The sequence below is a fragment of the Alkalibacterium olivapovliticus genome (genome assembly GCF_003003275.1).
GTDB classification, from domain to species: Bacteria; Bacillota; Bacilli; order Lactobacillales; family Carnobacteriaceae_A; genus Alkalibacterium; species Alkalibacterium olivapovliticum.
On the sequence record NZ_PVTO01000016.1, the window covers coordinates 1 to 57,671 of the forward strand.

Annotated in this window: 51 protein-coding genes and 1 riboswitch (1 of these 52 running past the window's edge); of the genes, 10 read left to right on the forward strand and 41 right to left on the reverse strand. The window is 40.1% G+C overall.

The window, feature by feature from the left end; all coding sequences use genetic code 11:
* Positions 1 to 172: 172 nt before the first annotated feature.
* From CLV38_RS08540 to CLV38_RS08600, 13 genes are all read right to left on the reverse strand, one after another.
* The gene (locus tag CLV38_RS08540; protein WP_106194097.1) at positions 173 to 2,308 is read right to left on the reverse strand and encodes an LTA synthase family protein; all 2,136 of its coding nucleotides are present in this window, start codon (positions 2,306 to 2,308) and stop codon (positions 173 to 175) included.
* 267 nt (positions 2,309 to 2,575) lie between these two features.
* Positions 2,576 to 4,015 carry a sensor histidine kinase gene (locus CLV38_RS08545; protein ID WP_245920573.1) on the reverse strand — a complete coding sequence of 480 codons (1,440 nt, stop codon included), beginning with the start codon at positions 4,013 to 4,015 and terminating at the stop codon, positions 2,576 to 2,578.
* Positions 3,993 to 4,700 carry a response regulator transcription factor gene (locus CLV38_RS08550; RefSeq protein ID WP_106194104.1) on the reverse strand — a complete coding sequence of 236 codons (708 nt, stop codon included), beginning with the start codon at positions 4,698 to 4,700 and terminating at the stop codon, positions 3,993 to 3,995. The genes CLV38_RS08545 and CLV38_RS08550 overlap by 23 nt, the downstream gene beginning before the upstream one ends.
* A 195-nt stretch (positions 4,701 to 4,895) precedes the next feature.
* The gene (locus CLV38_RS08555) at positions 4,896 to 5,246 is read right to left on the reverse strand and encodes a single-stranded DNA-binding protein (protein ID WP_106194107.1); all 351 of its coding nucleotides are present in this window, start codon (positions 5,244 to 5,246) and stop codon (positions 4,896 to 4,898) included.
* Positions 5,247 to 5,370: 124 nt separating this feature from the next.
* Entirely contained in the window at positions 5,371 to 5,559 is a 189-nt protein-coding gene (locus CLV38_RS08560) for a DNA-directed RNA polymerase subunit beta (RefSeq protein WP_106194111.1), read from the reverse strand.
* 50 nt (positions 5,560 to 5,609) lie between these two features.
* Positions 5,610 to 6,605, reverse strand: a complete 996-nt coding sequence (gene mreB / locus CLV38_RS08565) for a rod shape-determining protein MreB (RefSeq protein ID WP_106194115.1) — start codon at positions 6,603 to 6,605, stop codon at positions 5,610 to 5,612.
* 187 nt (positions 6,606 to 6,792) lie between these two features.
* Complete coding sequence (gene murA, locus CLV38_RS08570; protein ID WP_106194119.1) at positions 6,793 to 8,097, reverse strand: UDP-N-acetylglucosamine 1-carboxyvinyltransferase; 1,305 nt, start codon at positions 8,095 to 8,097, stop codon at positions 6,793 to 6,795.
* A 218-nt stretch (positions 8,098 to 8,315) separates the two neighbouring features.
* Entirely contained in the window at positions 8,316 to 8,546 is a 231-nt protein-coding gene (locus CLV38_RS08575; protein WP_106194122.1) for a DUF1146 family protein, read from the reverse strand.
* A gap of 166 nt (positions 8,547 to 8,712) precedes the next feature.
* Positions 8,713 to 9,342 carry a uracil phosphoribosyltransferase gene (gene upp / locus CLV38_RS08580; protein ID WP_106194125.1) on the reverse strand — a complete coding sequence of 210 codons (630 nt, stop codon included), beginning with the start codon at positions 9,340 to 9,342 and terminating at the stop codon, positions 8,713 to 8,715.
* A gap of 85 nt (positions 9,343 to 9,427) precedes the next feature.
* Complete coding sequence (locus CLV38_RS08585; protein WP_106194129.1) at positions 9,428 to 10,447, reverse strand: L-threonylcarbamoyladenylate synthase; 1,020 nt, start codon at positions 10,445 to 10,447, stop codon at positions 9,428 to 9,430.
* 1 nt (position 10,448) lies between these two features.
* Positions 10,449 to 11,324 carry a peptide chain release factor N(5)-glutamine methyltransferase gene (gene prmC, locus CLV38_RS08590; RefSeq protein WP_106194133.1) on the reverse strand — a complete coding sequence of 292 codons (876 nt, stop codon included), beginning with the start codon at positions 11,322 to 11,324 and terminating at the stop codon, positions 10,449 to 10,451.
* On the reverse strand, positions 11,314 to 12,390 hold the full coding sequence (gene prfA, locus CLV38_RS08595; RefSeq protein WP_106194268.1) for a peptide chain release factor 1: 1,077 nt from the start codon (positions 12,388 to 12,390) through the stop codon (positions 11,314 to 11,316). The genes prmC and prfA overlap by 11 nt, the downstream gene beginning before the upstream one ends.
* A gap of 23 nt (positions 12,391 to 12,413) precedes the next feature.
* Positions 12,414 to 12,992, reverse strand: a complete 579-nt coding sequence (locus CLV38_RS08600) for a thymidine kinase (RefSeq protein ID WP_106194137.1) — start codon at positions 12,990 to 12,992, stop codon at positions 12,414 to 12,416.
* Between the two features lie 191 nt (positions 12,993 to 13,183).
* On the opposite strand from CLV38_RS08600, the gene manA reads away from it, so the two are divergent.
* Positions 13,184 to 14,152 carry a mannose-6-phosphate isomerase, class I gene (gene manA, locus CLV38_RS08605; protein WP_106194140.1) on the forward strand — a complete coding sequence of 323 codons (969 nt, stop codon included), beginning with the start codon at positions 13,184 to 13,186 and terminating at the stop codon, positions 14,150 to 14,152.
* Positions 14,153 to 14,251: 99 nt separating this feature from the next.
* Here manA and CLV38_RS08610 read toward each other — a convergent pair whose 3' ends face one another.
* The 5 genes from CLV38_RS08610 to CLV38_RS08630 all read right to left on the reverse strand — a co-directional run bounded on the left by CLV38_RS08610 (position 14,252) and on the right by CLV38_RS08630 (position 21,358).
* Complete coding sequence (locus CLV38_RS08610) at positions 14,252 to 15,508, reverse strand: ammonium transporter (RefSeq protein WP_245920574.1); 1,257 nt, start codon at positions 15,506 to 15,508, stop codon at positions 14,252 to 14,254.
* A gap of 277 nt (positions 15,509 to 15,785) precedes the next feature.
* Positions 15,786 to 17,660 (reverse strand): ABC transporter ATP-binding protein, encoded by a 1,875-nt coding sequence (locus CLV38_RS08615; protein WP_106194144.1) that lies wholly within the window; start codon positions 17,658 to 17,660, stop codon positions 15,786 to 15,788.
* Complete coding sequence (locus CLV38_RS08620) at positions 17,660 to 19,381, reverse strand: ABC transporter ATP-binding protein (protein ID WP_106194148.1); 1,722 nt, start codon at positions 19,379 to 19,381, stop codon at positions 17,660 to 17,662. Before CLV38_RS08620 ends, CLV38_RS08615 begins: the two co-directional genes overlap by 1 nt.
* Positions 19,378 to 20,019 (reverse strand): TetR/AcrR family transcriptional regulator, encoded by a 642-nt coding sequence (locus CLV38_RS08625; protein ID WP_106194151.1) that lies wholly within the window; start codon positions 20,017 to 20,019, stop codon positions 19,378 to 19,380. The genes CLV38_RS08620 and CLV38_RS08625 overlap by 4 nt, the downstream gene beginning before the upstream one ends.
* 133 nt (positions 20,020 to 20,152) lie before the next feature.
* Positions 20,153 to 21,358: an AI-2E family transporter gene (locus CLV38_RS08630; RefSeq protein WP_170068853.1), complete on the reverse strand. Its 1,206-nt coding sequence runs from the start codon at positions 21,356 to 21,358 to the stop codon at positions 20,153 to 20,155.
* Between the two features lie 158 nt (positions 21,359 to 21,516).
* Here CLV38_RS08630 and CLV38_RS08635 point away from each other — a divergent pair, with 158 nt between their 5' ends.
* The gene (locus CLV38_RS08635) at positions 21,517 to 22,557 is read left to right on the forward strand and encodes a lactonase family protein (RefSeq protein ID WP_106194160.1); all 1,041 of its coding nucleotides are present in this window, start codon (positions 21,517 to 21,519) and stop codon (positions 22,555 to 22,557) included.
* 134 nt (positions 22,558 to 22,691) lie between these two features.
* Entirely contained in the window at positions 22,692 to 23,315 is a 624-nt protein-coding gene (locus CLV38_RS08640) for a flavin reductase family protein (protein ID WP_106194164.1), read from the forward strand.
* Between the two features lie 62 nt (positions 23,316 to 23,377).
* Here CLV38_RS08640 and CLV38_RS08645 read toward each other — a convergent pair whose 3' ends face one another.
* Positions 23,378 to 23,884 (reverse strand): PTS sugar transporter subunit IIA, encoded by a 507-nt coding sequence (locus CLV38_RS08645; RefSeq protein ID WP_106194167.1) that lies wholly within the window; start codon positions 23,882 to 23,884, stop codon positions 23,378 to 23,380.
* Positions 23,885 to 24,084: 200 nt separating this feature from the next.
* Here CLV38_RS08645 and CLV38_RS08650 point away from each other — a divergent pair, with 200 nt between their 5' ends.
* Together CLV38_RS08650 and tenA are read left to right on the forward strand one after the other, a co-directional pair.
* Complete coding sequence (locus tag CLV38_RS08650; RefSeq protein ID WP_106194171.1) at positions 24,085 to 24,906, forward strand: undecaprenyl-diphosphate phosphatase; 822 nt, start codon at positions 24,085 to 24,087, stop codon at positions 24,904 to 24,906.
* Positions 24,907 to 24,975: 69 nt separating this feature from the next.
* Positions 24,976 to 25,077: riboswitch (TPP riboswitch) on the forward strand.
* Positions 25,078 to 25,378: 301 nt separating this feature from the next.
* Complete coding sequence (tenA, locus tag CLV38_RS08655) at positions 25,379 to 26,047, forward strand: thiaminase II (protein ID WP_106194174.1); 669 nt, start codon at positions 25,379 to 25,381, stop codon at positions 26,045 to 26,047.
* A 150-nt stretch (positions 26,048 to 26,197) separates the two neighbouring features.
* On the opposite strand, the gene CLV38_RS08660 is transcribed toward tenA, so the two are convergent.
* The 5 genes from CLV38_RS08660 to glgB form a co-directional block, all read right to left on the reverse strand.
* Positions 26,198 to 28,636, reverse strand: a complete 2,439-nt coding sequence (locus CLV38_RS08660; RefSeq protein WP_106194178.1) for a glycogen/starch/alpha-glucan phosphorylase — start codon at positions 28,634 to 28,636, stop codon at positions 26,198 to 26,200.
* Positions 28,637 to 28,860: 224 nt separating this feature from the next.
* Positions 28,861 to 30,300, reverse strand: a complete 1,440-nt coding sequence (gene glgA, locus CLV38_RS08665; protein WP_106194275.1) for a glycogen synthase GlgA — start codon at positions 30,298 to 30,300, stop codon at positions 28,861 to 28,863.
* 8 nt (positions 30,301 to 30,308) lie between these two features.
* The gene (gene glgD / locus CLV38_RS08670) at positions 30,309 to 31,481 is read right to left on the reverse strand and encodes a glucose-1-phosphate adenylyltransferase subunit GlgD (RefSeq protein ID WP_106194182.1); all 1,173 of its coding nucleotides are present in this window, start codon (positions 31,479 to 31,481) and stop codon (positions 30,309 to 30,311) included.
* Positions 31,471 to 32,616: a glucose-1-phosphate adenylyltransferase gene (locus tag CLV38_RS08675; RefSeq protein ID WP_106194186.1), complete on the reverse strand. Its 1,146-nt coding sequence runs from the start codon at positions 32,614 to 32,616 to the stop codon at positions 31,471 to 31,473. The genes glgD and CLV38_RS08675 overlap by 11 nt, the downstream gene beginning before the upstream one ends.
* A gap of 83 nt (positions 32,617 to 32,699) precedes the next feature.
* Positions 32,700 to 34,613 (reverse strand): 1,4-alpha-glucan branching protein GlgB, encoded by a 1,914-nt coding sequence (gene glgB / locus CLV38_RS08680; RefSeq protein WP_106194189.1) that lies wholly within the window; start codon positions 34,611 to 34,613, stop codon positions 32,700 to 32,702.
* A gap of 253 nt (positions 34,614 to 34,866) precedes the next feature.
* On the opposite strand from glgB, the gene CLV38_RS08685 reads away from it, so the two are divergent.
* From CLV38_RS08685 to CLV38_RS08695, 3 genes are read left to right on the forward strand one after another with little or no spacing between them, the layout of a single operon-like run.
* Complete coding sequence (locus CLV38_RS08685) at positions 34,867 to 35,478, forward strand: NfeD family protein (RefSeq protein WP_106194193.1); 612 nt, start codon at positions 34,867 to 34,869, stop codon at positions 35,476 to 35,478.
* Positions 35,479 to 35,489: 11 nt separating this feature from the next.
* A complete protein-coding gene (gene floA, locus CLV38_RS08690; RefSeq protein ID WP_170068854.1) occupies positions 35,490 to 36,479 on the forward strand; it encodes a flotillin-like protein FloA in 990 nt (329 codons plus the stop codon).
* Positions 36,480 to 36,484: 5 nt separating this feature from the next.
* Positions 36,485 to 36,883, forward strand: coding sequence for a hypothetical protein (locus tag CLV38_RS08695; protein WP_106194201.1), 399 nt, complete (start codon positions 36,485 to 36,487; stop codon positions 36,881 to 36,883).
* 45 nt (positions 36,884 to 36,928) lie between these two features.
* On the opposite strand, the gene CLV38_RS08700 is transcribed toward CLV38_RS08695, so the two are convergent.
* The 4 genes from CLV38_RS08700 to CLV38_RS08715 all read right to left on the reverse strand — a co-directional run bounded on the left by CLV38_RS08700 (position 36,929) and on the right by CLV38_RS08715 (position 40,923).
* Positions 36,929 to 37,903, reverse strand: coding sequence for an aromatic acid exporter family protein (locus CLV38_RS08700; RefSeq protein ID WP_106194205.1), 975 nt, complete (start codon positions 37,901 to 37,903; stop codon positions 36,929 to 36,931).
* A 49-nt stretch (positions 37,904 to 37,952) separates the two neighbouring features.
* Positions 37,953 to 39,548, reverse strand: coding sequence for an ABC1 kinase family protein (locus CLV38_RS08705; RefSeq protein WP_106194209.1), 1,596 nt, complete (start codon positions 39,546 to 39,548; stop codon positions 37,953 to 37,955).
* Positions 39,549 to 39,610: 62 nt separating this feature from the next.
* Positions 39,611 to 39,913 carry a phasin family protein gene (locus tag CLV38_RS08710; protein ID WP_106194212.1) on the reverse strand — a complete coding sequence of 101 codons (303 nt, stop codon included), beginning with the start codon at positions 39,911 to 39,913 and terminating at the stop codon, positions 39,611 to 39,613.
* 98 nt (positions 39,914 to 40,011) lie between these two features.
* Positions 40,012 to 40,923 (reverse strand): aldo/keto reductase, encoded by a 912-nt coding sequence (locus CLV38_RS08715; RefSeq protein ID WP_106194216.1) that lies wholly within the window; start codon positions 40,921 to 40,923, stop codon positions 40,012 to 40,014.
* Between the two features lie 297 nt (positions 40,924 to 41,220).
* On the opposite strand from CLV38_RS08715, the gene spx reads away from it, so the two are divergent.
* Complete coding sequence (spx, locus tag CLV38_RS08720; RefSeq protein WP_106194220.1) at positions 41,221 to 41,631, forward strand: transcriptional regulator Spx; 411 nt, start codon at positions 41,221 to 41,223, stop codon at positions 41,629 to 41,631.
* Between the two features lie 20 nt (positions 41,632 to 41,651).
* On the opposite strand, the gene CLV38_RS08725 is transcribed toward spx, so the two are convergent.
* From CLV38_RS08725 to gloA2, 10 genes are all read right to left on the reverse strand, one after another.
* Positions 41,652 to 42,125 (reverse strand): YrhK family protein, encoded by a 474-nt coding sequence (locus tag CLV38_RS08725; protein WP_106194224.1) that lies wholly within the window; start codon positions 42,123 to 42,125, stop codon positions 41,652 to 41,654.
* 121 nt (positions 42,126 to 42,246) lie between these two features.
* A complete protein-coding gene (locus tag CLV38_RS08730; protein ID WP_106194227.1) occupies positions 42,247 to 43,095 on the reverse strand; it encodes a carbohydrate ABC transporter permease in 849 nt (282 codons plus the stop codon).
* Positions 43,096 to 43,097: 2 nt separating this feature from the next.
* Positions 43,098 to 44,048 (reverse strand): carbohydrate ABC transporter permease, encoded by a 951-nt coding sequence (locus CLV38_RS08735; protein ID WP_106194231.1) that lies wholly within the window; start codon positions 44,046 to 44,048, stop codon positions 43,098 to 43,100.
* 92 nt (positions 44,049 to 44,140) lie between these two features.
* Positions 44,141 to 45,526, reverse strand: coding sequence for an ABC transporter substrate-binding protein (locus tag CLV38_RS08740; RefSeq protein ID WP_170068855.1), 1,386 nt, complete (start codon positions 45,524 to 45,526; stop codon positions 44,141 to 44,143).
* A gap of 473 nt (positions 45,527 to 45,999) precedes the next feature.
* The gene (locus CLV38_RS08745; protein ID WP_106194237.1) at positions 46,000 to 48,306 is read right to left on the reverse strand and encodes an endo-1,4-beta-xylanase; all 2,307 of its coding nucleotides are present in this window, start codon (positions 48,304 to 48,306) and stop codon (positions 46,000 to 46,002) included.
* 326 nt (positions 48,307 to 48,632) lie between these two features.
* The gene (locus tag CLV38_RS08750) at positions 48,633 to 49,274 is read right to left on the reverse strand and encodes an SGNH/GDSL hydrolase family protein (protein WP_106194240.1); all 642 of its coding nucleotides are present in this window, start codon (positions 49,272 to 49,274) and stop codon (positions 48,633 to 48,635) included.
* Positions 49,275 to 49,300: 26 nt separating this feature from the next.
* Positions 49,301 to 50,179 carry an ROK family protein gene (locus tag CLV38_RS08755; RefSeq protein WP_106194243.1) on the reverse strand — a complete coding sequence of 293 codons (879 nt, stop codon included), beginning with the start codon at positions 50,177 to 50,179 and terminating at the stop codon, positions 49,301 to 49,303.
* A gap of 42 nt (positions 50,180 to 50,221) precedes the next feature.
* Positions 50,222 to 51,838: a gamma-glutamyltransferase gene (gene ggt, locus CLV38_RS08760; RefSeq protein WP_106194246.1), complete on the reverse strand. Its 1,617-nt coding sequence runs from the start codon at positions 51,836 to 51,838 to the stop codon at positions 50,222 to 50,224.
* Between the two features lie 73 nt (positions 51,839 to 51,911).
* Positions 51,912 to 52,298: a lactoylglutathione lyase gene (gene gloA, locus CLV38_RS08765; protein WP_106194249.1), complete on the reverse strand. Its 387-nt coding sequence runs from the start codon at positions 52,296 to 52,298 to the stop codon at positions 51,912 to 51,914.
* A 274-nt stretch (positions 52,299 to 52,572) separates the two neighbouring features.
* Complete coding sequence (gene gloA2 / locus CLV38_RS08770; protein ID WP_170068856.1) at positions 52,573 to 52,956, reverse strand: SMU1112c/YaeR family gloxylase I-like metalloprotein; 384 nt, start codon at positions 52,954 to 52,956, stop codon at positions 52,573 to 52,575.
* Positions 52,957 to 53,090: 134 nt separating this feature from the next.
* Here gloA2 and CLV38_RS08775 point away from each other — a divergent pair, with 134 nt between their 5' ends.
* The gene (locus CLV38_RS08775) at positions 53,091 to 54,008 is read left to right on the forward strand and encodes an AEC family transporter (protein WP_106194256.1); all 918 of its coding nucleotides are present in this window, start codon (positions 53,091 to 53,093) and stop codon (positions 54,006 to 54,008) included.
* Between the two features lie 46 nt (positions 54,009 to 54,054).
* Here the strand turns inward: CLV38_RS08775 and CLV38_RS08780 are convergent, their stop codons facing one another.
* The 3 genes in view from CLV38_RS08780 to CLV38_RS08790 are tightly spaced (at most 26 nt apart) and all read right to left on the reverse strand, a layout consistent with a single transcriptional unit that may run on beyond the window.
* Entirely contained in the window at positions 54,055 to 55,854 is a 1,800-nt protein-coding gene (locus CLV38_RS08780) for an ABC transporter ATP-binding protein (protein WP_425427782.1), read from the reverse strand.
* A complete protein-coding gene (locus tag CLV38_RS08785) occupies positions 55,847 to 57,562 on the reverse strand; it encodes an ABC transporter ATP-binding protein (protein WP_106194262.1) in 1,716 nt (571 codons plus the stop codon). Before CLV38_RS08785 ends, CLV38_RS08780 begins: the two co-directional genes overlap by 8 nt.
* Before the next feature lie 26 nt (positions 57,563 to 57,588).
* Positions 57,589 to 57,671, reverse strand: the end of a protein-coding gene (locus CLV38_RS08790; RefSeq protein WP_106194265.1) for a MarR family winged helix-turn-helix transcriptional regulator. 346 nt of this gene lie beyond the right edge of the window; only the last 83 of its 429 coding nucleotides appear in the window; its start codon lies beyond the right edge, outside the window; it ends in the stop codon at positions 57,589 to 57,591.

Consider the following 57,671-nt stretch of genomic DNA (forward strand, 5'->3'; position numbering starts at 1 on the left):
TCTTCACCCAACGGGTGAAGAAGGAATAGAGTGATAAACCTTATCAAAGCGGGATAAATGCCTGTTCTGACAAGGTACTATGAATTATTCAAGTTCACAGTTTTTTTTACATGACCGTAAAAAAGAAGAATGGGTGACTTAATCACCTCATTCTTCTCATTGTGTAAAACTGTCAGTCAGATAGTTGAGTAGGCTGACTAGTTGAATTGTACAGCGCATTTGGTGCACCCTTCAATTCAGGTGCATCTGTTTCGTAGAGATACAGTGTTGAGACGCCATCATTCTTCTGAAGTAGGCTTGAGTCTTTTGACGGACTGTTTTCAAGAACATCAAGTTGATTAGTGTACAAGTAGTCGTTTTTTTGTATATTTCTAAACGGTTCAGGCGTATAGAAACGGAGAAGGTCCATGGATAGTAAATTATCTGAATGTGTCAGTTCTTCTCTGGCCCTGTTACGAATCTCATACAGTTTACTGCTTTCTTCTTCACTCATGGTTTCAGAAATCAGTTCTCCCGTATCGGTGTCATAAATAGAATCACTGATAAAGGTATAGTCCGGTGTAATCACTCGACCGTTTCTGAGTGGCACTTCATTATTGTGTTCGTTAGATAAAACATCCTGCCCCATAAACAGATAGTCATCTGTTTCCAACCCCAGCAGGTGCATCAAGCTTGGCAGAATATCGACTTGTCCACTATAGGTATCAAAGACTTGACCATTATCGACACCCGGAACATGCATGATTAGAGGAACTCTCTGTATCTGCGCATTTTGGAATTCTCCCCATTCTTCGGCATCCTCCCCTACAAGTGGAGCCAAATGAGGGTTTCTCATATTAGACACGCCGTAATGATCTCCATATAACATGATAATAGAGTTGTCATACAGGCCTGAGTCTTTCAAATAATTGAAAAATTCTTCGATGGCCTGATCGGCATAATTCGCAGTCGCAAAGAAATTGTTGACTGTATTATCATCAGTCTGAGCTAACGGAAATCCGGAATTTTGCTCATCAAGCGGGAACGGAAAGTGATGAGTGACTGTCACAAATTTCGTATAAAACGGTTGCGGCAGCTGTTCTAAATACTCAACTGAATCGTGGAAAAACAATTTATCCTTAAGTCCATATTCAAGGGCACGGTCTTCTGAAAGATCGTAGAATTCAGAATCAAAAAAGTAATCATACCCGAAGGCATTATACGTATCTGTTCTATTCCAGAACGATCCCACATTCCCATGAAACGCAGCAGTTGTATAGCCAGCTGTTTCTTTAAGAATATTAGGTGCGGCGTGGAATGTATTCGTCGATCCAAGAGACTGAAATGCGCTTCCTTGCGGCAATCCATATAATGATGTTTCTCCAAGCACTTCTGCATCAGAAGATTTACCTTGACTGGTCTGATGGAAAAAGTTTTCAAAACTATAGGAAGATTCATTGTTGAAGAGACTATTAACGAATGGCATGACTTCATGCATCTCCCCATTTTCATCTTCCAGTTCGAAATCGATCAGAAACTGCTGAACACTTTCCAGTGAAATGACTATAACGTTTCGATCCTCTGCTACACCAAAATAGTTGGGATTAGGTTCAGCATGATTTTCTCGAGTAAACCTGATCACTTCATTAATATCAGATTCGTCTGCCAGTGCCCTGATTTGTGTGTTTTTCAAAGTCTGTACTACATCATATCCTGTGAAAAAATTGATTCCCAGATATTTGACAATGTAATTACGGTCAAATGTTCTGGTGAGCAACTGCGGACGACTGATTTCTGCCAAAAATAAATTCCCCAGCAGAAAAGCCCCCCCCACTATCAGGACCGGTTTGACACTCCGGATGCTTGTCGAACGCTTGTCAAGTGCATGGGACTCGCTGCTCTTAAACAGAAGATAGGCAAGAACTCCTACGTCCAGCCAGTAAATCACATCCCACGGTCGCATCATGGCTATAGTGGAAGCAATCAGTCCGCCAGACAGATTGTTTGACCCGACTAAAATAGTCGTGGTGAGGAAATCAGAAAACTCTCTGTAATAGAGAATATTAGAATAGAGTAAAAACGTTGCTGTGAGTGACAGTCCAAATAAAATCTTCTGAGATCTTTTGCTGTTTTTACTGAATAAAGAAAGTGAAAAGAGTAAAACTGTCAGTCCAATAGGATTAATAAGCAGTATGAATTGCTGCAGAGCGCCTGTGACTCCCAAATTGAATTCTACCTGATATGAAATGTATGTTTTCAGCCAGAACAGCAGGACGAATACAGTAAAATAATCAGATTGGCGTTTAATCAGTTCTTTTATTTTTAGCATTTTAAAACCTTCTTTTTTAATATTTGAGAAATTGTGTATGTAAAAGTTATAACTTTTCCCCCGATTTTCATCTCTATTCAATCTTATACTATAGCCTTAATCGGAAAGGATGTAAAGGATTAATCCTCAAACAATTTTTCCGCCTGGAAAAAACTAAAAACCTGTAATGACGAACCCGGCGTGTCGACCTCCCAAATTAGAGTAATGAGTTACACTAATGGGGGCGAGACCGGATCACATCGTCAGTACAGATTTTGTCTGGGTAAATCACATCAAATCAGTGTCAGGAAATTCGATAGTAAATGTTGTCCCTTTATCCACTTCACTTTCAACTTCGATGGTTGCTTTATGGAGTTCAACTAACTGCTGAACAATTGCCAGTCCCAATCCAGATTCTCCATATTTCGTATTAACTCTCGAGCTGTCCGCTTTGAAGTAACGTTCCCATATAAATCTAATTTCCTCTTCACTCATGCCGATGCCCGTATCCTTAATACTAATTCGGATTCCATCTGCCGTTTTATTTCCTTTTACGATTATGGTCCCGTGGTGTGTAAACTGCATAGCATTTTTTATTAGATTTACAAGAATTTGCTTAAGCCGATCATAATCTGCATAAATGATCAATTCTTCAAAATCCTGAATAATCAGCTTATTAGTGGAATCTCTCACCATATCTCTCATTTGTTCTTTAATTTCTTCCATCAGCTCTTCAAGTGGAATCGACTGTTTGTTCAACACAATTCGATTTGAGCGAATATTTTCGTAATCCATGTTCTCGTTAACTAAACGAATAAGACGCCTCGTCTCTTTTCGCATCAGATGAATACTTCGCAATTTCTGTTTTTCAGGAATCACATCGTATTCAAGTCCCTCCAGTAATCCATTGATTGTGGTAAGTGGTGTCCTCATTTCATGAGCTGCATCCTGCATAAAGGTCTTTCGTCGCTCTTCCTGACGATTAACCTCTTCCTGAGACTGCTTGAGTGCACTTACCATTCTGTTAAAGTCTCTGGATAGATAATCGATTTCATCTCGTTCTTTATGATCAAGCCTAATACTGTATTCACCTTCAGCTACTTGATGAGCTGCTTTACGTAAGCGGTTGACTCTATTGACTTGATAACGGGCAAAAATAGCACTCATTATTATAGCCAGTATCGCAGACAGTAAAAAGGCATTAAATAAATTTTCTTTCAAATCATCCATCTGGGCATCAATGTGACTGACTGGCGAACTGACTGTAATAAAACCGGCATACTCCCCACTCTGTTCATCAAAATAGGGAGAATAAATCAGAGAGGTTTCTCTGGGGTTGCCAAGCATGTCTTCCTGACTGGTGATCAGTGACAAATTTTCTCCTGTCTGAAGCCTGTCGACATATTCCGGTGCTACTCTTGCTTCAAATTCTGATGAGAGAAAGGGGTAGATCAAAGCACCTTGCTCATCAAAAACAAAAAACGAAACGCCCTGATCATTCAGCAGCTGCTGAATGGTCAGTAAGTCATCATACTTTATATTTTCATCTGTGACTGACTCTGCATATTGAAACAACCGATTTTCAACACTTCTAAGAGCTGATTCTCTTCCAAAGTGGACAAGCGAAATGATTGTTACGGTCATCAGCAGGACAATAACAGCCAGAAAGCCAAGAAACTGCTGATAAAAATAGGGGAGTTTCATCTTAATCGATTGATCCCGTGTCATCAAATTTATACCCAACACCCCAAACTGTTTGAATCACTTGTGGTCCATTTTCAAATAACTTTTGTCTGAGTTTTTTTATGTGTGCATCAACTGTCCGTTCGTCACCAAAATACTCATAATCCCAAACCAGCTGAAGCAGTTGTTCTCTGGAAAACACGCGTCTTGGACTATTAGCTAGTGTATAGAGCAAATCAAATTCCTTTGGTGTTAAATTATCTAATGATTTGTTATATAAAATGACTTCCCTTGTTGTCCTGTCCATTTTCAAATGCTGAGTTTCTATTTCGTATATGATTTCGGATGAATCAGCTTCATTATTTTTTACCCGTCTAAGCAGCGATTTAATTCTGGCCATTAATGTTAGTGGGCTGAATGGTTTAGTCACGTAATCATCTGCTCCAACTTCAAGACCGATCACTTCATCACTCTCTGAATCTTTTGCTGTGAGCATGATGATGGGAGTCGTTGTTGAGCGTTTTCTGATTTCTTTACAGATTGTAATCCCATCCATCTCAGGCAGCATGATATCCAGGACGACTAAATCAAATTTACTTTCATTTTTCTGATAGAGTTCCAATCCTTCTTTTCCATTATGAGCAAATGTTGCTTCCCATTCTTCTTTTAAAAAAAACATTTCAATCATTTCACATACCGATTCATTGTCTTCAATCATTAATATATGCATAGTTACCCTTCTTTCTATAATCCGTGCTGATTTCATTATACATAAGATAGTTGAATTTTTTATGTAAATCAATGCATTTAATAAAGAATTTAAATATGTTTAGCATGCCTTTTCTTTCATTCATAGAATATAATTCCAGATTTACGTCAGTATAACAAAACCGGCAAACCCGATTTATCAGGCTTGCCGGTTTTGTTATACTGTTGTGACTTCCTGGGCAGGTTTGTCTGCAGCTTTTTTTTGAATAAATTCGATATCTTCTACAACCATTTCTACAACATATTTCGTTTCATCAGATTCCGTTTTATAGGATCTTGACTGCATTTTACCGGTCAATGCAATCAGATCTCCCTTGGAACAATACTCTTCAAGTAATTCAGCACGCTTACCCCATGCTACAAAGGGAATAAAATCGGCCTCAGGTACCCCCTCTTTTTTAAATGTTTTCCTGACTGCAAGCGTGTTGTTCGTCACGAAACGGCCTTCACCAACATCTCTTAACTCGATTTCCTTAGTTAATCTTCCTACAAGTGCAATAGTGTTCATCTTAATCCTCTTTTCAAAATATAGTAGAAAGAGACATTCTTTCTCTACTATTATGTATTGATCAAAGAATCAGAAACTCACGAAAAAAAGACGCTCATCCGAAGATAAACGCCCTAAATTGATATTAAAATATAAAATCTAATACATGTTGCCAAAGTTCAGGATTAAAAACGTCCATTGGATCTCCTGCTCCACCAATAACGCTATATCCTAACATTGCTCCTTCAATAAACGCCGCAGCGATTAACAGTAAAACAACTAGAATTTTTAGTATATAAAAAAATACATCTTTTAAAATAACTTTCCACGTCATTAATGAACACCCCAATTATAACATTAAAACCCGATTAATTGACACTATGCTTATGAATAATAGTTCGTTCTTTTCTTTAAGTTTTCCAGCAAAATTCCCGTTCCTAAAGCTACTGAATCAAGAGGATTCTCTGCTTTAAAGACAGGCACTTTTAACTCTTCTGCAAACAGCAGCTCGATACCGTCAAGCATTGCCCCTCCGCCTGTCAAAATAATGCCTCTATCTATGATATCTGCTGATAATTCAGGTGGTGTTTGTTCAAGAACAGCTTTTGCCTGTTCCACAACAACAACCATCGATTCTTTAGTTGCTTCCATAACTTCAAGTGATGTGATGGATACTGTTCTTGGTAAACCCGTTACCATATCACGTCCTCGAACATCCATCTCATCATTTCGACCATGATCAAAAATCACACCGACTTCTTTTTTAACTGTTTCTGCTGTTCGTTCACCGATCAGTAGATTATGCTTCTTCTTAATATATTGAGTTATATCATTATCTAGAGTGTCTCCAGCTATTTTAACTGAACGGCTTGTTACAATACCACCCATTGACAAAACAGCAATGTCACTTGTTCCGCCACCGATATCAATGACCATATTCCCGCTCGGCTGAAAAATATCCATCCCTGCGCCAATTGCCGCCACTTTTGGTTCTTCTTCCAGATAAACGTTCTTTCCGCCGCTCTTTTCAGCAACTTCAATAATAGCTTTCTGTTCAATTGCTGTAATATTTGTCGGACAGCAAATCAGAATATTGGGTTTCGATAAAAAACCTTTAACATTTAATTTGTTTATAAAATAGGTCAGCATTGCTTCAGTAATATCAAAGTCAGCAATAACCCCACCTTGTAATGGTCGAATCGCTTTGATATTTCCAGGTGTCCGTCCCACCATCATATAAGCGTCTTCTCCAACCGCTAGAACTTCATTTGTTTTCGTGTCCAAAGCAACTACAGACGGTTCATTTAATACAATCCCTTTACCTTTAACATGAACAAGTACATTAGCTGTTCCTAAGTCGATGCCGATATCTCTAGCCATCGTTTGTCTCCTCTCAACATTCTGTTGCAATAGTTATAAATACGAGATTCATTTTTCAAAAATTGTTTTCACTCTATCTATGATACTTAAGATATAAAAAAAGAGCAACCATTAATTTAAAATATAGCAGCTTACACACAAAAAGCGAGAGCAGATTTCGGCTCTCGCTTTCTTATCTATACGTCTATTATCTTACAGTCGTTTTTGACGGGTTTTTTACAGTTACTTCATCACTAGAAATTCTTTCCACATCTGCTCCAAGCTTCTGGAGTTTCAAGTGGAAGTTAGAGTATCCCCTGTCCAAGTGACTCAAGTTAGTTACGTATGTGTGTCCCTCTGCTATCAGCCCAGCCAAAACTAATGCTGCTGATGCACGCAAGTCGCTTGATGCTACTTCCGCTCCCTGCAGTTTAGTTCCACCATGAACGATGATGCTCTGGCTGTCTATTTTGAAAGAAGCATTCATTCTTCTCAATTCTTCCATATGCATGTATCTGTTCTCAAATACAGTTTCTCTCATGATACTGGTGCCTTCTGCTGCCAACTGGGCAATCGTCATAGGTGCCTGCAAATCAGTAGGGAATCCTGGGTGAGGCATAGTTTTGACATCGGTTGATTTTAACTTGTCAGGACCAATGACTCTTAAACCTTCAGATGAGTCAATGAAGGTTACCCCCATTTCAGTCAATTTTGAAATCAAAGGTTTGTTGTGCTCTGCAACACATTCTTTAATCAATATATCACCCTGAGTAATAGCAGCAGCCACCATGAATGTGCCACTTTCAATACGATCAGGGAGAACCGAATGTTCGATACCTTTCAAAGCGTCGACGCCTTCGATCCTTAGTGTCTCAGTGCCAGCTCCAACAACTTTAGCACCCATCTTATTAAGGAAGTTGGCCAAGTCAACTATCTCAGGTTCTCTTGCAACGTTTTCGATAGTTGTTGTTCCTTCAGCTAAAGTAGCTGCCATCATAATATTTTGAGTTGCACCCACACTTGGGAAATCCAGATAAATGTGTGCTGCTTTCAGTTTATCTACAGAGGCTTCTATGTGGCCATTGCCAATATGTATCTTGACACCCATGGCTTCGAATCCTTTTAAATGTAAATCAATTGGGCGAGATCCAATGGCGCATCCACCAGGAAGAGCAACTTTAGCGTAACCTGTACGCGCTAATAACGGTCCCATAACTACTATTGATGCACGCATCTTACTCATAAAATCAAAAGGTGTCTCGCTATTCAACTCATCTGTTGCATCTGTTCGGATTTCTTTATTTTTTTCATCAAATTCAACTGTAATATTTAAGTGAGTCAATACTTCTTTCATTGTGTAAATATCTGATAACAACGGAATGTTATTGATTACGTTATTGCCTTCACTAGCAAGGATTGTTGCAGCCAATATAGGTAAAGCAGCATTCTTAGCTCCATCTATATCAACAGACCCTGTCAGTCTTTGGCCTCCGTTTACTAAAATCTTGTCCATTCTATGCCCTCCATTATTCATAACAAGCTTATTTCAAACTTACCAACTGTCTATTCTGAGTGTCAATTAACATTAGATTATCTCGATTATGCATTCAATTGATGAATGACTGATATAGTATAACAGATAAGATTATAAAGAGATACTAATTGAAATCCCTTTATTCATGACATATTTGTGACAATTCTCCCCAATGTGTCTAACTCGTGACTTTTCTTCTATAAAAAGAAAAATAAGTTCTGGATTGATTGAATAAAATCAATAAAAAAATTACTGGCACTGTATCCTAAGGCAATTGCGGTAATTATATATAATGTGCGTGCCTGCGGGATATGGTACTTCTTTATCAATGCATCGGTACGTAAGGCTTGCAAAGACCAGAACGCCACCAGAATAAAAAAGATGTGAGAAATCAAGTTCACAATTGATTGTAAAGCCACTAATGTCATACCCTTCATCCTTTCGAAACTATAATAGCACACCTGTTACTATATTTCATTTATTATGCTTATAACACAATTGTTACAAGACTGACATTTTGTCATAGAAAAAGCTTTGAAGGAGTAGTCCATCCTTCAAAGCTCATTATTGATTATTCAACTATTATACGTTTTTTTATAGTGTGCCGAACAAGCGGTCTCCAGCATCCCCTAATCCAGGTAATATATAGCCTTTTTCGTTTAGTTTTTCATCTAAAGAGGCAGTATAAATATCCACATCGGGATGGGCTTCCTGTAAAACTTTAACGCCTTCTGGTGCTGCAACCAGACAGACAAATTTAATATTTGTTGCTCCACGTTTTTTTAGTGCATCAATAGCCGCAACTGCCGATCCACCTGTCGCAAGCATCGGATCCACAACCAGTAATTCTCTTTCTGGTAAATCTGAAGGCATTTTAATAAAGTACTCAACAGGCTCCATAGTTTCATGGTCACGGTACATGCCCACATGCCCAACTTTTGCTGCTGGGATTAAATCAAGTATGCCGTCAACCATTCCTAATCCGGCTCGTAATATAGGGACGATTACTACTTTTTTGCCGGCTAATCGTTTTTGTGTCGACTTCACTAGAGGTGTTTCAATTTCAACATCTTCCAATGCCATTTCTCTTGACACCTCATAAGCCAGTAAACGGGCTATTTCGTTTACTACTTCTCTAAAGTACTTCGTACCTGTATTCTTATCTCTGATGATAGTCAGTTTATGCTGAATAAGTGGATGATCGATTACTTGAATATTTCCCATGGTTTATCTCCTTTATTCTTTACTTTTTAAATTCTTCTTCTATTGTACAGAAAGCACTGTTGAGATTCCAGACAAATCGGAACTTTTATAAAGACTGCCCCAGCCATTCAGCTGCTTTTTCAAGCCTATTCATATACGCTCTTCCTATACCTGAAGAGTCATAAGGCTCAGCAAGTATGACCGTAACCTCTGATTGATCAAGAACTCTCAACCCATCATACAGCCTGCTGGCAGCTTCGCTCGGTTTGCTCTTATCTCCTAGGGAGAAAACAACTGTATCCTTTGAGCGTAAAAATTTCAGAGACTGATCACTTACTAAGAGCCCAATCTGATGCCCTTCATTTTTCAGGCCCTCTATAATAGCTGCGGCCTGCTCACCGTTTACCGGTAAGATGTATACTGGTTTATCAGGAGAGTAGTGTCGGTATTTCATGCCAGGGGATTTCGGTGCCTGAGTCGCATCTTCTAAATGCCCATCGATATAAACTCTTCCTAATACTTCTGTCAACTCTTCGTAAGACACACCGCCAGGTCTAAGGATAGTTGGTCTTTTAGGATCAGTCAGATCTAGGACTGTTGATTCCAGACCGACTCCAGTTGGACCACCATCGATAACCCCGCTGATTTTTCCGTTAAGATCATTGATGACGTGCTGGGCAGTTGTCGGACTGGGCTTTCCAGATGAATTAGCGCTTGGAGCAGCTAAAGGGACACCGGCTTTTTCAATCAGTGACAGCGCAACGGGGTGGTCGGGCATTCGGATCCCTACTGTATCCAGCCCATTAGTCACTGATTGAGCTAAAGGTCCTTTCTTCTTCAACACGATTGTGCATGGCCCTGGCCAGAAGTGTGACATAACAAGTTCTGCTTTTTCTGGAATCTCAGTGACAAACTCTTTCATTTGCGAAAGACTGGATATATGAATGATCAGAGGATTGTCTCTTGGTCTTCCTTTTGCTGCATATATTTTCTGAACGGCAGACTCGTTTGTCGCATCAGCACCTAAACCATACACTGTTTCTGTTGGAAAAGCGACGACTTCCCCTTTTTTCAGCCAATCTGCTGCTTCATCTATCTCACTGGGCTGCCACTTAATAGTTCTCATCTCATCTACCGCCTTTACTTGAGTGTAGTTGGACGACTATTGCCCGGTTGTTTCCGGACATATCTTTCCAGATCGTCACGTCAGCCTCAGGAAAAGCCGACTGAAATAATGCTCTTACTTGTTGACCTTGTCTGTAACCATATTCCATCACAATGACCCCTTCAGGACTAATGATTCCAGGTAACTGTTCTGCGAGCTTTTTGTAAAAGTACAGTCCGTCATCTTCTGCAAAAAGAGCTAGGTGCGGTTCATGAAGAATAACAGAATCATCCATTACATTTTTTTCCTGTTTACTAATATAAGGAGGATTTGAAATAATCAGGTCCATTCTCTGATTAATTTCCTGAGTCAGATCACTGACTAGAAAAGTAACGTCGGCATTGTGTCTTTTTGCATTTTCCTCAGCAACTGTTATAGCTTCCGGGCTGATATCAACTGCTGTTACACGATCTTGTGGCCTCTCCAGTTTATGACTGATTGCTAATACACCAGTTCCGGTTCCAATGTCCAGCACACTGAGCGGATGTTCTGGAAGCGTTCTTATATACCGGTCAAACCATTCTTCTGTTTCAGGTCTTGGGATAAGGGTATCTGAGGTGACTTTAAATTTTCGGTCATAGAACCATTCATGACCCACAACATGCTGAGGAGGAATACCAGTAGCGCACTTATTAACGGCCGAAAGATAGTTGATTTTTTGGCTATCTGATATAGGTTGAAACCTCTTTGTGATGAGTTGTGTCGTATTCCAATTGAACAACTCTTTCATCAGCCATTCAGCTATATGAGTATCCTTATCTCTTTGTTTTAAAAAAGAAGAAGCCCGATTGAGGACTTCTCCATATGTTTTGTCTTGATCACTGTGGTTAATACTCATTTTTAAGCTGCTCCATTTTCTGAGACTGCTCCCACATTAACAAAGCATCAATGATTTCGCCTAACTTTCCTGACAAAATCTGATCCAGTTTTTGAATAGTCAGATTTATACGGTGATCAGTCACTCTGCTTTGAGGGTAGTTGTACGTACGGATTCGTTCAGAACGGTCACCCGTACCGATGGCAGACTTTCTTTCTGCATCTACTTCAGCCTGAGCCTCAGTGGTTATTTTGTCATAAATACGAGAACGCAAAACTTTCATGGCTTTTTCCCTATTTTTGAGTTGTGACCGTTCATCCTGCATTGCTACAACGATACCAGTCGGCTCGTGCGTCAAACGGACAGCAGAAGCAGTTTTATTGACATGTTGTCCACCTGCTCCACTTGCCAGATAAATATCGACACGAATATCATTTTCGTCAATATCCACTTCTACTTCTTCTGCTTCCGGCATGACCACTACGGTAGCTGTAGATGTGTGTATCCGTCCCTGAGATTCTGTTTGTGGAACACGTTGAACACGGTGTGCCCCATTCTCATACTTCAGTTTAGAGTAAACGTTGTTCCCAGTTATCATTAACGTTATCTCTTTATAGCCACCGATTCCGTTGGAAGTTGCATCCAAAATTTCTGTTTTCCATCCTTCATTAACAGCATATTTCTGATACATTTCCAGCAGATCACTTGCGAAAAGCTGAGCTTCGTCTCCCCCAGCTGCTCCTCGGATCTCCATAATGACATTTCGTGAATCATTCTCATCTTTAGGAAGGAGCATCACTTTCAATTCGTCTTCCAGCTTTTCTTTTTCTTCAATCAGAGACTTGCGTTCCTCTTTAGCCATCTCTTCCATATCTTTATCCAAAGATTCTTTAAGCATTTCTTCTGTATCTTCAAGCTCTGACAAAATAGCCTGGTATTTCCTGAATGAAGAGACCGTTTCTCTCAGATTCGATTCTTCTTTACTCAATTTCATCAACCGATCCGTATCCTTAATAACCTCCGGATCACTTAATAATTCATTTAATTCATCGTAGCGTATAGCTACTTCATGTAAGCGGTCAAACATACTCATAAACAATCACTCCCTTTTTATACACTCTCGACAGGAGGATCGTGGTAGTGTTTACGACAGACAGGATAATATGATTCATTCCCGCCGATCACTATCTGTTCTCCTGTATATACTGGTTTTCCGTTATGCATGCGCATATTCATAATGGCTTTTTTATGACAGAACCAGCAAATTGTCTTCATTTCTTCAATCTTGTCGGCTAGTATCAGCAATCTTTCAGATCCTTCAAACAGCTGATTCATAAAATCGTTTTTTAATCCAAATGCCATGACCGGAATTGACAGCTGATCCACAATTTCTGCAAGCTGATCGACATGTTCTTTTTTCAGAAACTGGGCTTCATCGATCAATACACACGCTATGGGCTTATCCATTTTTTTGACTTCTTCAAAAATATCAGTGTCTTCATTAACAGGTATCGCCTTGCGTTTTATTCCAATCCGGCTGGAGATAACGCCTACTTCTTCTCTGTTATCAAGACCGCTCGTAAACAAAACGACTGATTTGTCCTGTTCTTCGTAATTATGAGCGACTTTTAGAATTTCAATTGATTTCCCACTATTCATTGCGCCATAACGAAAAAATAGTTGTGCCATGAAAAAACCTACTCTCTTTATTATACTGTTATTTCAAATGATTACTAGAATAAACGAACCCAATCCTTATAAATTATAAGTGAAGATGACAAAAAGTACAAGCTTAGTCTTAATTATTGATACTTAATCAAACTAGCCCAAAGTATCTGGAAATATGATAAACTGGATAAAACAAATAAAGGGGCTAAAACATGATTGAACCACTATTTTTAGACGGAGTGCTTCAGGAAAAAATCTGGGGTGGAAATAAGTTAAAGAAAGAATTCGGATACAACTCACCTAGCGATAGAACCGGTGAATTGTGGGCAATCAGTGCACATAAAAATGGTCCTGCTACCGTGTCTACAGGACCATACGCCCAAAAGACTTTAACTGAGCTTTGGGATGATCACAGAGAGTTGTTCGGACATCAGGAAGGGGATGTCTTCCCTCTTTTAACTAAAATCATTGACGCGACAGATGATTTGTCCGTTCAAGTTCACCCGGATGACACCTATGGTCTTGAACATGAAGGCGAACTGGGTAAAACTGAATGCTGGTATATTATTGATGCTGAAAAAGATGCTGAAATTATTTTCGGGCACCATGCTCAAACAAAAGATGACTTTGTTAGTATGATCGAAAACGGACAGTGGGATAAACTGTTGAGATATGTAAAGGTCAAACCGGGTGATTTCTTCTATGTGCCAAGCGGAACCATTCATGCTATCGGGAGCGGGATCATGATTCTCGAAACCCAGCAGTCAAGCGATACCACTTACCGTGTTTATGATTATGACCGTAAAGACAACAACGGAAACACACGCCCGCTGCATATCCAGCAGTCAATCGATGTAACGACGATTCCACACAGTGATCCTGAACCATCTAAAGTCACTACTGAAATAGAAAAATCCACAATCACCACCCTAGTCAGTAATGACTTCTTCACCGTACAGGAATGGTCTATAAGCGGACAAACACCATTCATGGCAGAAGGAGTCTATACTTTAGTCAGTGTATTGGATGGAAACGGCAAACTCGACATTAAAGGCTCTTCATACAGTTTAACCAAGGGTATGCATTTCATTCTCCCTTCAGGAATCACGAGCTGGACTATTGATGGCGAGTTGCATATCATAGCTTCTGTTCCGGGTGTAAAATCAGACACGACCAGCTGATCAGATTGACGATGCCTGTATATCTTTATAACAGGACATAAAAACAAACCGACAGTATTACGGGAAAAAGCCCCGTAATACTGTCGGTTTTACCTATGTTCAAACTTCCGGCATTTCCTGTGCCGGTACAATTGCTGGAAGAGCAAAATCAGGATAACTGCTGCTCAATCCATGTTCGCTGACGTCCATGCCTGCTTCTTCTTCTTCAGGAGTCACACGTAAGCCAATTGTTGCATCAATCAGTTTAAAAACAAGTGTCATTGTGACAACGACCCACAGAGCGACAGCTGCAACACCTATAAACTGGACACCCAGCATGGCTAATCCTCCGCCATATAAAAGCCCGCCATCAACTGCAAATACGCCAACCAGTAATGTTCCCAGTCCACCAGCTACTCCATGAACACCGAATGCCCCAACTGGGTCATCTATCTTAGCTTTTTGTTCAATAAACTCGATAGCATAAACCATAGCTACAGATGACAGGAGGCCAATCGCTACTGCACCAAACGGACTGACGACTGCACACCCTGCTGTAATACCGACTAATCCGGCTAAAGCCCCATTCATTGTTAACCCCAGATCTGGTTTACCTAAGCGAACCCAGGATAAAACCATGGCGATTAATGTTCCGGAAGCGGCGGCCAGATTGGTGTTGAGCAAAATAGTCCCAATCAGGCTAAGAGAGCCTGCATCTGATGCCTCAAGTGTCGAAGCCCCATTAAAGCCAAACCAGGCAAACCATAGGATAAACACTCCCAGAGCAGCTAAAACTAAATTGTGCCCCGGTATCGTATTGGCTTTGCCGTTTTTATCATATTTTCCTGCTCTGGGTCCAACTGCTTTGGCACCAACCAGAGCCGTTACTCCTCCTACCATGTGTACGGCTACTGAACCAGCAAAATCCTCGAATCCGAGTGAAGCAAGCCAGCCGCCACCCCAAATCCAGTGTCCTGAGATCGGATAAATCAATCCAGAAATAATAACAGTATATAAAAGATATGAACTGAATTTAGTTCGTTCTGCCATGGCACCAGACACGATAGTCGCTGCTGTTGCACAAAATACCGTCTGGAACATAAGGAAAGCATATCCTGGTATATTTGAGTCATAATTCTGTGTAACGAAAAAATCGGGTGATCCTATAAAGCCGTATAACGAAGGACCAAACATGATTCCAAATCCTACGAACCAATAGAGCAAAGAGCCTGTAACAAAATCCATCAGATTTTTCATAATAATGTTACCGGAATTCTTTGCCCTTGTCAGACCGGCTTCTAAAATCGCAAAACCCGCCTGCATGAAAAAGACTAAAATTGTTCCTAATAATACCCAAAGTGTATCTGTTGCCGACATGATGTAACCCTCCTCTTCTATGATGTTTTTCATTCTAGACTTGCTTTTAACATTAAGCAACAGAGTTAATTAGATTAGAAAAGGATTAAAGTGTCAGGATTTTAAACGAATGAAAACAAAAAATGTAACCGCTATTTGATTAGATTCTTTTGTCGGTTTTATCAGCTGATTTTTCATTTACACTATTCAGCAAAAAAAACCATAGAAGTTGAGAAGGAGATGACTACACCTCAACTCAACCTCTATGGTCGGCTTCATTTCGCTGCTTGTTTCTTTTTTAAACAGCTTTTAACTGTTCTTCAGGTGTCTGGAACTGAGAGTTGTATAACTCTGCATAGAATCCATCCTGATCCATTAATGCATCGTGATTTCCTGTTTCAATCACATCACCGTGATTCATCACGATGATTTTGTCTGCATCTCTAATCGTAGATAGTCGGTGAGCCACTACAAAACTTGTTCTGTTTTGTAGTAAATTGGCCATAGCTTTTTGAATAAGGATCTCTGTACGAGTGTCAACGGATGACGTGGCTTCGTCAAGAATCAGGATATCAGGATCAGCTAGAAATGCTCTCGCAATTGTGATCAGCTGACGCTGTCCTTGAGATATATTAGTTCCCTCTTCATTAAGAATAGTATTATAACCGTCAGGCAATCGTCTGACAAAGTCATCAACATGAGCTGCTTTCGATGCGGCTAGAATATCAGCTTCATTCAAGTTGGACTGATCGTGGCTTCCATAAGAAATATTATCCCAAATCGTTCCATTGAACAACCAAGTATCTTGCAGAACCATCGAAAATCGGCTTCTTAATTCGTGTCGGTCAATGTCTCTGACATCAACACCTTCATATCTGATGCTTCCGCCTTTGACATCATAAAAGCGTTCAAGCAAGTTGATCAGTGTAGATTTCCCTGCTCCTGTCGGCCCGACGACGGCGATCATTTCACCTTCTTCTACAGTCAGGTTGAAGTCAGTCATCAGCAGTTCAGCATCTGGCGTATCTTCATAGCCAAACTGTACATGATCAAAACTGATTTTGTGTACGGACTGTAATTGCGGTTCCAGTCCGGATTCAATGTCTTCCATTTCCTCTTCGTCCAGGATTTCAAATACACGCTCGCATGATGCAATCGTCACTTGAATCGTATTTGCCAAGTTTGCGATCTGTCTCACTGGCTGAGAAAACTGATTGACGTACTGGATAAATGCCTGTACATTACCTAGTGAAACTGTTCCGTTCGCTACTCCAATACCCCCTACGATAGCCACACCAAAATATCCTAAGTCTCTGGAGAAGCTGACTAAAGGCATCATTATACCCGAAAGAAACTGAGCCTTCCATGATGCATCATTCAATTTACCACTCTGTACGATGAATTTTTCAATTTCATCATCTTCACGGTTGTATGTTTTTACAATAGTGTGACCGGAGAATGTTTCTTCAACCTGGTCATTCAGTACACCGAGTTCTCTCTGCTGGCTTGCAAATTGTTTCTGTGATTTCGGTGCGACCCATGCGATCAGTAAGAAACTGATCGGTACTGTTACAATAGTCACTAATGTCAGACGAATATCGATCACTGTCATAACTGTGAGGACAGTAACGAACTGCACGACACTGATGATAAACTGAGACAGTGACTGCTGAAGTGTATTCGCAATCTGGTCCATATCATTTATGGCACGGGACATGATATCCCCGTTAGAATGTGTATCGTAGTACTTGATCGGTAGCCTGGACATTTTATCTTTCAGTTCTTTACGCATATCGTAGACTGTTTTCTGAGCAATACGTGCAGTTATAATCGACTGAAAATATTGAAAAATCGACTGTGTGACATACACGATTGCGACGATAATAATAATGTTCCTAATCACTTCAACATCAATCGGAAATACCTGAATTGATTCTCCAGCTTCACGAAGGGCGTTGCCTTCCTGAAGTCCTCTATAAATTTCCGTCGTAGCCAATCCTAATATATAAGGCGCTATCGTTCCCATTATAGTAGCTGCTATAACCAGAACAAACGTTAAAACTAATCCCCAGAAACGCGTTGACATGTATTTGACAAGTCTGAACGTCGTTCCCCAAAAATCTTTTGCTTTTTTGGCTTTCAAATGAGCAGGACTTTTCCCCTCGTTTTTCATCAAATATCCTCTCCTTTCATTTGAGAGTCCATAATTTCCTGATAAATTGTATTCGAGCGTTTCAGCTGTTCGTGTGTTCCTTTTCCAACAACTTTCCCGTTGTCCAGAACGATGATCTGATCCGCATCAACTACGGTGCTGATTCGCTGGGCAATAATCACAACGGCGGAATCTCTGGTTTCAGGTTTTAAAGCCTCTCTTAATTTGGCATCTGTTTTAAAGTCAAGGGCAGAGAACGAATCATCAAATACCAGTATATCTGCTTTTGTCACTAATGCTCTAGCAATACTCAGACGCTGTCTCTGACCTCCAGAGAAGTTTCCGCCTCCGTGTTCTACTCTTGAGTCCAGACCTTTCGGCAAACTGGAAACAAAGTCTTTTCCTTGAGCAATATCCAGTGCATGCCATATTTCATCGTCAGTAGCATCAGGTTTCCCATATTTCAGGTTACTTCTGATAGTCCCGGCAAAAAGCACAGCTTTTTGTGGAGCAAACCCGATCAATTGTCTCAGCGACCCTTGAGCAACCTCTCTGATATCGATTCCGTTGACTTCTATCGCACCCTCCTCAACATCATATAAACGAGGGATCAGGTTAGCTAAAGTTGTCTTACCAGAACCAGTCCCTCCAATAATAGCAAGACGTTCACCTTTGTTCAGTGTGAAGTTGATATCTTCCAAGGCAAGTGCCTCCGCACCAGGGTAACGGTAATTTATATGATTGAATTTTACTGAAACAGTTCCATCCAGTTTCAAATCTTTAGGCTCATCAGGATCTTTGATTATGTTAGGCGTATTCAGTACTTCCATAACTCTTGAGGCAGCAACTTGACCTCTTGGAAGGAAGAACAGAACAAACGATACCATCATGATCCCCATTAAAATCTGCATCGCATACGTCATAAACGCGACCAGATTCCCAACCTGCATATCACCGACACTTATAAACTGTGCGCCAAACCAAATAATGAGGATGTTAGTGACACTCACTGCTAATACCATTGACGGCATCATGAATGCCAGAATCGTTTGAGCTTTTATAGAAGTCTCAGCAAAATCCAAATTCACTTCATCAAACCGTTCTTTCTCGTATTCATCTTTATTAAAGGCTCTTATAACGCGTATACCAGTCAGTCCTTCTCTGAAGACGCGGTTTAAATTATCAGTTTTCAGTTGCAGCGATTTAAAAATCGGGCTGGTCAACCGTAGGATAAGGAAGAGCAGACCGATCAGGATCGGCATAGAAATAAGAAAAACAAATGCGAGATCTGGTTCTCTTGAATACGCCATTATCCCTGCGCCTATCATCAGAAATGGTGCTAATGTCATGATGCGAATAATCATCATCATGACGAACTGAATCTGCATAATATCATTTGTCGTCCGTGTAATCAGTGTTGATGTCCCAAATTTATCCAATTCTTCATTAGTGAAATAAGTGACCGTTTTAAATATTTTTTTTCGGATGGTATCACCCAGTCCTTGAGATTCTTTTGCTCCGAAGTATACATTTAACAATGCAGAAATTATGGTTAAAAACGTAAATCCGAGCATGATGAATCCAGTCCGAATAATATATCCTATATCTCCATCTGCAACACCAAAGTCAATAATATTGGCTGTGATGGTCGGCATAGCAAGCATCCCTACTACCTGGACTGCCATAAATACCAGACTTAAAAATACTGGCCAGGGGTTCATCCATTTTACTAATTTAATCATTTTAATGCCTCTTTTTCTTCAATTTTTTTTACACCGTACGTAATCCATTCCAAGCGTTTGACAAACAATTCCTGTGTGTCTGATATAGCTAGTTCTTTCCAGAACCCTTCCATTATCGTGTCATTCAGCATGCTTAAGATATACCTTAAGATATCGATGATTTCCTCATCCGACTCCACTTTAAGATGAGATTTATCGACTACATCAAGGATCCGTTTCCCTTCAGGGAGTTTCTTCTGATCTGCGTGATTAAAGTCGACTCGTGCCTCCTGATTGATCTGATAATTCATATGCATATACATATTTTCAAAAAATCCGAATTTTTCCGATTTCATGATCAGTTTTATATACTTCTCACCGAAAGCCTTATACCCTTTAAAGAAATCACCTTCCTCTTCTTCAAAACATTTAAACATAAGCTGACGATAATTATATCTGAATTTACCGATCAAATAAAAATATAAGTCCTTCTTGTCTTCAAAATACTGATAAAAACTTCCTCTGGAGATCTTAGAATTCTTTACGATATTTGATATGGATGCATCGTTCAATGACTTACAGGAGAATTCTTTCATTGCTCCTGCTATTAACCTTTTTTTCTTTTCTTCGGACAAATTATAAAATGTCTGAGATGGCAAGCGATTCAGTCCTTTCAAAACAATCTAAAAATGACAAGTTGTCATGTTATGTTATTATATGTGACAACTTGTCATAAATCAAGCTTAAATAAAAAAATACTTACTTCAGTTTAAACGAAGTAAGTATTTGATTCTATTTTCTATTTTTTACTTTAACGAGCGCTTCACTTGTATCGATTGGAGCATCTTCAACATCATACCAGCCTGTCGTATCCCGGTACCAGTCAAAGGCCATAGAGACAATGATTTTGATGATAGCATACCCCGGTATTCCGAACACGATCCCTATCAGACCAAACAGCCTTCCACCTATGAGCAGCAGAAAAATAATATTGACAGGGTGTATTTTTAACGTATTTCCTATGATTTGTGGTGATATGATTCTGTTCTCAAGAATCTGTTCAATCCCGAAAACAATCAGAACTTTGACCAGCATGAATGGCGAATGGACAACGGCTATGATTAGTGCCGGTATACTCGCAATAAAGGATCCAAGATACGGAATCAGATTCATAAAGCCCGCAAAGATTCCAAGTGTCAGTGCAAAATCAAGCCCAACGATAGAAAAGCCGATCCAGAAGATAAACCCTACCGAAATGGCCACGATCAGCTGACCTCTGACATAGAAACTGACTTGCTTGTTGATTTCATAAAACAGCTTGTTCACTCTGGGTCGAGCCTGAATCGGTATATATTTTGTGACGAATGGCGGAATTTTTTTCCCGTCTTTCAGCAGGTAATATAAAACGAACGGCATAGTAATGAGCGTAATGACTATTTGCGTAATGGTTCCTATAAAACTGCCAATACTGCCCATTGTGGCATTCACAACTGAGCTGGTCTGATTTGACACCGTTTCAAGTATAGTGGTGTCTCCAAACTGATCCATTATCTCAGTAAACGCCTGGGTATTGAGCAGACCGTTCAGCTGCAGCATCAGATTGTTCCAATATGTTGGCCAATTTTCAATTAGAGATTGCAGTTGTTCCTGAATAATGGGGAAAATAAAATTACTGCCTCCGATCATTCCCAAAATGATCAGACTGAATACAAAAGCAATCGCTGTGTTCCGCGAAAAACGCTTTTTCTCTAGCCAGTCCACTATCGGATTGAGCAGATAGTAAAAGATAACGGAAAAAATAAGCGGTGGCCCAATAATACTTAATATAATACCGACAGGTCTAAAAATATATGAAATCCGTGTAAGCATATAGATATTGATAAAAACTAAAAGCATAACGATTAGCGCAGAGACCAGCTTGTTATTGATGACACTTCTCCAGAACCATGTTTTATTCCATTGGACTGGTTTTTTTTCATTCGATTCCTGATTCATCATTCGACACCACCCTTGTTGACTACTCCTATAGTTTATCATAGTCGCTTTAGAATTAGGAAAAAATGCACTTTTCAATAAAAGAATTGTTTTCTTTCATCGGTCTTCGATAGTTTGTTATACTGTAGTCAGCATTAAAATAATAAATAGGAGGTCCCTGGATGACTCAAACATTATTTCTAGGAACGTACACCAAAAAGGACAGCAAAGGTATCTACAGCATAGAGTTAAACCAAGACTCAAAAGAACTGGTCCATTTAAAACAGGAGGTCCAAATCGGCAACCCTACCTATATAGATGGAGACAAATGGTACTCTTATCTGTATTCCGTGGAGAAAACTGATGATGGCAAAGGCGGTATCGCTTCATTCAAGCAAAACGCTTCTGGTGAATTTGAGAAAGTCGACGATTATCTGGAAGAAGGAGCGCCACCTTGTTACGTAGCATATGATAATGACAAACAGCTTATCTATACCGCTAATTATCACAAAGGTGAAGTGGCTGTATTGAAGAGTAGTGATTCGGGTTCGCTTTCCTTAGTAGATAAAGTTACTCATTCCGGACAATCTGTACATGAAAATCAGACCTCTCCTCACGCTCACTATTTTGATCTGACACCAGACAAGCAGTTTCTGGTTGCCTGTGATTTAGGGACTGATGAAGTTTATACGTATAGATTAACAAATGATCACTTAGAAGAGGTATCTGTCTTCAAGGCAGCACCAGGAAGTGGTCCACGTCACCTGGCTTTTCATCCGAACGGTAAAATCGCTTATCTTTTTGCTGAACTGAGCAGTGATGTCATCACACTTTCATATGATGCTGAAACCGGAGCATTTACACACCTTCAGACGATTTCCTCTATACCCGCAGAGCATACAGACTTCAATGGTGGAGCCGCTATTCGAGTAACATCCGATGGTCGTTTTGTTTATGCTTCCAATAGAGGCCATGATTCGCTCGCTATTTACACTGTTAAAGAGGATGGAACGCTTGATTTGTCCGAGTATGTCTCCACAGAAGGAGAAACACCAAGAGATTTCAACTTGGACCCGACAGAGCAGTTTGTAGTCGTTGGACATCAGGATTCTGATAATTTAACTCTATTTGAAAGAAATACAGATAATGGCTCATTATCTCTGCTTCAAAAAGATATTTATGCCCCTGAGGTTATTTGTATCAAGTTTGCGGAAAAACTATAGAGCGGACTTCCTCTCTTTTTTTCTGCTATCAAATCAGACAGTGCTCTCCCCTTCAAAAGACATTAAACTCAAATTTGTGAGTACGATAGGGAAACTGTTTAATCTTATTTAAAGAAGGAGTCATCAGACACACTATGCATCATTTCAAAACATCCGACTTGTCAGCCAAGCAGCAGTATAAATTTTTAACCGGCAGTGTCATCCCTCGTCCGATTGCCTGGATTACGTCACTGAACGAACCAGCCGGCATCATAAACGCAGCACCTTTCAGTTTTTTCAGTGTGGCATCGAATCAGATTCCATTGCTGACAGTGTCTATTTTAAGATCGGATGGGAAAGCAAAAGACACCGCGATTAACATCATAGATCAGGAAGAAGCTGTCGTTCATATTGTCAGCCGTGACCTGACTGAAGCTATGAATGAAACATCAGCACCTCTGGCTTCAGACGAAAGCGAACTGGACAGAACGGATTTGTCGCTTGTGGACAGTTCCACTGTCAGTGTTCCGGGAATAAAAGAAGCGCTCATTCGCTTTGAAACTACTCTATATCAGCATATCCCGATCAAGGATGACGCCGGGAAGATAGTGACCGATCATTTTCTATTGAGAGTCACAGATGTACACATCGATCCATCAGTGTATGATCCTATAAAAGAATATATTTTACCTGAAGAACTCGAACCTATCGCTCGTCTCTCAGGAAATGCGTATTCTGAAATCGGCTCTATCTTTTCCGTTATACGGCCGCAAAATTAAATTAACCACCTATACAAAAGACCTGGAGATCACTTGATCTCCAGGTCTTTTAAGTATTCAGTTTATTTTGATGATACGGATCCGATTTCTGCGCCTTTAGCAGATTCTCCGGTAGTTGACAAATCATAATTGTCTACCTGATCCATGTTAGTAAAGACAACGATAACCGTATTTTCTTTACCTGCTTCTTTTAAGCCGGCTAAATCAACAGTCGAGATTTTAGTGTCCGTTGTCACTGTATCGCCTTCTTTTACAAGTGTGTCAAACGGCCCACCCTCAAGTTCTACTGTATCGATTCCGATATGAACGAGTACTTCTACACCGTTGTCCAATTCTAAACCTACAGCATGCTGTGTTGGAAATACACTAACAACTTTACCAGGTGCCGGCGAATAAATATCGCCATCGCTTGGGACTACTCCGAATCCGTCTCCCATCATTTTTTGTGAAAATACAGGATCGTCAACTTCGTCGATCGGGATGACTTTACCATTGACCGGATTGCTTAACATCACTTTGCTTTCTTTTGGCGTATTACCTTTTCCTTTTAAAAAATCAAAAACACCCATTTTTCTCCCTACTTTCTTATAATTTTTCTATCTTCATTGTACCCAATATCCGAACCTAATACTACAATTAATACTATCACACATAGATAGAAACAGAAACTAATAAGGTTTTGTACTGAAAACTTCATATTATGGTAGAAATATTTTGTCTATGTCTGATATGATGTAAGAGTTGAAATTTATATAGAGGAGCTAACAATGTGTTATTAGAATTAATTAAATCGATTATCCTAGGTGTCGTTCAAGGGATCACAGAATGGCTGCCTGTCAGCAGCACTGGACATATGATTCTGGTTGACGAATTTCTCATATTAAATACGACTGATGAATTTAAGGAAATGTTCCTTGTAGTTATTCAGTTAGCGTCAATTATGGCTGTCGTCCTGCTTTATTTTAAACGCCTTAACCCATTTGATTCCGGGAAGAATGAAGCACAGAAAAAAGAAACCTGGCATATATGGTCCAAAGTTTTAGTGGGCATTATTCCTGCCGGTGTATTGGGCCTTTTGTTTGAAGACATCATCAATGAATGGTTTTTCAACTGGCTTACAGTTGCTATCGCCCTTATCGTCTATGGTGTGGCCTTTATTGTGATTGAAAAAAGAAATGAAGGTAAGATTCCTACAATAGCTACTTGGGAACAACTGACGTACAAAGTAGCTTTAATGATCGGGTTCTTCCAGGTGCTTGCACTTATACCTGGTACTTCAAGGTCTGGAGCGACGATCGTCGGCGCAATTCTAATCGGAACAGCGCGTCCTATAGCAGCGGAATATTCATTTTTCCTTTCTATTCCAGTTATGATGGGAGCCAGTCTGCTGAAGCTGATCGGCTTTGGATTCACATTTACGCTTGAAGAAATGGCTATATTACTTGTGGGCTGCATCGTTTCATTCTTAGTGTCTATCGTTGCAATCAAATTCCTGATGAATTATATCAGAAAAAATGACTTCAGCTCATTTGGCTGGTACAGGATAGCTGTTGGATTGATCGTCATGGGCTATTTCGGCCTTATAGCTTAGCATAATACAATTTATTTCCATCTAATTCTTATGACCCATTCTTACCGTCAGACCATTTTAAATATTAATATTTTTCACTAGGGGAGCCGACTGAGGCTGAGAAAAGCTATGCTTTGACCCTTGGAACCTGATCTGGTTTAGACCAGCGTAGGGAAGTGGAGTTTCTAGTTTAGTGGATTCGAATGCAATCAGTGTTCGTCATCTTTCAAATTAACTAGTAGACAAAGCCACTCTGCGCTTCAGGCAAAGTGGCTTTTTTGTATTCTCATATAAATTTACCCGGTGGAACAGGTATCTTTTTTGCTGTTTTCACTTTGCTCTCTTGATTGGTCTGCAGCATCAGACCTTATAGCCCAAATAATTCAGGAGGTGATTTACTAAATTAGCTATCATTAAAGTGACATTCTCACTCAGACAATGACTGAGTCCCTAGCAAATGCAGGAATTTAAACCAAAAACAGGAGGACTAACTATGACGTTTACACAGGAATTAAGACAAGAGGCAGATTCTATCTTCACCAGCATTAAATCTCATCCGTTTGTTAAAGGCATCGGAGCGGCTGAGTTAACACCAGATCAACTCATTCATTATGTAAAACAGGATTTTGAGTACCTAAACACATTTAATCAGCTCTATGGTCTAGCCATTGCTAAAAGTGATACTAGAGAGGACATGGCCGTTTTTAATAAGCAGATAGACTTTATCCTCCATTCCGAAACACATCCTCATACTAATTTTTGTGAAGTGGCTGGCGTTGCATATGAATCTCTTCAGTATGAGCCACTAGCTCCTACGGCACATCACTACACTCGTCATATGATGGATGTAGCACACAAAGGGTCATTTGGTGAAATCCTGGCTGTATTGCTCCCTTGCCCCTGGACTTACCTTGAAATAGGGCATCATTTGAAAAAGACACTGACAATTGATGAGCGTCATCCTTTTTATGAATGGATTACCTTTTATGCTAAAGAAGAATCGTCTACCATTACTAATACATTCCGAACCAGATTGGACATATATGCGGAGACAGCCTCTGCTGATGAACTAAACCGAATGAGAGCTGCATTTATGAAGAGCTGTCAGTTAGAGTGGATGTTCTGGGAAATGGCCTATACCATAGAAAAGTGGCCCGTCTAACTCTAACCGATCATTATCGATTACACTGTAATATCTACTCGTTCAAACCAATCACATATTGAAAAAAACTCATCCTGTATTCTAATGTTTTTCTAGAATACAGGATGAGTTTATTCGTGAACTTATTCAATTTTCAACAGCCAGTCTACATCAGGAAACAGGTTCATCCAATGGTTGGACACCCTCATGTTCAACTGCACACGATTTTACTTTCCAGATATCATCTGCATATTTCTTAATGGTGTAATCTGCAGAAAATGGTGCTGAAGAGGCAATATTCAATAAAGATTTACGTGTCCATTCATTCTGATCTTTATATAAGCTGTCAATATCTTCTTGTGCTTGAACATAAGAATCAAAATCTTTCAGAACAAAGTATTCATCATTGAAGTGGACAAGTGATTCAAATATAGCATGTCCTTCGTCTTGAAGATTAGGAATGGTCCCATCTTTTAAAGCATTGAGTGCCCGGTGAATATTAGAGTTGTTTTCGTATAAGTCTCTAGCGTTATAGGTCTGGGCAGCCTTTAATTCATACACTTCAGGACTCGTTAATCCGAAGACAAATATATTATCGCCCCCGACAAAGTCTCTTATTTCAATATTAGCGCCATCGAGTGTCGCCAGTGTCAAAGCGCCATTCGCCATCAGCTTCATGTTGCTTGTACCAGAGGCTTCCATGCTGGCAAGGGAAATCTGCTCACTTACATCAGCGGCAGGAATGATCTTCTCAGCCAGCGATACGCCGTAATTTTCAAAGAAAACGACTTTCAGTTTATCTCCCACGTCCGGATCGTTATTAACAAGCTCGGCAAGTGAATTGATGACTTTAATAATTTGTTTTGCATATAAATAACTTGGCGCAGCCTTTGCTCCAAAGATAAAGACACGTGGGGCATAATCCACAGAAGGATTCTGTTTAATTTCAAGGTAACGATGTAAAATATGCAGTAAATTCAAATGCTGACGCTTATATGCATGCAGTCGTTTGATCTGCACATCAAATATAGCATTAGGATTGACTTTGATTCCTTTAACCTTTTCAATGTGATCGGCTAATCTTTTTTTATTTTCAAGTTTGATTGCCGCTAACTGTTTAAGCGTTTGTTTATCTTTCTCCTGCCCTTTGAATACTTTCAGTTCTGAAGGATTTTTCTTCCAGTCTTCTCCAATTTTATCGTCCAGAAGCTGTGTCAATCCTGGGTTAGCAAGGTGAACCCATCTTCTCTGTGTAATGCCGTTGGTTTTATTGTTAAAACGTTCAGGGTACAGTTCAAAGAAGTCTTTCAGTACATCATTCATTAGAATGTCTGTATGTAACTGAGCAACACCATTGACACTGTGACTTCCTATAACTGCCATATGCGCCATATTGACTACACCGTTCTGTAAAATAGCTGTCTGCCATGTAATCCGTTCCCCATAAAGAGGAAGAGTGTTTTCAACAAAACGGCGATTGATTTCTTCAATAATCATGTAAATTCGAGGAAGCAGTTCTTTCATCATATCAATGGGCCATTTTTCCAGTGCCTCACGAAGAATCGTATGGTTCGTGTAACTACAGGTTTTAAATGTAATTTCCCATGCCTGTTCCCAGGATAAGCGTTCTTCGTCGATCAGTATGCGCATCAGTTCGGGCACAACTAAAGCCGGGTGTGTATCATTAATGTGAATGGCTACTTTATCCGGTATATTTTTTCTTGGCACATTGTATTTTCTGAAGTGACGGATAATTGACTGCACGCCAGCAGACACCATAAAATATTCCTGCTTAAGTCTCAGCAAACGTCCTTCGTAATTAGAGTCATCCGGGTACAACACTTGAGTGATCTCTTTGATTGGCTCAGTTTCTTCAATAGTGTGGTAGTTATTTTCTTCTTCAACCGGAATTTCGGCTGACCACAAACGCAGGTTATTGACCTTGTCATTTCTGTATCCGACCATCGGTGTATCATACGGAACAGCTAAAACATTTAATGTGTTTTCATACTTCGCTTCTAGGTAGCCCTGTTTGTTTCGTTCCAGCCAGACATTTCCACCGAATCTGACCATACACGTTGATTTGTCATTACTTGTTTCCCAGACATTTCTGTATCTTAACCAGTTTTCAGGTAATTCTACCTGATACCCATCAACAAACTTTTGTCTGAACAAACCATACTGGTAACGAATCCCATTTCCATTCCCAGCCATGCTTAAAGATGCCAGTGAGTCCATGAAGCACGATGCTAATCGCCCCAGCCCCCCATTACCTAAAGCCGGATCGACTTCAGCTTCAGACAATTCATCGAAGGATAGTCCCAACTCCGTCAAGCCTTCTTTAACTGTATCCAGTAAACCTAGATTATAAGCATTGCTTTTTAACTGTCGTCCAGGTAAAAATTCCATTGAGAAATAAAACACTTGTTTTACGCTGTTTTTAATGTAAGTTTCTCTAGTTTCTTTCCATGGTGTTGAAATATAATTTTTGACGAGTAGTCCAAGTGCATTATACAATTGTTCAGTTGATCCTTCTTCATAAGAATAAGCATACATACTTTGAAATTGATTTTTATAGTCTTTTATAAAGTCTTTAGTCGTAAGTTCCATAAGCATTCCTCCATCTATTGTTTTAAAAGTATACCCCAAAGAAATTGAATTAAAAAGAGATAAGTTAAATGTGAATAGCGTTCATCAGTTTGAAACTGAGGTGTTTTAATTCTGAGTTAACCTAAGGTCATTTGTATCAGCAGTTTTTTGATAATTGTCAGAAATCCGACTATTAACTCATAAACCCCCGAATGACGGTCTAGCTATCATTCGGGGGTTTCTATTTAATAAATGATGTAACGGTACTGATCGATATAATCCTGAGCCGATTTTTCCCAGCTGTTGTCTGAGTCCATTGCCCTCATCTGGATCCCTATAAACTGCTCTGGATGGTCATAGTATACTGTTAGTGCATGGTCGATTGTCTGAAGAAGTGTCTGGACATCAAAATCGTAAAAGCTGAACCCATTTCCTGATTCCTCAAACTCGTTATAAGGTTCAATCGTATCCACCAGACCGCCGACTTCATGGACGATTGGCAAGGTGCCGTACCTTAAGGAGTTCAGTTGTGATAACCCGCACGGTTCGAACAGAGAAGGCATTAAGAACAGGTCTACTCCTGCATATATCCATTGAGCCAGTTCACTGTCAAAATCGATGATCGCCTGACACTTATCAGGGTATTTGTCAGTAAAGTAGGCAAATGCCTCTTCAAAATAAGGTTTCCCCGTTCCTAACAATACGAACTGGACACGTCGGTGTTCCATCAGTTCTTCCATCGCATCAACAATCAGCTCTACGCCTTTTTGTTCGTCCAGGCGTGTGACAACCCCAATCAGTGCAATATCTTCCTCGACCGGAAGCCCCACTCTTTCCTGTAAAGCTTTTTTACTGATGATTTTCCCGGAAAAATCTTCCTTGGAAAAAGTTTCAGGAATGACAGAATCCTTCTCGGGATTATACGTATCGTAATCGATGCCATTGAGGATCCCGACGAGTTTATGCTGAACATTTCTCAAATCACCATCCAAGCCATATCCGAATTCCGGTGACTGTATTTCATCAGCATACGTCGGACTGACCGTCGTGACCAGATCAGCATAGTAAATGCCACCTTTAAGCCAGCAGACATTATCACCATACTTGAGACCTCTGTCATGATAGGCCGCATATCCTATATTAAAATGATCAGATAAGATGTACTGATCGTACACACCCTGAAACAGGATATTATGGATCGTCAGCACTGTTTTAATATCTTTCAACTTATTGATCCAGCTGTATTTATCTCTCAGCAGAACAGGTATCATGGCAGTCTGCCAGTCGTTCACATGCAGGACATCAGGAATAAACTCTATCTTCTCGAGCATTTCAATCACTGCCTGCTGGAAATAGGCGAAGCGTTCACTGTCATCGCCGTAATCATACAGATTCTCTCTACCAAAATAAAATACATTATCTATAAAGTAATAAGTAACATTTTCTTTTATTAGTCGTTTAATTCCACAGTATTGTTTCCGCCAACCCACTTCAATCGTAAACGAGAGGACGTCTTCCAACTCATCTATTGTCTTCTTATCCATTTTCTGAAGAAAATAAGGTAAGACAACTCTAACGTCATTTCCGCTTTTTGCAAGCTCTTTCGGCAGCGAACCGACAACGTCACCAAGTCCTCCAGTTTTAAAGAAAGGGGCACACTCTGATGCTGCAAATAACACTTTCATCTTTTCGCTCACCCTTCCTTGCTCTCTCCTTTGGCATACACAACACCATTTTTAGCAATCACTATTGGCTTTTCAGCGGTCCCTTCAAGACGAGCCCCTTTTTTTACGTACACATGCTTGTCCAAAATAACGTGTTTTAAATAGGTATCTTCTTCTATGACTGAATCTTGCATAATGATGGAGCTTTCAACGTGAGCGTTTTCTCCGACCGACACTTTACGGAAAACTAGTGAATTTTTGACCGTTCCAAATATTTCACAGTCATTTGCAAACTGTGCATTTTCTATAACTGCTGTTTCTCCATAATAGGTTGGTGCTGAGTTTTTAGATCGTGTTCTTACTGGATCTGCACGGTAGAATAAAGCATTGAAATTATCTTCATCCAGCATATCCATATTAGCGTCGTAATAACTCTTGATATCTTCTATCGCTTTAAGATATCCAGTGTATTCATACCCAAAAATAAGCAGCCCCATATCAAGTGTATACTGAATAAAGTTCCCAACATTAATGTCCAAATCATCTGCTTTAGCTTGATGAAGATAATCCAGGAACGTTTTCTTTTCAATAATCATGGTCTCCATGTTCAAATAAAGTGAGTCATCTTTATCCATTGAGACGATATCTTTAACAGCTTCAATTTCTCCACTGTTCTCATTGTTTAAAATCAGTGCGGAATGAACTGTATCTTCAATCAGTTCGCTGCGTCCGACTTTTTTATAGACAACAGTCACTTCACTATTTTTGTCATTATGAAATTGCAATAGTGATTGAATTTGTATATTCGATAACAAACTGGATCCCATCATAACCACATAATCTGCTTTTGTTTTAGTGACATAGTTGTAGTGGTCTTCATAGTAGAAAGGATCGTGCTTGGTTTCAGCGCTGCGATTTGACTTCAGTTTGACTTGTGAATGGGTAAATACCCCTCCACCTACTGAAGAGTCCAGACCCCAGGCAGAACCAGATCGAATGTGGTCATATAAAGAGTGACCAGAACCGGAAATGAACAGTGCTGCCGACTCCGCTTCGCAATTATACAAGCTGGAAAACGGAAAATCGATTAGACGATAACGACAGGCGAAAGGCAACGATGCCACTGGCCGTCTGTCCGTTAAAGGCTTTAATTTATCTTCATACTCTACTAGATTTAAAATAGGTGCAATTTTATTTCTCATCTGAATACCCTCCTACTTCTTCTCCATACCCAACAACTGATATCTCTTTCTCTGTTCCTATTAATTCGGTGTCATCATAAATACGAGCACCTTCTCCTACAATTGCCTTTTCAACAGTGACGTTCTCTCCTATCACAGCGTTAGGCATGATGAAGGAATCTTTAATAACTGAATTTTTCCCCACTTTAACATTATGAGACAGGATCGAATGATTCACTTCGCCTGCTATATAACAACCATCCGTTATCATCGAATTTTCAACCTTGGCTGTTTCTGTCAGGAATTGAGGCGTTGTATTCGGATTTTTTGAATAGACTCTCCAGTCACGGTCTCTTATATTCAGTTCGTGATTGGGATCAATAAATTCCATGTTAGCGCTCCATAAACTTTCAATCGTTCCAACATCTTTCCAGTATCCTTCAAATGAATAGGCAAAGATAGATTCACTATTTCTCAAGTAAGCCGGCAGTACATCGTGGCCAAAATCATCCATATGTCTGCTTTTAGACTGACTGTCAGCCAGGTACTGCTTCAGGCGTGCCCAAGTAAAGATATAGATTCCCATTGAAGCCAGGTTTGACTTGGGATTTTCAGGTTTTTCCTGGAATTCAATGATTCGGTCTGTTTTATCTGTGTTCATGACGCCAAAGCGTGATGCCTCTTCCCATGGAACAGGAATGACGCCAACCGTTAATGATGCACCCTGTTTTTTGTGATAATCGAGCATTTTCTCATAATCCATTTTATAAATGTGGTCACCCGATAAAATGACGACAAACTCTGGGTCTTTCTGATTAATGTAATCAATATTCTGATAAACAGCATGTGCGGTTCCTTTAAAGAATTTTTCGCCGTCTACACTAGAGTACGGCTGCAGGATGGTAGCCCCACCGTTATGTCTATTCAGACCCCAGCTTGAACCATTGCCCACGTGACGATTTAAGACAAGCGGCTGATACTGTGTGACAACGGCTACGTCGTTAAATCCTGAATTAGCACAATTGGATAATGCAAAATCTATAATTCTATAATTACCACCAAAGGGAACAGCAGGTTTTGCGATTTGTTTTGTCAGCTTACCCAGTCTTGATCCTTGCCCTCCGGCTAATATCATTGCAACTGTTTCTGTTTTCATATAATTTGGAAGTGTCTAATGACCTTCCTTCCCTCCTTAAAACGATTTTAAGTTCCGTTTATTCACTTTTTAATACGTTCCTTTTACTTTTTTGGTACGTCGTAAACGCGTTTCGGTTTTAAAACGACAATACTCAAAGCAGGCAAAATCACTTCCAGAGAATACTCTTTTCCATGCATCGGCTCGTCAGATGTTCTTGCAATGCCTTGAGCTTCCGTCCATGTCCCGCCTAAAGATTCCCACTCTGTATTCCATACTTCTTCATACTGGCCTTTATATGGAACACCAATTCGTACATTCTGTCTTTCAATTGGCACAAAGTTGCAGCAGATGATAAGGAAGTCTCTCGGATTTTTCCCTTGTCTAATGAAATAAAGAGTTGTTTCATCTTTGTTATCAGCATCTAATATATCGAGTCCTGCAGAAGAATGATCATATTCCCATAAAGCCCGATGAGCTTTATAAAATGCATTCAGCTGTTTAGTAAAGCTTAAATGTTTAGCATTTGCTTCATCATTTAGATTGTTCCATTCCAATCCTTCGTCAAAACGCCATTCCAGAAACTGTCCATATTCTGCTCCCATGAATTGAAGCTTTTTGCCAGGGTGCATCATTCGGTATGTTTCGATCGTCCTGAGACCAGCAAACTGATTGTATCTGTCTCCAAACATCTTGTGCATCATAGATTTTTTGCCATGTACGACTTCATCGTGAGAGAATGGAAGAATGAAATTTTCATTAAATGTGTACATAAAAGAGAAGGTGATGAGACTGAAATGATCTTTCCTGAAGTAAGGGTCCATTTCAAAAAACTTTAAGGTATCGTTCATCCATCCCATATTCCACTTGTAATTAAAGCCGAGTCCGCCTTCGTGCACTGGATGAGTCACTTTACCCCAGGCGGTGCTTTCTTCAGCCATCATCAGAACATCAGGATGTCTTTCGAAAATTTTCGTATTAAGTAACTGGAGGAACTCAACCCCTTCTTTATTAACATTGGTCCCTTCATCATTAGGGGTCCATTCACCCAGGTCGTAATCTAAGTAAAGCATGTTGCTTACTGCATCAACTCGCAAACCGTCGATGTGGAATTGCTCAATCCAGAATAAAGCATTGGAAATTAAGTAACTCCTGACCTGCTCTTTCCCTATATCAAAATTCAATGTTCCCCATCTGTTGTTGTTTGCACGAATCGGATCAGCGTACTCGAATTGAGCTGTGCCGTCAAAATAGGCTATTCCATACTCATTTCGATTGAAATGACCCGGCACCCAATCCATCAATACACCCAGATTAGCCTGATGAGCCGCCTCGACAAATGCGCGAAAATCTTCCACGGTTCCAAATTTGGAAGAAAGGCCATAGAATCCAGTAGCCTGATATCCCCAACTTGCATCAAGCGGGTGTTCCATCAATGGCATAAATTCAATATGGGTATACCCTAAATCTTTAACGTAAGGAATCAATTCATCTTTCAATTCATTAATGGTATACCACGATCCGTCTTCATGATGCTTCCAAGAGCTCAGGTGGACTTCATAAATATTCAGTGGTCGGCTGTAAATTTCCAGACGTCTTCTGTTCGCCATCCACAATCCATCTTTCCACTGCTTTTCAGGTAAATCTTTAACTATTGAAGCATCTTTAGGTCTGACTTCGAATGCGTAAGCATAGGGATCGATTTTATAAGCGACTGTTCCATCCGCTTGAATAACTTTATATTTATATCGCTGACCTTCTTCAGCTGAGTCCATATCAATCGAGTAGATTCCAGACTGATCAGCCGTCTTCATTTCATCAAGTTCGGACCAGTTGTTAAAGTCCCCTACCAGATACACGGACTGAGCATTAGGAGCCCATACATTGAATTGGTATCCTTTGGTTGTCTTGATGCAGCCCATGGTCAGATAACTGTCAAACTGTGTCCCTTCATTGAACAAGTAAAACGCATCCTTTAACGCATTAGATTCTTCTGAATCATATTCCCGTTTATCCATATAATCCCCCTTTTTTATCTCGAGATTGCTCCTCTAATCTGTTCTTAACTTTTTTAATGTAAAGGTATCCTTATTATTATTGTAACCTAGTAAGGCAACTTTACCAAATTTTTTCCCTTATTGTTTTTCTCATAATAGAACGATTATATTTTATGTCGTCCGCCTTGCGACCGATGACATTGAGGTGTTAAAATGTTACTATTAAAGTGCACACAGGTAACCTTGAATACAATAGAAAGGAGGCAGTAAATTTATGGAAGGATTACTATTAGGTTTAGGTTTCATAGGTGTAGCTTTGGCCATTCTTACACCTTTTGTTAAAAGTGGTACAGGCCTGACACTTATCAGTTTAGCCGTCTATTTCAGATTTATAGGAATTGAAACATGGTTACCCGTTATACTCTTTACAGCCGGTTTGTTATTGATAGTATTCGAAATATTTGTTCCAGAGTTTGGCTTAGCCGGAATCGTCGGTATGATCCTACTGATTTCAGGATTATATCTGACGATCGGAGACATTGGTCAGACGGTAAGAGATTTAAGTTTGTCAGTCGTTATAACATCAGGTGTCGTATTTTACCTGATAAAAAATGGGTATTCACTGGCAAATGTTAACAAATTGATCCTGCAGACGAACCTTCAGGATATATCAAGCAAGACAGATACAGACAACACAAAGCAGTCGATTACAGTTGGACTTGAAGGTGTTGCAATGACACCGTTACGCCCATCTGGAAAAGTCGCTTTCGGAGATGATCCGCATGCTTATGATGTTCTAAGTACGGACGGGCATATTTCAAAAGATAGTGCAGTTGTTGTCGATAAAGTACAGGGAACAAAAATAACAGTTAGACAAAATAGATAGGAGAAATGACTATGGATCTTTTAGGTAATGGTTTTGTCGGAATAATTATCACCGCAGTAATCATATTAATATTCATCAGCATATTCTTACGCTTCGTACCCGTTGGATTATGGATCACAGCATACTTTTCAGGCGTTAAAGTAGGGATTGGCACATTAGTTGGTATGAGATTACGTCAGGTAAGCCCTTCTCAAATTATTCGTCCTCTTATAAAGGCAACAAAAGCGGGACTAGATTTAACAACAAATGAACTGGAAGCTCACTTCCTGGCAGGTGGTAACGTCAACCTGGTCATCGATGCCCTGATTGCCTCACACAGAGCAGAAATTGATTTGGAATTTGAAAAAGCAGCTGCCATAGATTTAGCTGGTAGAAATGTATTTGAAGCCGTTCAAATGTCAGTAAATCCTATCGTTATAGTTACACCGGATATTGCTGCCGTTGCAAAAGATGGAATCGAAATTATTGCTAAAGCAAAAGTTACTGTACGTGCAAACATTGAACGTCTAGTAGGTGGTGCCGGTGAAGATACGATCATTGCCCGTGTTGGTGAAGGTGTCGTAACAACCGTTGGTTCAGCAGACAAACACTCAGACGTTCTGGAAAATCCTGATATGATTTCCAAAACCGTATTAGGAAAAGGGTTAGATTCAGGAACAGCATTCGAAATCCTATCCATTGATATCGCGGATGTGGATGTCGGCCGTAACATTGGTGCCAAACTGCAAACTGAACAAGCTGAAGCAGATAAAAATATTGCTCAAGCTAAAGCTGAAGAACGTCGTTCAATGGCGATCGCACAAGAACAGGAAATGCGTGCGGAAACTCAGAAAATGCGTGCCCGCGTGGTTGAAGCCGAAGCTAAAGTTCCATTGGCAATGGCAGAAGCGTTAAGAAGCGGAAATATTGGTGTAATGGATTATTACAAAATGAAAAACATCAATGCCGACTCAGATATGAGATCAGCCATTTCTGAACAGTCAAACCAAGAAGAAGAGTGATATAAATGAACTTTTTAATCGTATGGATCATTCAGCTCCTCGTCTTCTTCCTTATTGTCTCAAGTGTGGCATCATTGTTTGTGAAGTCTACAAAGGCTAATGCAAAAAACGCCCACGAAAGACTGGCTGGTGATGACGTAGAAGCTCCAAAACGAAATGCTCCAAAACAGAACAAAGCCACTAATCGCCCAGTTCGTGAACAAAGAGCAAAACGGGAACAATACCAGCGTTACGATAGAAAGAAACCAGAACAGAATATGATTCAGGGTGTAGTTTCTCTTTCTTCCAAAGAAAAAGCAGAGAAGAAAAGCACATCCGTAACATTTAACAGACAAAATCTTAAGCAAGCCATTATCTACAAAGAAATTTTAGATAAACCGATTGCTTTAAGAGAAGACGACTAATTAAAAAGTGACGAGCAGTACTCCAGATGATCGTGGAGTAGCTCGTCACTTTTTCTTATCTATCATACTGTCTTCATCAGTAAAAAATGCCCGTTTCACTTCTATTAATTCCTCTACATCATGAAGAATTTGAAACAAGTATGCTCTACTCTCAAATTCTTCTCGTGTTTTCGGCAATTCTGACTGCCTGAACTCTTTATATAGTGTCGCTATATTGTTTAAGAGTAGTAGGCCTGTGTTTTTTTCATTGAGCTGTTCTGCTATGTCAAAAAACAGTTCAGCTAAAATGCCTGATTGAACAGTACCTAATGTCACGTATTGCAGAGTAAAGGAGATTTTTTTGATTAGAACAAGCTGTTGCTGCCTCATCTGAAGATAGCGTATACTGTAGTCGCTTTTTCTAAATAACTGATTGTCATAATCTGTTAAAGCCATATTTTTAGCCTGCTCGATCATTTCTTCAAGCTGTGTTATTTTAGCCCCTAGTTGAAAATTAAGCTCTTTTCCACATAATAAGGTGGAAATGGCTTTCAGAATGAGCCTTAGTTGTTCGTCTATACTGACTTTATTTTCTTCCAGTTCACTTTTACTGGATGGCATCCACGTATTGAAAAGCAGAGCTGACGCAGCACCAATAAACATCAGCAATAAACCGTTGATCTGCCAGTATAGCCCTATACTCGCTGCACCGATGAAATGAGTCACTAAGACAGAGCACGGGGCAATCCCGACCTGCAGATCATACCGGTAAGCTATCGGTACATAGAACAGCAGATAGATTCCGAAAGCGGGTACGGTAAAGCCGGCAAAATAAAATACAATCGAGGCAATGCTAAAAGCGGCCAATGTTGACATCAGACGTTTGAACGCGGTTATAAAAGATGCTCTTTTAGTATCCAGCAGACTAAGTATCGCTATGATCCCGGCCGCCAGTGTATGTTCCAGCTGAAGGAGGTTTGCAATATAAATGGAAAGGAGTGTAGCCAGTAGCAGTTTTACCGTTCTGATTTTTATCGTCATAACGGTACATTCCTCTCAATTACCCCAGAGCTAATGGGACACTCAGCAGCTAAAGAGTACCCGATCTGATAATGGAGATCAATAGCCACAGAGCCATCACCCCCGCCCCAATAAAGATAACAATGGCAAAAAACGACACACCTGCGCCTTCAGAAATGGCGAAAATAACGGAAGAAGCCAAGATCAAAGCAGCAACGATTAGGGCGAAGACCAGTCGATTGACCATCTTATTAACCTCACGCCATTTTTCTTCAAAATGGACCAAGTCAATGTGCACCATCATGCGGCCATTGTTAAGAGTGTCGAGTGCTTTCTTGATGCTTGAGGGCAGTTTTGCAGAATCAAGCATCAGCTGATACAGACCAATTTTCAGTTTATCTTTTGAAATCGAATCAATCAGGCTGATATCATCACTTGCTTTAATGTACGTGGAAGCAATCTGCATGATATTGATATCCGGGTGAATGTCACTCACGACCCCCTCAAGAATCGTTAAGGCCTTAGCCAGCAAGATGAAATCATTAGGCATAACCATCTTGTACTTATGTGTGACATGCAGGACATCAGCAAAGAAAGTACTCAAGTCGATTTGACCAAAACTTCTGGAAATATAGGATTGATAAAAATCATTTATATCTTCACTAAAAGCAAACCGGTCTACTTTCTGTTTCGTTATAGCCATCTGAAGCAACAGATTCATCAGCTGATCGGTATCTTCAAAAACAATTGCCCTCATTAATTTGATTAAATCTTCTTTGACGGAATCTGATAATTCTCCAACAATACCAAAATCAATAAATACAATCTGTTTTTCTTTGATGATCAGGTTCCCCGGATGAGGATCCCCATGAAAGTATCCGTCCTTAAATATTTGAGACAAGAAAGAATACACTAACTTTTCTGCGATATCCTGTTTGTTATACCCTTCTTCTCTGATTTTTTGAAGATTTAAACCTCTAATACCTTCAATATGATCCTCAACAAGCACTCTTTTTGAAGTGTAATTTAAAAAAGGCTTAGGTGCAGCCACTGCATCCAGTTCCTGGTTTAATTGTCGAAACTTAACAAGAGCCTGTCCCTCATTTCTGAAGTCTAATTCTCTTTTCGTGGTTTCTTCAATTTCCTTGAATGCTGCCTTGGCATCCACCAGCATCTCTTTAACCGTCTCTGGAGCCATTGATACAATTCGAGAAAACAGCTGAATATCTCTCAATAAATTTTCTTCGATTTCAGGTCTTTGTACCTTAATGATCACATCTTCTCCAGTATGGAACCGGGCTCTATGTACTTGTGCAACGGATGCACTAGCAAGAGGTGATTCATCGATCCATTCGAACACGTCTTCCAGTTTTTCCTTAAAATCTTCTTCAAAAATACGCCGAATATCATCATAAGGAAAAGGAGGCGCATCATCTCGTAGTTTAGACATTTCGCGGATATAACTAGGAGGTAACAGATCTTGTCTGGTAGATATGATCTGACCTATCTTAATAAAACTAGGCCCCAGTTCTTCAAATGCTAACCTTAAATTGGTTGCGTCCTGCTCTTTATGCTTAGTTCTAACTCTGGTCCTGTATATGTGTCCAAATCCATAGGATGCCAGGACAGATGCAATCTCAGTTAAACGTTCACGGTTACTTTTCAACGGTGTGCCTCCTCTCTAGTTAAAAAGAGGTGCTGACCAGGATTATGATCAACACCTTTTGTTTATGCTTCTGTTGATTTATCTGTAATTTTACGTTCAAGCGCTTCTACTTTTGCTTCTAAATCTTCTATATCTTTTCGTTGAGCAACATTCATTTCAAGTAATATAGCTTCCAAAGTTTCTTTTTCTTCCAGTGAAACATCTTTGTTTTTTCTCTGAATCAATTCTTCTGTCAATTTCTTACCTTCAGCTACTGTTAATTTCCCGCGACTGACCAATCTGTCTACTTGTTCTACAGCTTTTTCTAATGCAATTGCTGTTGATCCAACACCAACCAGTAAAGCTTTCTTGATATCTTCTATCATTTAAAGAACTCCCTTCATATTGATCTTACTCTAATAGTATAACACTCACTACACTAATTGTCAGATAAAACCCATACGGTTATATTACACTTTTTGCTTTAAGGTAAAGGATTCCCTGCTCCTCGATAAATGGTATACCAATCTTCTCTGCTCATCTTGATTCCTGAGGCAGAAGCGTAATTTTTAATTCGATCTGGAGTCATCGTGCCCAAAACAACCTGCATTTGAGCAGGGTGTCTGAGCAGCCAGGCTATAGCTAATGCTTCATGGTCCGTGTCATACTTTTCTGCGAGTGACTTCAAAGTGTCGTTAATATCAGTATAGTTTGAGTGATTCAGAAAAACGCCATCAGGTCCTTGTACTGGAGACCAAGGCTGAACAGTTATGTCATTCAGACGGCAGTAATCTAAAATAGCCCGGTCGTGATCGATAGAGGCATCATTCTTAGTATTTACCTGTACTCCTGCATCGATCATCCCTGTGTGCATGACACTAAGCTGGAGTTGATTAGCTACAATATCCTGGTCAACATATTTTTTAAGCAATTCAATCTGATTTGGACTATGGTTACTGACACCGAACTGTTTCACTTTCCCAGATGCATGTAACTGATCAAAAGCTTCTGCCACTTCTTCCGGTTCAACTAAAGCATCCGGGCGATGAAGCAGCAGTACGTCGATATAATCTGTATCCAGTCTTTCAAGGATACCGTCTACAGACTTGGTTATGTGTTCTTTAGAAAAATCATAAAAGCCTGAGCGGATACCTGTTTTTGACTGTATAATAATATCCTCTCTTTTAATAGAGGTTTCTTTGATCGCCGAAGCAAAGCGTTTTTCAGACTCCCCTTTTCCGTATATATCTGCGTGATCATAAAAATTGATGCCCGCTTCTCTAGATGCTTCTAATACGGCTGAGGCATCAGATATATTTAACTTATCCATTCGCATGCACCCTAATGCCACTTCAGAGACTTGGATACTGGTTTTACCTAATTCAATTGTATTCATTTTCTTCCTCCTAGTTATAGTACTATGATATTACTTTTAGTTTACTCTTAATGAATAATCAATGCGAGAATCACTACCGCATATGGTTAACTTTTATATGCAGTTGAAATGTGACTAAATTATGACAACAAGATTGCACACATTAAAAATAAGTGAATGTGACGAAAAAGTGTCAAAAAGCATTGCATATTTGTCCTTTTACTCTTAGAATAGGTATTGTAACAAAACGTTCACATTTTATCTCTAAACATTCTTACATAAAATCCGTGGACTAATTATCATAAAGGGGTAATGACAATGATTACATTATATGTATCTCCAAGTTGTACATCTTGCCGAAAAGCTAAAGCATGGTTAGAAGAACAAAACTTAGAATATACTGAAAAGAACATATTCCATGAACCTCTATCTAAAGAAGAAATTAAACAGATTTTAAGCTTGACTGAAGAAGGAACGAACGAGTTGATTTCATATCGCTCTCAGGCCTATCAAGCCTTGACCAGAGATATTGAAGATCTTTCTTTAAATGAATTACTCGAACTATTTGAAATTCAACCCAGCCTGATTCGTCGACCGATCATCATGGACGACAGACGTCTACAAATTGGCTATAATGAAGAAGAAATCCGTTGTTTCCTTCCTCGTAAAGTAAGGGAACTGGAACTGGCTGAAATCCATCGTAAACTGGCAATTGAAGAAACGGCATAAAAATGAGTAGAGATTGTTCTCTACTCATTTTTTTCTTTTCCATAGTAACTCTCATTATAATCCTGTTCGATTTCTTCAGCCTCATCTGGCTGCTCTTCTTTCGCCTGAGCATCTGATTTCACTTCTACTTCCTTAGTCGGCTTATTCGAGTGCCCGCTGCTTCTTCTGATCGATTCCTCTGTATCTTCACCCAATACTTTTTCCCGGTACTCTTCTTCACGGTAAATAAAAACACTGTGCATGATTTTAAGAATCGGTCTCATCAACAGAAAAAAACTGGCAAATATATATAAATACATTCCGACCCTTGTTAAGTCTGTAAATGTTTGAATCAGACTGCCTGAGAGATAGAGTATTCCTGTAAACAAATCATTACCCAAAGAAATGATCGAATAATAATTCTGGAAATACACTCTAAATTTACCTGCTTTGACAATGACGTCTTCTTCTTTTCCAGGCTCTAAATCATGTTCTTTTGTTTCAACAACAGGCATATAAGCGCCTCCCCATTTTAAAAGTATACCCTATTTTTACTTTAGCATATTAACTCGATCTGGGAGAAGTGATACGCATAAAAAAAGAGATTGCAGAAAATCGCAATCTCTTTCATTACTATTATTGTTTTACTCCCCCAGCTGTTACACCACCTATAATGTAACGTGACAAGAAAGTATAAATCAGAATAAGCGGTACGATTGAAAGCGTAATACCCATATACATAGCCCCAAACTCCGTTCTGTACCCATCTGTCGTCAGCAGTTGAACCAGCATCGGCAGTGTGTACATTGAACGTTCATTGATGAGAATCAACGGTAGTAAGAAGTTATTCCATGATCCAATAAATCCGAATATAGCCATCGTTGCTAAGGCGGGTCTCATTAACGGCAGTATAATCGTATGGAAAATTTTAATTTCACTTGCCCCATCTATTCTAGCAGAATCAACTAGTGCCGGGTGATAAATTGTTTCCAGATACTGCTTCATGAAAAATACAGTTGGTGCACTGGCCACCGCAGGTAAGATCAGTGGAATATAATTATTTAACAACCCTATATTAGCAATAAATCTATAGAATCCGATGATACTGACCTGCGTAGGAATCATGATCAACATCAATATAATCCCCCACATGATTTTCTTCCCTTTAAATTCATATACAATCAGAGCATAGGCTGTTAAAGAAGAAAAGTACAAGCTTAAGATAGTTGAACTAGCTGCGATGAAAAAGGAGTTTCCATATCCCTGGAATATGTTGAACCCTCTGTCTCTAAGGTGTGTCCAGTTACTCCAGGCGTTCCCACTTGGTATAAGCGACAGGCCCTGCTGTATTTCAGGAGCTGATCGTGTCGAGTTAACAATAACGATCCAGAATGGCAATATACTTAACAATGTCAAAATAGTAAAGAATACATACAGTAAAAGACGCTGCATTTTTATCCGTTTGGCATTTCCTGTTTCATACATGGCTATTTCGCTCCTTTCCTTGGCTTGGTTGCCCGTGTTCTGAAACTGTTAAACACAAGAAGACTGAAGAGTGTTGTCATTAAAAGCAGAACAACTGAAGCAGTTGCGGCTACATTTAAGTTTCTTCCTCCCTGGAATGCTTGTTTATAGATAAATGTAATCATTGTCTCAACAGACTGCTGAGGCCCTCCACCCGTCAACAGGTAAGGAATATCGAACATCTGCAAGCCCCCGATCAGCGACGTAATCAGAACATACAAAGTGATCGGTTTCATTAGAGGCATCGTAATCTTCGTAAACGATTGCCAGTCTGTTGCTCCATCCACTCGTGCAGCATCAAACAAGTTTTCATCGATACTTAAAATACCGGCCTGCAGGACGATCGTCGTTTGACCATACCACATCCAGAATTGGATGAATGATACAATCAGTCGGGTCATAACAACACTTCTAAAAAAATCTATCGGACTATCAATAACGCCTATATTCAGCATGAACAGATTTAGCGGTCCCCTAGGGTAACTAAAGAGTGAGCTGAAGATTACAGCTACTGATGCAGCAGTTATGATATTGGGAAGATAGAATAGACTCTTGAAAAACCCAACCCCTTTCAGATTTAATCGTCTGCTGGTAAACCAGTAAGCCAGAAGGAACGCTAATACGATTTGAGGAACGAAGTTAACGATCCATAAAATAAAAGTGTTAGTGACAGCTCTTCTAAATAAGAGATTATTCCAAATATTTATGAAATTCTGAAATCCGACCATATTTGCGTCTGTTGCCCAACCCGCCAAATCAGTAAAGGATAAGTAGATTGTATAGAACATTGGATAAAAATTAAATGCCAGGAAAAAGATGAAAAACGGTGCCATAAAAACGTATCCCCATTTATCATGGTTTCTTCTTTTGGCTAATCTTCTCTGTTTTCCTGAAGCAGTTGTTGTAGTTGCCATAAAATACTCCTTCCCATGTAGTGGAGAAAGTGCAGTGAGCACTTATATCAAGTGGTCGACTGCACTTTCATTGTGCTACATTAGATTTCTAATTAATCTACCTGTAAGTTAGGGTAAAGACTTTGAACTTCCATTCTGAATGAATCCAGTGCTTCTTCCATTTCCATTTCACCTTTAGAATATGGAGTTAATGCCAGATCATCGAATGCGCCTTGGATACCCTGGTCAAATTCTGTAATGATTTCACCATCAATAGTTGTAATGCCTTCAGCAAATGCATCGTAGTGATTTTGTCCGCCTAAGAATTCTTCTTCGTAGTCCCCACGAACTGCATCAACTACAACTTCATTAGAAACGACATCTCCAGTATCTTCTGCCCAGCTAGTCAGGAAGTCTTCACTCGTTGTCAAGTATTCGATCAAGTGAGCTGCTTCGTCCTGCATGTCTGAAGTTTGAGTGACACCGATCCAAGTTCCGCCACGGAAGTAGGCTGTCGGACCAGTAGTCATGCGCCAGTTTCCAGCGGTTTCATCTCCATTAGGTTTCAACCAGAAATGCATACCCCATGTTGGTAAGCTGTAACCCATGATTTCATCAGCATTCATACCAGCGAAGTATTCTTCACCTTGAGGATCAGCATCCATCATCAGTCCTTCTTCAACCATTGTTCTGGCTGTTTCCATCAGTTCGTAAATCTGGTCATCGATAATCAGCTGATTATCTACAACCCATCCCTGATCACGAGACATGTAGTAAGGGTGGCTTAAGTCTCCACGTCCGGATACCATATAAACTGATCCATCAGTCGCATCTCTCAATTCACGTGCTGTATCTAGGAATCCGTCCCAGTCACCGATAGCTTCCTGCATTTCTTCTGGAGATTCAATACCTAAGTGTTCACTAGCCAGGTCTTGACGATAGAAGAAAGCACCTGGTGTTGTCTGCCAAGAGTTCATAACGAAAGTTCCGTCTTCTTGTGTTCCGATATCTCTAACATAATCGAATGTATCTTCTGCTCCGTCCACTAAACTGTCATATTGACTCAAATCAACTAGCATTCCAGATTCTACATATTTTTTAACAAAAGCCTGTTCTGCAAAGATGACATCTGGTGCACTATCTGATCCAAAAACAGGGTCTAGTTGAGTTTCAAACTCTTCAGTCGGAACGATTGAAATATTGATTTCATAATCAAGTTCTGCAAATTCTTCGAGATAGTAATCATTGATCATTGTTTGAGCTTCATCAGTAAACGTCCAGACATCTAATACTCCTGCACCACCTGTCGTAGGTGCGTCGAACTCTTCACCATCCTCAGTTTCCAATACTTCGCCGTCATCAGTATCAGTATCACCGTTATCTGCTGCTGTGTCTCCAGTATCGCCAGTGTCAGTCGTGTCTGTATCCCCATTACCACATGCTACTAAAGCAAGTGCTGCCAATGTAGTTAAACTTAAAAGAATTCTCTTTTTGATCATTTGATTTACCCTCCATTTTTTTAAGATACTAGTGCATTGGTTCACAATAAGCTGAAAATTTTTTATCTCTGAACGTGTTATTAAACCGCTTACATATAGACTTAAAAAATAATAGCGTATTGTCATTGCTGTGTAATCTGCCTATAAATAATAGATTTATTTCTTGATTCTCTTTTCAAAACAAGCGAGTCCCTTCACCTCCATAGGATTGGTTGCTAATCAGCTAGTCGATAAAACGCTTACACTCGGTGTTAAAAAATTTTATTAGTTTGTTTATGATACAAACTAATATTTCTTATAAGCTAATAATATGCTTTTTCTCTCAAAAAAGCAATACTTTTTTTGTTTTTTTCACTTTAGATTCTTTAATACCATTTGATTACATTTTTTCTGCTTACTGCAATGAGTTATTAATAATACTATTTTCATTTACGCATAAAAAAAGACCAGCAATTGCCGGCCTTTTCCTTAATTTATCCCTTTTCTCTTAATCTATAAATTATAACAACTATAACTGATGCCACCAATACGACTAATCCAGCTACTACAAGTGGTAAGGTATTATTTGAATCAGTTCCCTCCATTTCAGATAGAGCACCAGATTCTTCTGAGCGTATTAACTCCAGTTCGCCAAATACAGTTGGGTCCTGGAAAGCTTGTCCTGATAAATCATTCCAGACGGCCACACTTTCACGGTTTCCTGACTCAGCATCATTGATCTGCAGGTCAAATCCAATTCTTTCTCCTGATTCAGGAGATAGATCCACCCATGGTATAGCAACCTGAACAGAATAACCGGCTGCTGATTCTACAACAACAGATTCTATAGATGTATTATCCGTCATCTCACCAAACGTCTCTTCACCTTCAGCATTAACCCGGTACTGACCTGTTCCTTCTTCATAGGAAGATGATTGATTAAATGTTTCTTCCAGAAAAACTTCTACTGAGTCTTGTTCCCACGGAAACTCACTGCCCGTATCAATTGATGAATCCTCTACATTAACCAGTACATAGAGATAATTTTCATCCCAAAGGACACGTGCGGTGCCTATTGCCCCTTGCCAAGCTAACTGGTGTTGGTCAATGGCCAGTTCTTCTGCGGAATGCCAGATATCATCCAACTCTTCACTCAGTTGAGGCGTTCCATACATTGCCTGTCCAGCCCGTTTTTCAATTGCTTCTGTATCTGTTTCTGATCCATCGTTTTGCGCCAGGTATTCTTCCGGATTGGCCACTGCATAATAAGCTTCTTTCGCTAAAAGATCACGGTCAAAGAGCAATGGATTTCTCTCAGCTCTCCAGCTGGTTGCATCATTCAGTCCCCAGAACGTTACACGGGAGATGATGTCCGCATGTTCTTTGTATAAAGAGAAAAGCTGAGCATATAATACAGCCTGATTTTTTTCTTCCTCTTCAGTCAATTCACCTGTATTAGCGGCAGTGATATCTAATTCGGTTATGCCTATTTCTACTCCAAGTTCTCTGAATCGTTCAATAGACAGGCGGACAAAATCCACATTTGTTCCACTATTATAGTGCCCCTGCATGCCTATTCCATCTATCAGTAGTTCTCCAGGGTGTTCTTCAGCATAATTCTCGTTCAATTCTTTAACCATATAGTAAATGGCGCTTGCTTTACTCTGATTGTCATCATTATAGTCGTTATAATATAGTTTGACATCTTCCCAGCCGTTCTCATCCAGCACTTCTCTCGTTTTCAGATAGGCCAATTCCAGGTAATCATCCCCGATAGCATCAAACCAGTCGGAGCGTCTCAACATAGCCCGCCACATTTCAGGGTCTCTAGGATTGTCATTCATCGCTTCGTTAACGACTTCCCAGGCAATAACAGCATCACCATAATGAAGAACTGTTTCTTCTATATGCGTATACATATTTTCCAGAGCCTCATCACGTGATAATAACTGTCCATCTTCCGTATGCAGCCATTCTGGTGACTGCTGATGCCATACTAAGACATGTCCATGCAATTCAAACCCTTCTTCCTGGATTCGATTGACGAGTCGTTCCTGGTCAGAAAAATCAAATTCTCTGTTTGCGTTATAGGCATATTCAGGTTTCATTGCATTTTCAGCAGTGACAAGATTATGGTGATGTCTCAACAAATCTAATCTCTGTCCTTCCAATTCCGCCATTGACACCGCATTTCCAATCAAAAAGTAGTCTTCGTAAATATCTTTTAGTGGCGTCAATTCAGTCTGTATACTGATATCACTACTCGATCCAGCAGCCCGCATTGAAAAGTCATCGATCAAAAAGGAGACAGAGTCACTAGTCGTACTTTCTATATAGACACTAACAAAATCATCAACAATAGCATCGTATCTATACGTCCCCTGAAGTTCGACCCACTCATCAGATGAAACAGATTGCGTATCGATCGTCTGATAACTGGCATTGTCCCCATCTCCTACCTGTGTAGACAGTTGTAACTCTACCGTCGTTTCTTCCATCAACTTGACCCAGACTGAGAATGCGTATTCCGTTGAGATCTCAATCTGATCCTGGATCTGGACAGCTGGGCCATGCCACTCCTGACTACGCTCAGTGGTTTGCAGGGCGTAATCTCCCGTATAGGCATCTTCAGTGGTCCTTTCCACCTGCTCCGTTTCTCCTCGTGGCTCGAAATCTCCTGCATCCTCTTCAAACCCAATCATCAAATCAAACACATCTTCTGCAGCAACAGTACGTGGAACGCACAATAGCAATCCCAGCGCAACAATGAACAGTTTATTGTTTAATTTTTTAAGTTTCAATGGTTTAGCTCCCCTCACTTTTGTTATCGCTTACATATATAAGTTCAATCTTACCTTATAATCGAGAGAATTCAAACATTAATTTATTAAACTAACAAACTAATTTTTGCATACAAAAAAAGCGCAGACATAACGTCTACGCTTTTTTCAGCAACTTGTATAAATACAAGCGAGGAAAAAAGGTTCACATCAATTTTTCCTCCGATACCAACTTCCCGTTGTGATGCATAGCATCTGTACCGTGCAAAAGTCTCCATTTAATAAAATGGAGTACTCGACTCATCGCATAAGAATAATAATAGCATGCTCTGACTTTAAAAGCAACTCTATTTTTCTTCTACTACAGAATCCAACCAGGCTTTTGCAATGACGCCATGCCCCGCTACCGTTGGATGAACCCCGTCATCCCCCGTATAGTAACTGAATCCGTTCTTAATACCCAGTGCATTTAATGCTCCATCAAGGGGAACCAGCTCTGTCTGATATTCCCTAGCCATTTTACGAACTATCTGTATACGGGGATCTAAATCTTCCCGCCAGTTTACACGGTCTTTCGGAAATGGCAGAACAAACGGTTCCATCAGAACGACTCGAGCATCAGTTCGCTGATGAAGTGACTTCAGTAAAAATCGATAGTCAGACTCAAATTCATCCAGTTCTTTTTCAGTTATGGTCTTCCCATCATTCTGGTTTCGCCATGTATCATTGATGCCGATGAGAATCGTTACGATATCAGGATTAATGATCAAACAATCATGTTCCCATCGGTTTTTCAGATCTCCGAGGCTGTCTCCACCTATGGCTCTATTCAAAACAGTCAGTCGCTTATCCGGAAAAGCAGCCAGAAGGTGCGCAGCAATCAACAAAGGAAACCCATTCCCCATATCCTGCCCATCCGTGCGGTCTCTGCCTACATCGGTAATACTATCTCCAATAAACAGCAGTATATCATTTTTGTTGATTTTCATCAGTCTTCCTCCACAGAGATCCCGTTCTATTCTTTATTTTTTTGAATAAAGTTATAAACAGCACCAATCAAGTTTGCATCATTTTTGAATTCACACGTTTCTATTACTGGTCTGAAAGGACTATGTTCAAGTCTGTTAAAAAGGGCATCAAATTCTAAATCAATTCTGTCCAGTATCCCATCCATGCTGGAGATTCCTCCGCCAATGACTATTTTTTCCGGGTCAAAGGCATACGCCAGATTATATAGCCCCATGGTTAGATAAAAGAAGAAAGCATCCACTTCTTCTTTCGCTATTGTGTCTCCCTGGTTTGCCAACTGAAATACTGTCTTGCCATCAATATCATCCGCAGGGATTCCCATTCTTTTGGCGTATCTTCGAGACATGGAAACGGCAGTCCCAATTTCACTGAAAGTCTGTCGTTCATTCAACAGCATGAAGCCGAATCCTCCTCCAAATAAGTGTTTACCTTGCTGGACCTTCTTATCCACAATGACAGCCCCGCCTATACCAGTACCGACCACAACAAATATCACATTATCGTTATGTCTTGCCGCGCCTTTCCAGACTTCAGCCAGTCCCGCACTGTTCGCATCATTTTCAAAGGATACGGGCAAGCCGAACAACGTTTCAAGTTCATCATATATCGGAAAAAAATGCAGATACCTTACTGCGCTGACTCCTTCTATTTGCCTGGCCTCCTGATTGACTGCTCCAGGAGCTGAGAAACCTATCCCCTCCAAAGAGTGTTTGACTTCAACCGCTTCTTTGATCTGGACCAGCTTTCCTTTCATTTCTTCCCAGGTTTTGGGCGTTTTAAAATTCCCTTTATCTGTCAGTGTTTCATTTGACCAAGTACCGTATTTTACAGTCGTACCTCCAATATCAAATGCCAGTATAGCCATGTCTCTCTCCGCCTTCACGTTTATTTACTCGTTTATTGACAGTTACCAGACAGCTATACTGCCATCTGTTCGTGGCTCTGTCCCTCCGACAAGGACATCCTTATCCGTCCTTAAAATGATCTGACCTCGGCCGAACTGCCCTTTTTCCAGTTCGACTTCTATGTCGTGTCCTCTGTTTTTTAAATCTGTGAGAATCGACAGCGCCATAGTCGGCTCAACCAATACTTTTTTACCTTTTACCCATTGCCATCTCGGTGCATCGAGCGCATCCTGTGGATTAAGTTTAAAGTCGATCATGGACTGAACAACCTGCAGATGCCCCTGAGGCTGCATATGTCCTCCCATTACACCAAAAGGTCCCAGTGCTTTAGATCCTTTTGTGAGGAATCCTGGAATAATGGTGTTGAAGGGACGCTTACCTGGGGCTAGACAATTAACATGATCTTCCTGCAAGGAAAAACCAACAGCCCGGTTATTCAAGCTGATGCCATACTCAGGAATCACAGCGCCTGAACCGAATCCCATGTAGTTGCTTTGAATATAAGAAACCATATTTCCCTCAGCATCTGCAGTTGCGAGGTAAACTGTTCCAGAAGAATCTTGGATACCCGGTTCAGCATCAATCGCCTGTGAGGTAATGAGCTTTGCTCTCTCCTGAGCATAAGCATCAGATAAAAGTGCTTCATTTGACACTCTCATTGTATCTGAATCTGAAATAGTCAGATTCCCATCTGCGAAAGCTAGCTTCATAGCCTCGATTTGCTTATGAATAGTGTCAGGTTCGTCTTTTCCTTTTAATTCCATATGTTTCAATGTATTCAAGGCCATCAGTGTAACAATTCCCTGCCCATTAGGTGGCATCTCCCATACTTGGTGTCCTTTATAATCAATGGAAACCGGGTCTACCCATTCAGGCTGATACGAGCTCAGGTCTTCTTTCCGTAGAGTCCCTTTATATTTTTTGGAAAAAGCATCAATCTGATCCGCTATATCACCTTTATAAAATGCTTCAGCTTTAGTCTTAGCAATGAGTCGCAGTCCCTTTGCATGTCCTTTCAACTGTAACGTATCGAGTGCCTTCATTGGCTTCCCTTCAGGTGCAAACACTTCAAACCAGGACTCCAGTTCTGGATACTGATCTTTTTCTTTAGTAAAGCGTTTGAATGTCCGGTTGAATGCTTGACCGACCGTCTGTGTAATCACAAATCCTTCTTCAGCTATGTTGGCAGCTGGTTCAAGGACTTCTTCCAGGCTAAGTTTGCCGTGTTTCTCATTTAATGCCACCCACCCTGCTGGGACTCCCGGAACAGTTGTGGCGTTGATTCCGAAGGTGGGAAAAACTTTTTCTTTTGACAGGTACTGTTCAGGATCCAGCCCTTCAGGAGATGGACCACTTGCATTCAACCCGTGAAGCTTCCCATCCTTCCAGATGATACTGAAACTGTCCCCTCCAATGCCGTTGGATCCAGGTTCGACGACCGCCAAAGTAGCAGCAGTAGCGATTGCTGCATCAACTGCGTTTCCCCCTTTTTTCAATATCTCCAGACCAACTTGTGCAGCAATCGGATGAGAAGTCGATACCATCCCCTTTTTGCCGTAAACCAGTTCTCTTCTAGACGGATAGTGAAACGCCCCCGTATCAAAAACTAAATCCCCCATAAAACAATCTCCCCTCGGTATGTATCACCGGAAAAAATCCCGGCGTATGTTAGTCGCTTTAAACTAAATGTACTTAGTCTTTTAACTGAATAATCTCTATTTTATAGCCATCTGGATCTTTAATAAAGAAAAAGGATGCAGCTCCATCTGATAATTCTTTCAAATCCGTCACATCTTGACCTGACTGACTGTATTCTTCATGCGTGTCTTCCAGGTTTTCAACGCCTATTGCAATATGGCCATATCCGTTCCCCAAGTCGTAGGCTTCCTCCTGATCATAATTGTACGTTAACTCCAACTCTACATCATCTCCAGGAAGCGCCAGATAAACGAGTGTAAATTTATAATCCGGGTAGTCCAGTTTTCGAACTTCTTTCAATCCCAGCACTTCTTTGTAAAAGGCCAGTGATTTGTCAAGATCTTTTACTCTTACACATGTGTGCAGCATTCTCTTACGCATATGTTTGTCCTCCTAAATGATTATGTTTTCATTTTGCCTTACTTTTGACTTATCGTCAAGCATTCCAGCATCTCGAGTTCGCTTGAACGCCTACATTTGAAAGCGTTCACTTTTTGGGCGATTTTAAAAAAAGCATTGACTATTTTTAATGTATGCGTTATCATTACCTTAGAAACAAAGTTAGTAGCAGTACTACTAGTTTTCTTTTTCATAAATCATCTCCTTTCTATGCAAAAGCACCCCTGCGGAAACAGGGGCGCTTTTTTGCGTTCAATTATTGTTCATATAACTCCAGTGGCAGTCCATCAGGGTCTTTAAAAAAAGTGTACCGTTTGGCTGTATAAGAATCAACTCTTACCTCTTCAACATCGATCCCTTTCTTTTCTAGTGACCGTTTTACTTCATCTACATTAGCCACTTCAAAACACAAATGACGTAAGCCAACCGCTTCCGGACCGTTAACGCGTGCAGGCGCATTTGGAAATGAGAATAGTTCGATCTGATTAGAACCGATCTTCAGATCAAGCTTGTATGACTCTCTTTCTTTTCTATAATTTTCTCTAATGATTTCCAGCCCTAATACTTCTGTATAGAACGTTTTAGACTTTTGATAATCGCTCGTTATAATCGCAACATGGTGAACAGCATTTAATTCCAATTGACTTCTCTCCTTTAATCTCATCACTTACACAAGCATACATTACTTTGCATTTGATTAAAATTGGGCGTATAGTATTATGATAAAGTATTAATAAAACAAGTTTACTATAGATTGGATGGAAGACAAAACGTATGGATATATCTTCAGTTATTTTTAATCAGTTGCTTCAAATGTTTTTCATTATGATGTTCGGATTTGTTTTGGTTAAAATCAGTTTCCTCAATATGAGTGGCAGTCAGCAGTTAGCTAACATTGTAACGAAATTTGTCATTCCAATAGTCCTGATGCTGTCATTCCAGCAAGACTATAATACAAATCAGCTTCAACTCCTGTTCACATCTCTACTGGGAGCACTGGCCATTACCTTATCTCGTATTTTCATTGCACATACTCTACTTAGAAAACGGTCCAAAATTGATAAATATGCTATTGTCTTTTCAAATACAGCTTTTATGGGGATTCCGATTATCCTTCCCATCCTTGGTTATGAAGGTATTTTTTACTTATCCATGTATATTGTAACATCGGCTGTATTCCAGTTCACCTATGGCATATGGATACTATCAGAAGGCAAACAGCCAATCACCGTCAAGTCTATTTTGACAAACCCTGCAAGTATAGGGGCGTTAGTCGGATTCGGACTCTATATCACGCGTATCCCACTTCCTGAAGTGCTGTACAACAGCTTGGATACAATTGGTGGATTGAGCTCCCCACTTGGAATGATCCTACTCGGAGGCTATCTGGCCCGTAGCAAAATGAAAGAAATATTCCTGGTAAAATCAAATTACTGGATAGTTGCCGTACGCTTAGTCATTTCTCCTCTATTAGCTTTATTTTTAATATGGCTTCTGCCAATCAGTCATCCTGAAGTACTGCTTGTACTGGCCATCGCTAACTGTACGCCAACTGCTGTGAACACGGCTCTTTTCTCCCAACTGTATGGTGGAGATTACGAATATGGTGCCCGCATTATCATTTTAGCAAGCTTTTTCTCAATCGTCACCATGCCCTTAATGATCAGTTTAGCCACGTTTCTTCTATTATAAACATAAAAAAGCTGTTCAGTCCTCTTTTTCGACTGAACAGCTTTTTCTATGCATATTTCTCAAACTGAGAATAGTAAAGTTCAGAATACACCCCTTTTTCTTCCAGTAATTCTTCATGATTTCCCTGCTCGACTATGCGTCCATCGTCAACAACTAAGATCGAGTCTGCATTACGAATAGTCGACAAGCGGTGGGCAATAACGAATGACGTCTTATCTTTCATTAGTTTTTTCATCGCATGCTGGATTTTCATTTCTGTCTGAGTATCGACATTAGACGTTGCTTCATCCAAAATCAGTAAATTAGCATCCAGAATCATTGCTCGCGCAATCGTCAGTAATTGTTTCTGTCCCTGAGAAATATTCAGTCCCTCTTCATCAATCACTGTATTATATCCCTTTGGCAGACTCATAATATAGTTGTGGATTTGTGCTGCTTTTGCGGCTTCTTCCACTTCTTCCATTCTGACATTTTCTTTCCCGTAAGCTAAATTATCATATATCGTTCCGGAAAAGAGCCATGTATCCTGAAGGACCATTGCATAAGATAATCTGAGACTTTCACGTGTGGCTAATGTCGTGTCCAGGCCATCCAGTTCTATTTCCCCTTCGTTCGGGTCATAAAAACGCATGAGTAAGTTTACAAGCGTCGTTTTCCCTGCCCCGGTTGGTCCGACTATAGCGATCACATTACCTTCCGGTGCTTTAAAGTCCAGGTCATGAATCGTCATTTTGTCTGGTGTGTAGCCAAAAGACACATCGTTCATGCTGACATTTCCTTTCACGTCATTGTAGACATGCGCATCATTTACATCTGCAGATTCTGCAGGTTCATCCATCAAAAGAAAGACCCGTTCAGCAGCAGCAAATGCTGACTGCAATTCACTGATAATATTCGCCAGCTCATTGATGGGACCGGAAAATCGTCTTGAATAGAGAACGAATGAGGATACTGCTCCCAGTGTCAACATGTTCATTAAGAACAAAAGCGCACCTACTACACTGACCAGTGATAAAGATAGGTTGTTGATAAAGTTGATCGACGGTCCGACCATACTTCCATAATAATCTGCATTAAAATACGCATTAACGGCTTCGTCATTTTTTTCATCAAAGCGTTTGATCATGTTTTCTTCCTGATTGTACGCTTTGATCGTCTGCTGACCTGAGATCATTTCTTCCACGTATCCGTTCAGTTCTCCCAGCTTCTCTGATCGTTTTCTGAATAAAGGACGGAACCGGCTGACCATATAACGCGTCAACAATACAGAAGCCGGTATCGTAATACAAAATACTAACGTCAGAATAGGCGAAATCAGTATCATCATGGTTAAAGACACAATAATGGTAATTGCGCTGGTCAACACTTGAATAAAATCATTGGAAAGCGATTGATTGATTGTGTCGATGTCATATGTCACTCGGCTAATAATATCTCCAATCTGGTGCTGGTCAAAATAGCCGACTGGCAGTTCTGACATTTTATCAAAGACATCTTTCCGCATACGGTGTATCGTCTTTTGTGTCAGCCTAATCATGATACGCTGCATCGTGTACTCCAAAATAGAGGACAGGATGAAGAAAGCAATCATCAGGCCAACATAGAAAAAGACTTGATTAAACAGGACATTATTGGGACCTGGTTGAATCGAATCAATGGCCAGTCCGGATAGATAAGGACCAACTAGTGAAAAGAGATTACTGGTAACCATCAGAACAGTTGCCAGAAGAAGCAACCATTTATACCGGTACAGATATCCCCATAACCGTTTTAACACGTGCCAGCGACTCGTCTTCAGTTTTCCAGGCTTGCTTGCACTTGGTGTGCGTCTTCCTCCTCTAGGCAACGTGTTCTCCTCCTGACTGATTTTCATATATTACTCTGTATGGCAGGCAGCTTTCCATCAGCTCATCGTGCGTACCGTATCCAATCATTTCTCCGTTATCCAGCATAATGATGGCATCAGACTGCTGGATGGAACTGACTCTTTGAGCAATCATAATCGTTGTGGTATCTGCGTATTTTTCCGTTAAGACTTTACGAAGGTTAGAATCCGTTTTATAGTCCAGGGCACTTGAGGAATCATCCAGTATCAATATTTCCGGATTCTTAGCTAATGCTCTAGATAATAAGACACGCTGTTTCTGACCCCCACTTAAATTGGTTCCCTTAGCATTCAATCGATGCTCTAACCCTTCATCAAGTGAGTCAATGAATTCTTTCGCCTGTGCATCTTCAGTTGCCATAGAGATAGAATCTTCAGTTATGTTTCGTCCAAAATCAATGTTTTCCTTTAGGGTGTCTGCGTATAAAAAGCCATTTTGAAAAGCTACTCCAAACTTTGTGTGAAGGTCTTTCAAACTCAAGCTATTTACATTGACTCCATCGATACGGATACTTCCTTCATCTGTATCATATAATCTCAAAAGCAATTTAATAATGGATGTTTTCCCACTCCCTGTCGCTCCTATGATGCCTAAGGTTTCTCCTTTATTAAGTTTAAAGTCAATATTTTTCAGAATGTGTTTTCCGGAATGATAGCCAAACGACACGTGATCGAACCTGATATGTGCTGTATCTCTCTTCTCATCTCTAGGCAGCACATTCAGATCCGGTTCTGTGTTGATTATTTCGTGAATCCGATCCGCTGAAGCAATCCCTCTTGAAAAAAGAACAAAGATACGTGTGATACTCAGCATCGAATTCAATATGATCGTAAAGTAGGTCATAAAGGCAATAACGACACCCGGTTGAGTCAGTCCCGCATTCACTCGGTACGCACTGGCCAGAATAACTAATGCCAGTCCACAATTTAAAAACAGATTCATCAAAGGGGTTGTCGCAGCCATCGTCTTATTGGCTTTTGTTTCAGCCGCTACTACACGCTGATTGACTCCTTCAAACCGTTCTTTTTCATAATCGGTTTTAGACAGTGCTTTGATCACTCGCGCTCCAGTTATGTTTTCTCTGACTGTCCGAACGAGTTTGTCTACTTCCTGCTGTAGTTTATCAAAAAGGGGGACCCCTCGTTTAGATAGTGTATAGACTGTAATTGTCGCAAAAGGTAACACCCCTATCATAACTAGTGTAAGCGTCGGATCGAGTGTCAAGGTCATAACAATTCCCCCGATCAGCAGAATGGGCGCACGTACACCTATCCGCTGCATCAGCCCGATCGTCCGGTGGGTATTGTAAGTATCTGAAGTCAAACGGGAAATCAGAGAAGGCGTACTGAAATAATCGGCCTGACTCGCTGATAAGTAAGATATCTTTTCATACAAATCATGTCTGATATTTTCTACAGCGTCTTTTGCAACGCTGGATGCCATCCTGTTTGCTTTGATACTTGTCACAACAGCGATGATGGAACAAATGACCATTACCCCTCCCCATAAGATCACTCTATTGATATTCCCCGTAGGGACGATCACATCGATCATATAGGCCAGTATCCATGGTAAAAACAGATCCATGATTGTTCCTGTAAATTTCACTGAGAATCCCAGCAGCATTCTTTTCCATAATGGTTTTAAATAACGAATCAATAAATTCATACGTAACGGCCTCTCTATTTTAATGTTTAAAAGTCTTGAACCTCAGCTCTTGCTTTCTCCATCATTTTTTTTAATTGCTTTTCGAGTTCACTCTGTTCTGTCTCTGATA

Bases quoted from the DNA above. Each gene is read 5' to 3' on its own strand.
- gloA (WP_106194249.1), bottom strand. From the start codon at position 52,298: ATGCGTAAGAGAATGCTGCACACATGTGTAAGAGTAAAAGATCTTGAC.
- glgA (WP_106194275.1), bottom strand. From the start codon at position 30,300: ATGAAAGTGTTATTTGCAGCATCAGAGTGTGCCCCTTTCTTTAAAACT.
- tenA (WP_106194174.1), top strand. From the start codon at position 25,379: ATGACGTTTACACAGGAATTAAGACAAGAGGCAGATTCTATCTTCACC.
- murA (WP_106194119.1), bottom strand. From the start codon at position 8,097: ATGGACAAGATTTTAGTAAACGGAGGCCAAAGACTGACAGGGTCTGTT.
- CLV38_RS08740 (WP_170068855.1), bottom strand. From the start codon at position 45,526: ATGATCAAAAAGAGAATTCTTTTAAGTTTAACTACATTGGCAGCACTT.
- CLV38_RS08785 (WP_106194262.1), bottom strand. From the start codon at position 57,562: ATGAATTTATTGATTCGTTATTTAAAACCATTATGGAAAAGAATGCTG.
- manA (WP_106194140.1), top strand. From the start codon at position 13,184: ATGATTGAACCACTATTTTTAGACGGAGTGCTTCAGGAAAAAATCTGG.
- CLV38_RS08735 (WP_106194231.1), bottom strand. From the start codon at position 44,048: ATGGCAACTACAACAACTGCTTCAGGAAAACAGAGAAGATTAGCCAAA.
- CLV38_RS08540 (WP_106194097.1), bottom strand. From the start codon at position 2,308: ATGCTAAAAATAAAAGAACTGATTAAACGCCAATCTGATTATTTTACT.
- CLV38_RS08675 (WP_106194186.1), bottom strand. From the start codon at position 32,616: ATGAAAACAGAAACAGTTGCAATGATATTAGCCGGAGGGCAAGGATCA.
- spx (WP_106194220.1), top strand. From the start codon at position 41,221: ATGATTACATTATATGTATCTCCAAGTTGTACATCTTGCCGAAAAGCT.
- ggt (WP_106194246.1), bottom strand. From the start codon at position 51,838: ATGGGGGATTTAGTTTTTGATACGGGGGCGTTTCACTATCCGTCTAGA.
- CLV38_RS08660 (WP_106194178.1), bottom strand. From the start codon at position 28,636: ATGGAACTTACGACTAAAGACTTTATAAAAGACTATAAAAATCAATTT.
- CLV38_RS08610 (WP_245920574.1), bottom strand. From the start codon at position 15,508: ATGTCGGCAACAGATACACTTTGGGTATTATTAGGAACAATTTTAGTC.
- prmC (WP_106194133.1), bottom strand. From the start codon at position 11,324: ATGAGTATTAACCACAGTGATCAAGACAAAACATATGGAGAAGTCCTC.
- CLV38_RS08600 (WP_106194137.1), bottom strand. From the start codon at position 12,992: ATGGCACAACTATTTTTTCGTTATGGCGCAATGAATAGTGGGAAATCA.
- CLV38_RS08620 (WP_106194148.1), bottom strand. From the start codon at position 19,381: ATGATTAAATTAGTAAAATGGATGAACCCCTGGCCAGTATTTTTAAGT.
- CLV38_RS08730 (WP_106194227.1), bottom strand. From the start codon at position 43,095: ATGTATGAAACAGGAAATGCCAAACGGATAAAAATGCAGCGTCTTTTA.
- CLV38_RS08550 (WP_106194104.1), bottom strand. From the start codon at position 4,700: ATGCATATATTAATGATTGAAGACAATGAATCGGTATGTGAAATGATT.
- CLV38_RS08645 (WP_106194167.1), bottom strand. From the start codon at position 23,884: ATGGGTGTTTTTGATTTTTTAAAAGGAAAAGGTAATACGCCAAAAGAA.
- CLV38_RS08635 (WP_106194160.1), top strand. From the start codon at position 21,517: ATGACTCAAACATTATTTCTAGGAACGTACACCAAAAAGGACAGCAAA.
- glgD (WP_106194182.1), bottom strand. From the start codon at position 31,481: ATGAGAAATAAAATTGCACCTATTTTAAATCTAGTAGAGTATGAAGAT.
- CLV38_RS08685 (WP_106194193.1), top strand. From the start codon at position 34,867: ATGGAAGGATTACTATTAGGTTTAGGTTTCATAGGTGTAGCTTTGGCC.
- CLV38_RS08700 (WP_106194205.1), bottom strand. From the start codon at position 37,903: ATGACGATAAAAATCAGAACGGTAAAACTGCTACTGGCTACACTCCTT.
- CLV38_RS08575 (WP_106194122.1), bottom strand. From the start codon at position 8,546: ATGACATTAGTGGCTTTACAATCAATTGTGAACTTGATTTCTCACATC.
- CLV38_RS08710 (WP_106194212.1), bottom strand. From the start codon at position 39,913: ATGATAGAAGATATCAAGAAAGCTTTACTGGTTGGTGTTGGATCAACA.
- mreB (WP_106194115.1), bottom strand. From the start codon at position 6,605: ATGGCTAGAGATATCGGCATCGACTTAGGAACAGCTAATGTACTTGTT.
- CLV38_RS08555 (WP_106194107.1), bottom strand. From the start codon at position 5,246: ATGAACACTATTGCACTTGTAGGAAGATTAACTAAGGAAATCGAGTTA.
- CLV38_RS08725 (WP_106194224.1), bottom strand. From the start codon at position 42,125: ATGCCTGTTGTTGAAACAAAAGAACATGATTTAGAGCCTGGAAAAGAA.
- upp (WP_106194125.1), bottom strand. From the start codon at position 9,342: ATGGGAAATATTCAAGTAATCGATCATCCACTTATTCAGCATAAACTG.
- floA (WP_170068854.1), top strand. From the start codon at position 35,490: ATGGATCTTTTAGGTAATGGTTTTGTCGGAATAATTATCACCGCAGTA.
- CLV38_RS08775 (WP_106194256.1), top strand. From the start codon at position 53,091: ATGGATATATCTTCAGTTATTTTTAATCAGTTGCTTCAAATGTTTTTC.
- CLV38_RS08560 (WP_106194111.1), bottom strand. From the start codon at position 5,559: ATGACGTGGAAAGTTATTTTAAAAGATGTATTTTTTTATATACTAAAA.
- prfA (WP_106194268.1), bottom strand. From the start codon at position 12,390: ATGTTTGACCGCTTACATGAAGTAGCTATACGCTACGATGAATTAAAT.
- CLV38_RS08750 (WP_106194240.1), bottom strand. From the start codon at position 49,274: ATGAAAATCAACAAAAATGATATACTGCTGTTTATTGGAGATAGTATT.
- CLV38_RS08715 (WP_106194216.1), bottom strand. From the start codon at position 40,923: ATGAATACAATTGAATTAGGTAAAACCAGTATCCAAGTCTCTGAAGTG.
- CLV38_RS08640 (WP_106194164.1), top strand. From the start codon at position 22,692: ATGCATCATTTCAAAACATCCGACTTGTCAGCCAAGCAGCAGTATAAA.
- glgB (WP_106194189.1), bottom strand. From the start codon at position 34,613: ATGGATAAACGGGAATATGATTCAGAAGAATCTAATGCGTTAAAGGAT.
- CLV38_RS08545 (WP_245920573.1), bottom strand. From the start codon at position 4,015: ATGACACGGGATCAATCGATTAAGATGAAACTCCCCTATTTTTATCAG.
- CLV38_RS08630 (WP_170068853.1), bottom strand. From the start codon at position 21,358: ATGATGAATCAGGAATCGAATGAAAAAAAACCAGTCCAATGGAATAAA.
- CLV38_RS08585 (WP_106194129.1), bottom strand. From the start codon at position 10,447: ATGAGAACTATTAAGTGGCAGCCCAGTGAGATAGATGAAGCAGCAGAT.
- CLV38_RS08755 (WP_106194243.1), bottom strand. From the start codon at position 50,179: ATGGCTATACTGGCATTTGATATTGGAGGTACGACTGTAAAATACGGT.
- CLV38_RS08615 (WP_106194144.1), bottom strand. From the start codon at position 17,660: ATGAAAAACGAGGGGAAAAGTCCTGCTCATTTGAAAGCCAAAAAAGCA.
- CLV38_RS08695 (WP_106194201.1), top strand. From the start codon at position 36,485: ATGAACTTTTTAATCGTATGGATCATTCAGCTCCTCGTCTTCTTCCTT.